We start from the raw sequence: 56,981 nt of genomic DNA, 5'->3' as shown, positions 1-56,981 counted from the left end.
CCCACGCGGTCGCGCGGCTGGAGGAGCGCGGCTGGGTGCGGCGCCGGCCCTGCGACTCCGACCGCCGGGGCAGCTTCGCCGCGCTCACCGATGAGGGCTTCGCCGCCCTGGCCGCCGCCGTGCCCGGCCACGTGGAGGAGGTACGGCGGAGCCTGTTCGACGTCCTCACCCCCGAGCAGCTGGGGCAGCTCGCCGAGATCTGCGCGGCGGTGCGGAACACGCTGGAGCCGTAGCGCGAACGTAGCGCGAAACGGTGTGGAACACGCTGAGGCCGTAGCGCGAAACTGTCCCCGCGACGCCGTACGGTTCTCCCGGAAGTCGAACGAGGAGAGCGGATGCACGACACGGATGAGGCGCTGTTCAGGGCAGTCCACGGGATCGCCGGCCGCTTGGCCGGGCAGCCGGTGCCCGTGGTGATGGACGCCTTGCTACGCCAACTGCCCAAGGCCCCCGGCCTGGACATGGCCGAACTCCGCCGGATCGCCGAGGAGATCAGCGTCGGCAGAGACCCCTCGGGCTTGTAACCCGACGGAGCCCGAGAAGACCCGACGGAGCCCGACAGAGTGCAGGGCCCTCCACTCCCGAGCGGCGAGCGGCGATGGACCGTGCCCGGCCAAGAAGACGCACGTCACGGCGCCCAGCCGGTGAGGCGGAGGACCGTGCCCCTGGAAGGCCGCCGACCCCGGTCGGCGGATGGGCCCTCCCGTGCCTGCCGTAACGAAAAAGACCCCAAAAAACCCCGAGAGAACCTCAGGGTCGGGTCAGGGGCGGGGCCTGATGTGAGGGTGGGCCGTGGGCGGGAAAGTAGGGACATGACCGCAAAGAGGCTCTATCCCATCGTCGCCTGCGGGTCGATCGTGTTCGCGGTGGTCGGGATCGTGGTCGGGCAGCTGGTGCTCGACCCCGGCCTGAACCCACTCAACGCGACCGTCAGCGAATACGCCGTGTCCGACCGCGGGGGCGTCACGGAAGCGGCGATGATGGTGCTGGGCCTCGGTTCGCTGATCCTGGTGAAGGCGCTGAAAGCGGCGAACGCACCGGTGCGGGGGCTACCGGAGCGGCTGCTGTGGGTGTGGTCGGGGGCGCTGATCGTCGCCGCGGTCATCCCGACCACGCCGATCGGCGCCGACCTGACTCTGACGGCGGAGATTCACCGTTACGTGTCCGTGGCGGCGTTCGTCAGCCTGCCCGCGGCGGCGGCTCTGCTGGTGCCCCGGCTCACGGCCGACGAGGTGTGGAAGCCGGTCGCGCGGACCGTCGAGTGGCTGGCCCTGGCGGGCGGGCTCGGGGTGCTGGCGGTCACCTATGTGGCGCTGCCCGGCGAGCGGGTGATGATCGGGTTGGTGGAGCGGTTGCTGCTGGGCGCGGAGGTGGCGGTGCTGGCGGTGCTGGCCGCGTGGTTGGTACGGCTGGCCTGGGGCCGGGCCGTCCAGCGACCTGCGGATTTCCCGACATATCATAGATTTGTGGCGAGTCGATCTTAAGAACCGCCGCATTTGGTGCTATTCTCTCCCGCGATCTTCTATCCGGGAGCGGGCGTCATGGCATCTGGCAGATCCATCAGATTCAAGATCTCGACGCTGCTGGTTCTCCCACTGGTTTCTCTGGTCGGACTCTGGGGCTTCGCCGCCAGCACCACCTCCGGTGAGGCCATGGGCCTGCTGAAGGTCGACACGATCTGGTCCGGAGTCATCAACCACGCCGACTTCCTGGTCTACACAATCGAGCAGGAGCGTCTCGCCGCCGCCGAGGTGATCTCCGGCGGCGTCGCCGACCCCGCCCAGCTGGCCGCCACACGCGGCAAGGTCGACGAGGTCAAGAAGCGGCTCTCCGACGGGGGCCTGTCGGAGACGACGCAGGCCGCCCTCACCCCTGAGATGCGCGGGCGGCTGAAGGACGTCTTCACGGCCGTCGACCGCCTGCCCGAGATCAGGAAGAAGGTCGACAGCCGCCAGCTGACCCCCGGCACGCTGATCACCGAATACTCGGCGGTCAGCGACGCGGTCCATCACCTGTACCCGTCGCTGACTCTCGGCACGGACGTCGAGCTGGCCCAGCAGGCGCAGGGTCTGATCGCCGCCAGTGAGGTCCGCGAGCTGCTGAGCCGCGAGCACTCGCTGATCATCGCGGCCAACGGCAAGCCGTCCATGGGCGACATGCACATGCTCGCGAAGCTCGACGGCACGCGGACGTACATGTTCCCCAAGGCCATGGCCAACCTCGACGCTGAGCTGCGGACCCCGTTCGAGCAGGTCACCGAGTCCCCGCGCTGGGCCGCGATGGAGCGCGCGCTGGACGGCTACGTCGCGGGCCGGATGCTCGACCCGGCGGTCTGGCGTGGCATGGCCGACCCCGAGCTGAAGGCCTACACCCAGGTCATCTGGGACAACGGGGACCGGCTGCTGGCCCGGATGACGCCGGCCGGCATCGCCATCCTCGTACGGGCCGGCGTGGCGGGCGTCCTCGGCCTCATCGCGGTCGCCTTGTCCATCTTCATCTCCATCCGGGTGGGCCGGCGCGTCAGCCGTGAGCTGGCGGCGCTCCGCCGCAACGCGCTCGACCTGGCCGAGATCCGGCTGCCCGGCGTCGTGACGAAGCTGCGGCAGGGCAAGAACGTCGACATCCCGGCCGAGGTGCCGCCCATCAAGATGTGCGACGGCGCGACCAGCGAGATCGACGACCTGGCGAAGGCGTTCGACAGCGTCCAGTACACCGCCGTGGACGCGGCCGTCGAACAGGCAAAACTGCGCCAGGGCGTCTCCGAGGCGCTGCGCAACCTGGCCCGGCGCAGCCAGTCGCTGCTGCAGCGCCAGCTCAAGCTGCTGGACGAGATGCAGCGCGAGACCGAGGACCCGGAGGCGCTGTCCCGGCTGTTCAAGATCGACCACCTGACGACCCGCATGCGCCGCCACGCCGAGGGCCTGGTGCTGCTGTCCGGCGGCTCCGCCGGGCGCAGGTGGCGCGGCGTCATCCCGGTCGAGGACGTGCTGAGCGGCGCCGCCGCGCAGGTCGAGGAGTACACCCGGGTCCGCGTCTACCCGATGCCGGAGTGCGGGGTCTCCGGCGCGGCCGTGGCCGACCTCATGCACCTGTTCGCGGAGCTGATCGAGAACGCCGCCGCCTTCTCCTCGCCGGGCAACGAGGTGTCGGTCCGCGGCGAGCTGGTCGGCAGGGGCTTCGCCGTCGAGGTCGAGGACCGCGGGCTGGGCATGACCCCCGAGGCCCGGCAGGCCGTCAACGAGCGGCTGGAGAGCCCGCCCGAGTTCGAGGCGTCGCAGACCGAGCGGCTCGGCTTCTCGGTGGTCGGCATGCTGGCCGCCAGACACGGCATCACGGTCACGCTCAAGCCCTCCCCGTACGGCGGCACCACCGCGATCGTGCTGGTGCCCACAGCGCTGATCCAGGCCCTCCCGACGCCGGTGCGGATGCCCGAGCTGGAGTCGGTGTCCGTCTCGGTGGTCAGGACGCCTCAGGACACCAGGACGTCTCACGACACCAGGACGCCTCACGACACGACGGCCCCCGGCCAGCTGCCACGCCGCCAGCGCACGGCCAAGCACGGCCCTGAGCGGTCCCAGGAGTCGGCGCTGCCCCGCCGGGTGCGACAGGCCAACCTGCCGGAGCAGCTCAAGCAGTCGCCACCCCCCGAGCAGACTGAGGCACTCTCGTCCGAGAGCCGCTCACCGGAGGAGGCCAGGGCTCTGCTCTCCTCGCTCCAGTCGGGTTGGCAGCGCGGGCGGCAGGACAGCGATCAGGATGGGGGATCCCAATCGTGACCCATGGGCCAGACGAGTGGGTTGACGAGGAGGCCGGCCCGGTTGTGCGGCCGTACGCGGTGGCCAGGGGGCGCACCAAGTCCTCGTCACCCGAGCTCGACCTCCTGGCGACCGTGTCGTCGACCGGCCTGCCGGTGCCCGCCAAGGCGGAGCTGAGCGGTCAGCACCGCCGGATGATGGACTGCGTCATGGCTCAGACCAGGCCGGTAGCCGAGATCGCCGCCGAGCTGAACCTGCCCGTGGGGGTGGCCAGGGTACTGCTCGGCGATCTGCTCGACTACGGCCTGGTGTCGGTCCGGCCGCCGCTCGCCAAGGCGACGACCCCTACGGAGAGCCTGCTCAGAGAGGTCATCAACGGTCTACGGGCCCTCTAGCTCGCCGAGGTCATCAGCCGAGGTCATCAACGGTCCGCGCGCTCTAGTTCGCCGACGTCATCGTCCTCAGCGAGTGCTCGACCAGCGTGACCATGACCTCCTTGGCCGAGGTGCGCCGCCGCACGTCACAGAGCAGCACGGGCACGTCGTCGTCCAGGTCGAGCGCGATCCGCACGTCGTCCACGCTGTGCCGGTCGGCGCCGTCGAAGCAGTTGACGGCCACCACGAACGGCGTGCCGCGCTGCTCGAAGTAGTCGACGGACGGGAAGCAGTCGGTCAGTCGCCGGGTGTCGGCGATCACGACGGCCCCGAGCGCGCCGTAGGACAGCTCGTCCCACATGAACCAGAACCGTTCCTGCCCCGGGGTGCCGAACAGGTAGACGACCAGTCCTTCGCGGATCGTGATACGGCCGAAGTCCATCGCGACGGTGGTGGTGGTCTTGGCCTCCACACCGTCGAGATCGTCGACGCCGACGCCGCGATCGGAGAGCACCTCCTCCGTGCGTAGCGGCCTGATCTCGCTGATCGCGCCGACCAGCGTGGTCTTGCCCACGCCGAACCCCCCGGCGATCAGAATCTTCAGCGCGACGGGGTCCTCAGAGAGCACGGAGTCCATTGATCACTTCCTTGAGAATGCGCTCATTCGGACGCGGCCCCTTTTCCGAGGGGGACGTCACCGAGATGAGGCCGTGGTCACGCAGGTCGCCGAGCAGCACCCGGACGACGCCTACGGGCAGATCGAGCTCGACGGCCACGTCGGCCACCGTGATCGGGTTACGCGCTGCCCGCAGGATGAGCAATTGCTCGGGTTCGAGATCGTACGCCTCCGTGTCGCTGACGACGGAGACGATCGCCATGAGGTCGAACGCCTCTCCGGAGGTTCTGGTGCGCCCGCGAATGAGGGCGTAGGGCCGGACGACCGGCCCCGCGTCCTCGTCAAGCCACCGCGGGGGTTCGTTCATGACGATGTCGCCCTGGGGTTGGTGGATATGTGCTGCCCCACCCGCTTGACGAGCATCGCCATCTCATAGGCGATGTGCCCGACGTCCACGTTGGCGTCGGCCAGCACGGCCAGGCAGGTGCCCTTCCCCGCCGCCGTCACGAAGAGGAACGCCGACTCCATCTCGACGATGGTCTGGCGCACGTCGCCGCCGCCGAAGTGCCGTCCAGTGCCTCGGGCCAGGCTCTGGAACCCGGCGGCCACGGCCGACAGGTGCTCGGCGTCCTCGCGGCTCAGTCCCTTGGAGTAACCGACCGCCAGGCCGTCGGTGGACAGGATGACGGCCTGGCGTACTGCTCCGACCCTGCTCGTCAGGTCGTCGAGGAGCCAGTTCAGCTCACCGGTGTTGGTCGTCGGCACACTCATGCCTCCCCCTCCTCATTCGCTTCTTCTCGGGCGCGTTGGGTTCCCCGCTGGTAGGCGGAGAACAGGTCCCGTACCTCATCGGGAGAGCGCTCTGTCTTCGCTTCCGGTTCCGGCTCAGGCGGCTCGTCCGTCTTGAGCTGGGGTGCCAGATTTGCCTGTTTCACTCGCCTTGGCAGCCCGGCATGCGTGCCGTTCACCACCGCGAGCGTCTTCTTCTTGGTACGGCTGGGCAGCGCGGGCGCCTCCCCGTCGCCGCCCGCCTCGAGTGCGGCCTGGTCGTGGACCAGCCCGCGCGGCACCAGCACGATCGCGGTGGTGCCGCCGAACGGCGAACGGCGCAGCAGCACCTGGATGCCGTGCCGTTCGGCCAGCCTGGCCACCACGAACAGGCCGAGCCGGTCACTGTCGGCCAGGTCGAACTCCGGCGGGTTGGTCAGCAGTGCGTTGAACGCCGCGTACTCGCCCGGAGACAGCCCCAGCCCTCTGTCCTCCACCTCGATCGCGTAGCCGTTGCTCACCAGGTCACCGCGGACGACCACGGTGGTGGTCGGTGGAGAGTAGATGGTGGCGTTCTCGACCAGCTCGGCGACCAGGTGGGTGAGGTCGGCGGCGGCGGCTCCGTCGAGCGCGCTGCCAGGCATGGCCTCGACGGTGACCCTGGTGTAGTCCTCGACCTCGGCGATGGCCGCCCGGACGATGTCCACCGCGGGCACCGGCTTGCGCCAGGCCCGGCCGGGGGCGGAGCCGGACAGGATGATCAGGCTCTCCGCGTGACGCCGCATCCGGGTCGTCAGGTGGTCGAGGCGGAAGAGCTCTTCCAGCCGGTCAGGGTCGTGCGTACGGCGCTGCATGCCGTCGAGCAGCGCGAGCTGGCGGTGCAGCAGGCCCTGCTTGCGCCGGGCCAGGTTGAGGAACACCTGGCCGATGCCGCGGCGCATCGCGGCCTGGCTCACGGCGGCGTTCACGGCGGTGCGCTGCACGGAGCCGAACGCCTTGGCCACGTCGACGATCTCGGCCGCGCCGCTGACCTTGAGCGGCTTGGCCTCCTTCTTGACGTTGACCTCTTCGCCCCGGCTCAGCCGGTCGACCAGGCTGGGCAGCCGGTTGTCGGACAGCTCCACGGCCGCGGACCTGAGCGCGGCCAGCTCACCGGCGAGGCGGCGGCCGAAGCGTACGGAGATGATGATCGAGGCGAGCACGGCGATCAGCCCGAGACCGCCCGCGGTGCCGATCTTCACCATGGTGCTGGTGGCGGCGTCGAGCGCGCGCTCGCTCAGCACCTCTCCGGACGACGCGCCGAGCTTGTCGAGCTGCGCCGCGAGCCGGTCCACGGTCGCGTTCCACGTCGCGCCGTCGGCGGGTGGGGCGCCGCTCGCGATGATGCGCGCCTCCATGGCGGTGAAGTCCCTGAACGGCTCGCCGGCGAAGATCTGCTCGTACGGCCTGCGGAGCGCCGTGTCGAGCCCGGCCTGGCCGCGGGCGCTGAGGAACCTGCGGGTCGCGACGTACTCGGTGAACGCCGTGAGCTCCGGCTCGGTGAGTCGGCGGTCGATGAGCGCGCCGCTGACCAGCGCGTGCTCGCGGGCGATGATCTCCCGGGCGTTGCCCATGGCCTGCAGCGACGACGCCTGCTGGAAGAGCGGCAGGTCGGGCACCGAGACGAGGTGGTCGTAGAGCCGGAAGATGGCGTCGAGGACCCGGTTGTACTCGTTGAGGCTGGTCAGCCGGGAGCTGATGCCGCCGTCGATGTCGGCGCGGATGGAGCCGAGGCGGTTCAGCTCCGCGGTGAGGGTGTCGAGGGAGGCGCGCAGGTTGTCCTTGATCGCGTCACCCGCTGTCACGGCGGACTTCTGGAAGTCGGCCACGGACTTGTCGGTGCGGGCGCGCTGTGTCCCGAGCTCCTGGGTGAGTTGACGGGTGGTGACCGCCACGGCCGATTGGGCCCGCTCGGCTTGGAGCTGTAAGCCCAGGTCGGTGGAGGTGATGCCGATCGTCTGATAAAGCGTGTTGGCTCTTAGCAGGGCCTGGCCGTCACCCACGGTGAGATTGAGGGCAAAGCCCCAGAGCGCACTCAGAGACAGGAGGGGTAGCAACAGCAATAAGAAGATCTTGAACCGAATTGACCGGTTATGCGAGCCCATGTCCCAACCTCGGAGTCGAGGGGTATTTGCACACTCTGTGTAAACACACCTCCGGAAGATCGCACAGGAGACTAGCACCGATTATGCTTCCGGCGCAGTGGGAGGAACGCGTTGATTAGCGTGATTACTGGGGCGAGCGCCGGCATCGGCGCCGCGGCGGCGGCCGAGCTGTCACGACGGGGGCACCGGGTCGTGCTCGTCGGTCGGGACGAGACTCGGCTCAAAGCCGTGGCCGACGGATTGAGCGGGCCGGAAGCCGATGTTTTGACCTGCGACTACACATCGCTTGACGACGTTCGTAGGCTCGCGGCGGTGTTGCGTGAGCGTTATGACCGAATTGCCGTACTGGCCAACAACGCGGGTGTGATGAGTCCGGGGCGCCAGATTACGGTGGACGGTCACGAGCTGATGGTTCAGGTCAACCATCTTGCCCCCTTTCTGTTGACCGATTCTCTAACAGATCGGGTCGACAGGGTAGTCACCACTTCTTCACGGGCGGGCAGAAGCGGCCGGCTCGACCCGGACGACCTGTCGCGTGAGCGGCGACGATGGAACGGCTGGCTCCAGTACGGCGACACGAAACAGGCGAACGCCCTGTTCACGGTCGGGTTGGCGGCCCGGGGGGTGGCGGCCACCTGTTTCCATCCCGGCGTGATCCGCACCGGGTTCGCGGCGCAGACGTGGATCATGCGGATGTTCCTGGCCGTGCCCGGCTATGCCAAGCCGCCCGAGTACGGCGCGCGCACGCTGGTGCACCTGGCCACGCACACCGACGGCGAGCGGCGCGCCGGAGCCTACTTCGCGAAGCGCGCCCCGGAGCCGGTCCCGTCCGCGATGTCCGACCCCGCCCTGGCCGAACGCCTCTGGCAGGCCAGCCTCACCGCCCTGAAGGGCTGAGGCGGGCAGGCCGGCGTCACCTCCCTGAGCGGCTGACGGAGCGCAGCCACAGCAGCGCGGCCAGCGAGATCACCAGGAGCCCCGCCCACTCCAGGATCGTGTAGACGTGCACCTGCGCCTCGGTGACGCCGGGCACCCTGCCGATGCGCAGCAACTGGAATTGCCACACCTGCCCGGTCAGCACCAGCGTGATCGCGATGGCGATGGCGTTCATCGAGTCCCACAACGCGTGGAGCAGCGAGACCCCGAGATAGGCCAGCACCACCCGCCCCTTGAGCCGGCCCCCGGCGGAGAAGAGCACCCCGCCCACGATGGCCGTCCACAGGCCGTGGCCGACGGGCGACAGGACCCCGCGTAGCACCTCGGTCTCGACGAGCTGCGACAGCGACAGCCCGGCCGAGGTGAAGAGCGAGTTGAAGGCGTACCCGGCGCTCTCCAGCGCGGCGAAGCCGAAGCCCACGGTCGCGCCGAGCACCAGGCCGTCCTTGGTCGTCCGGCGGATCAGCCGCCGCGAGACGAACATCAGGGCCGCCAGCTTGACGCCCTCCTCGATCAGGCCGACCACCACGTACATCAGGAGCGAGGGCTGGACCAGCCAGCTCTCCAGCAGGGACGCGCCGAGCACACCCAGCGCGCCGCCGATCACGAACGCGCCGAACATCGTCTCGACCGTCACCTCGGGCGACCGCGCGCGCCCGTAGGCCCAGGTCACGAATGTGACCGGGACCAGGAAGCTGCCGAACAGCACCACCATCGGCACGAGGTTGGAGTTGGCGGTCCACGCGGTGACGATCACACTCGCCACCCAGAGCACGAGGCCGATCAGGAAGACGCGTAGCCATGGCCTCATGTCGGCAGTTCGCTGATGGCCCGATGGGCGGCGGTGATGGCCGCGTCGGCGCGGGAGGCCGGTACCGAGTCGCAGTTGGCGATCGCGATCCTGCCGAACCGCCGGCGCGCGAGATCGGCGGGGAACGGCCCGTCCGGATAGAAGGAGTTCCACGGGCGGCAGTACTCCGGGGCGTACCCGTGGCCCCAGCGGTTGACCGTGATCGCCTCTATGTCCGCGGCCGGGTCGAAGCCGCCGGGGCCGAGCAGCCGGGCGAGCTGGTCGCGGATGGTGTACTCCAGGCGGCTGTAGGGCGTGTTGAGCAGCTCGTTCCGGCCCGTGGCGGCGCCCGCGGCCGGACCCAGCTCCGAGCGGCACGTGGCGGCCAGCATGCGTACGTTGATCGGGTTGCCGGGCTTCGTCGGGCAGTCGTAGCCGGGCATGGTGACCGGGTGGTCGAGCTCCGACAGGCACCAGTAGGCGCCCGTCCAGCGGGTGCGGTCGATGCCTAGACGCTGCCACGCCTCCCAGTCGCGCAGTTGCACCATGGCGTCCACCACCGGCATCTTGACCGCGTCGCGCAGCGCCTGCTTCTGGTCCTCGGGCAGGTCGGGGACGAGGTAGGGGATGACCATGTTCCAGCAGGCCAGGACGACCGCGCCGGCGCGGACCGTACGCACCCGGTGGCCGTCGAAGTAGCCGACGGTCGCGGTGCCCGCCGTGTCGGCCGGGCCGTCGTTGCGCGCGCTTACGGCCGTGCTCGACAGCCGGAAGCGGACCCGGTTCGCGGGCAGGTCGAGCCGGCCGTAGTCGAAGGAGGCGGTGGTGATGCCGTCCATGGAGGTGGAATCGGTGAAGCCGGGGATCATCCGGCCGACCATCATGCGGACCAGCGCCTGGTTGCCCTCGGGGAAGTGGTAGATGTTCGGGTCGGCCGCCTTCCACTCCTTCTTCATACTCGGCGAGCTGAACCGGGAGGGCTTGCCGCCGTCCAGCCCCAGACCGCCGAAACCCGGGTAGTCGCTGCCCCAGGCGTCGATCGCGCCGAACGTCTGCGTGCCGTACCCCCACATGACGCTCGGCATGGTCCGGCAGAACAGCTCGACGTCGGGGTGCACCTGGCAGACCTTCAGCAGGAAGTCCGAGTAGGTCAGCGCCGCCAGCCGCTCCTCCTTCCGCTCCTGCGACAGGCCGGGGAACCAGTCGCGCGGCTTGTCGTACAGCATGACGAGGTCCTTCTTGGCCTGCTCGGCGATCGGCAGCCCCTTGACCCACTCTTCGGTCCGCGTCTTCGGGGTGATGCGGACGAGGGCGTCGGTCCGGAAGGTCTCCCGGTCGCACATCACGCTGCGATGCATCCCGAGGTCGCCGTAGAGGCGTTGGTCGAAGTACCGGTCGAACCTCTTCAGCTCGATGCCGAGCCGGTGGAGCAGCTCCTTGCCCTCGGGCGTCCACACCGAGGGCGTCCGGAGCGACCGTGAGCCGCCGCAGCCGACCAGCACCCCGCTGCGGCCGGCCGGGTGGAACTCGTTGCGCCGCGCGTGCCCGCCGATCTCGTCGTGGTTGTCCAGGATGAGGATGCGGGCTCCGGGGTTCTGGCGGTGCCACTCGAAGGCCGCGCTCACCCCGCTGATGCCCCCGCCGACCACCACCAGGTCGTAGTGCTCCCCGGTGGGCACGGGCGTGCCCGCGTACTGCCAGAAGCGGCCGTCGCGGAGCGCGTGGGCGACGCTGAGCGACTCCGGGGTGCCGCCCCGCAGTCCGGTCAGGCTCGGCGGAGAGACCTCGGCCCGGGGAACGCCCGGCGGGAAGGTCTCGCCCGACTCCGGCGGGCCCGGCCGCGACGTACAGCCCGCCGACACTCCCAGAGCCAGCGTGCCCACCGCCATGGCGACGCCGTCCAAGAAGTCGCGGCGCGAAATGGGCCGGTCCATCCCGAGGTCGCGCGCCGAGCGCGCGTTCATGTCGCTCATGCGCCGATCCTCAGGACTCCGGGTAAAAGCCGCGTCCTGCCGCGCAGTGCTTCGAGAAACATTTTGCGTGACCTATTACCGCGAATGCCCGTTTGGAGTAGCGTCCGAAATATCACGACGGGGGGAGTCCGGGTGGTCGGCAAGCAGGGCAGGGTCACAGGCAAGATCGGCCCTGGCCTCGTCGGCGAGGTCATGGTCCCGGTCAGAGGTGGCGTGGAGGCTTTCTACGCTCATCCGACCGTGCCTGACGAGGAGTTCTCCGTCGGAACGATCGTGATCGTGGTGGACTACTTCCCACCGCGCACGGTTTATGTGGCCAGAGCACTCGTCTAGGGAGGCCCCCGATGTCCCCCGAGCTCCTTCTTCTCGGCGGCGGCATCCTCGTCGCCGTCATCGTGCTGATCCTGCTCTTCAAGGCCGTCTGGCGGGTCGCCGAGCCCAACGAGGCCCTGATCATCTCGGGTCTCGGCGCGCGCCGGCGCAGCGAGGGCCCGGACAGCCTCGGCTTCAAGATAATCACCGGCAAGGGTACGGCGGTGCTGCCCGGCTTCCAGACGTCCAGGAGGCTGCGCCTGGACACCAGGGCCGCCAACCTCCAGGTCTCCTGCGTCACCCAACAGGGCATCCCTGTGCACATCCGCGGCGTGGTGATCTACAAGGTGGGCGACGACCTGTCCTCGATCGCCAACGCCGCCCGGCGCTTCCTCGACCAGCAGGACTTCATGACCGGCGCGATCCACGAGCTGTTCACCGGACACCTGCGCTCGATCATCGGCAACCTCACGGTCGAGGACCTGATCCTCAACCGCGAGCGGCTGACCAGCGAGACCAGGGCGTCGGCCGCCGACGAGATGAGCAAGTTGGGGCTGATCGTCGACTCGCTGCAGATCCAGGAGATCGACGACGAGACCGGCTACATCGTCAACCTCGGCAAGCCGCACGCCGCCAAGGTCGCCTCCGTGGCCCGCATCGCCGAGGCGCAGCGCGACCAGGAGGCCACCGAGGCCGAGCAGGCCGCCGCCGCCCGCAAGGCGGCCGCCGTACGCGAATCCAAGATCAAGCAGGCCGGTTACCAGGCGGAGATGGACCAGGCGGCGGCCAGGGCCCGGCAGGCGGGGCCGCTGTCGGAGGCGACGGCCAGGCAGGAGGTCGTCGTCCAGGAGACCAGGGCCGCCGAGCTGGAGGCGCAGCTGTCGGAGCAGCGGCTGCAGTCGCAGGTCCGCAAGCCCGCAGACGCCAAGGCGTACGAGACCGTCACGCTCTCCCAGGCCGAGCGGGACGCCCGCATCGCCCAGGCCGAGGCGGAGGCGCGCGAGACCGAGTTGCGCGCCGTCGCGCAGGCCTCCCAGGTCAAGCAGGCCGCCGCGGCCGAAGCCGAGTCCGTACGGCTGCGCGGCGAGGCGGCGGGCGCGGCCACCAAGGTCGCGGGAGAGGCCGAGGCCCAGGCCGCCAAGGCACGCGGGCTGGCCCACGCCGAGGCGGCCAAGGCGCTCGGGCTCGCCGAGGCGGCGGCCGCCCAGGCCAAGGGCCTGGCCGAGGCGCAGGCGATCAGCGCGCGGGCGCAGGCGCTGAAGGACAACCAGGAGGCGGTCATCGCCCAGCAGCTGGCCGAGCGCTGGCCCGAGGTGGTCGAGGCGGGTGCCAAGGCGTTCGGCAACGTCGAGCACATGGTGGTGCTCAACGGCGCCCAGGGTGTGGAGGAGATGCTGGCCAAGGCGCTCACCCTCGGCGGCACCGGCCTCGGCCTGGCCAGGGCGCTGCTCAACGGCGCGACCCCGAACGGCTCCGAACCGGAGTCCTCCGGCAAAGCGCAATAGACCGGCCCGCCGTCACGAACAGCTGAGCCGGGAAGTCCCTACATCATCCAGGGGGTAGCCATGGACTTAGTTCTCACCGGCGTCATCGTGGCTCTGGCACTTGTCGCGATCGTCGCCTTCAAGCTGATCTGGCGCGTCGCCGAGCCCAACGAGGCGATCATCATCTCCGGCCTGGGCGCGCGGGGCAGGGAGACGCTCGGCTTCAAGATCGTCACGGGGAAGGGCGCGCTGGTCGTGCCGGGGTTCCAGACTGCGCGCCGCATCTCACTCGACAGCCGGGTCTCGCCACTCGAAGTCAACTGCGTGACCAAGCAGGGCATCCCCGTACACGTACGCGGGGTGGTCATCTACAAGGTGGGCGACGACTTCGCCTCCGTCGCCAACGCGGCGCGGCGCTTCCTCGACCAGCAGAAGACCGTGGACGACAAGACGCATCAGCTCTTCTCCGGGCACCTGCGCTCGATCATCGGCAACCTCACGGTCGAGGACTTGATCATCAACCGTGACGCGCTCACCAACGAGATCCGCACCTCCTCCTCCGACGAGATGAGCAAGCTCGGCCTGATCGTCGACTCGCTGCAGATCCAGGAGATCGAGGACGCCACCGGCTACATCGTCAACCTCGGCCGCCCCCACGCCGCCGCCGTGTCGGCGCTGGCCAGGACCGCCGAGGCGCAGCGCGACCAGGAGGCCAACAGCGCCGAGCAGGAGGCCCAGATCAAGAAGTCCGCCGCGATCCGCGAGGCCCGCATCCAGCAGGCCGGCTACCAGGCGGAGATGGACCGGGCCGCGGCCAAGGCGAAGCAGGCCGGGCCGCTCGCCGAGGCGACCGCGCGCCAGGAGGTCGTGGTCCAGCAGACGACGGCCGCCGAGCTGGAGGCGGTGCTGGCCGAGAAGCGGCTGGAGGGAGAGGTGCGCAGGCCGGCCGACGCGCGGGCCTACGAGCAGGTCACCATCGCCGAGGCGGAGCGGCGGGCCGCCGTGGCGCGGGCTCAGGCCGAGGCGGAGGGCATCCGGCTGCTCGGGGAGGCCGAGGCCGAGGCGACCAGGCTGCGCGGCATGGCCGAGGCGGACGCGGCGCGGGCCAAGGGCCTGGCGCAGGCCGACGCCATCAAGGCCCGCGCCGACGCGCTGGCGTCCAACCAGGAGGCGGTCGTCGCCCAGCAGCTGGCCGAGCGCTGGCCCGAGGTGGTCGAGGCGGGTGCCAAGGCGTTCGGCAACGTCGAGCACATGGTGGTGCTCAACGGCGCCCAGGGTGTGGAGGAGATGCTGGCCAAGGCGCTCACGCTCGGCGGCGCCGGTCTGGGCCTGGCCAGGACGCTGCTCAACCGGCCCGCGTCGGAGGCGCCCGTCGCCCCCGTCCCCACTCCCAATGGAGCAAACTCCGAGGTCGTTCGCGAATCACCTGAATTACGCGAATAGCGCCGTTGCTCGGCTCGTTACTCCGCGCTTCCTCTAGCGTTTTATTGTAAGTCGCTTTAGGGGAGTGGAGAATTCATGCTTAAGGCTCTTTCTCTCATTTGTCTGAGCATGATGGCCATATCGGGATGTGCCGCCGACGAGGTCGTGGGCGCGCCCCTGCCGGACGTGCCCCCGGCCGCCGACCCGTCCGGCACCACGCCCGCCGACCCGTCCGCCACCCCGTCCCCGTCCCGGTCCGCGCCCGGAGCGGCCAGGCTCCGGGCCGGCCTGCTGCCCACCCCCAAGGGCATGAGCCTGGCCTACGGGCCGGAGGCCGGGGCGTTCGGCTCGCTCAAGTCCACCAGGCAGGGTCTTTCCGCCGTGCGCCAGGCCAAGCTCGACCGGCCCGAGTGCGGCGGGGCCGGTCAGCTGGACCTGACCAAGCCCGAGGTCGCGGAGGCGCCCGCCGCCGTGGTCGCCTTCTCCTCCGGCAGCGACTCGATCACCCAGGCGCTGGTGTCCATGCCCGCCTCCGCCTTTCCCGCGCCGCTGCCCGCGCAGTGCGCCTCCTACGGGGCCGACGTGCACGGCACGCGGGTGACCTACCGGACGCGCGACCTGGGCATGCCCACGCGGGGCGAGGAGTCCCGGGCCTACCTGACCACCGCGTCGGGCGGCCACGGCGACGCGCAGATCGGCTCGGTGGTCATCCGGCGCGGCAAGGTCATCATGAGCATGCTCGTCGTCGGCCGGAAGGTGGCGCCCGCCGACCTGTTCGAGCTCGCGGGCCTGGCTGACCAGAATCTGGCCCGCATCACCAGATAAAACTAAACAAGCACGTGATCGTCCGGTCGGCCGACAAAAGAGAATTGGGCGTTCCTGGTCAGCTTGATGTGGTCGGCCTGCCAGGTGTGCATGGAGGCGTCGGCGCTGCGCCAATAGACGAAGTTGAACCGGTCCGCGGAGTAGATCTTGACCTTGTCCTCTTTCAGCCTGCGGACCAGGTGCGTGTCCTCGCCCCGGGTGATGTCCGCGAAGCCGTACGACCGGAACATGTCCGCCTTGCCGAGGAACGTCCCGCCCTGCACGAGGAACGAGTACCGGTGCTCCAGCCCCGGCAGCCGCAGCATGGTGGTGTTGAGGCCCTCGAAGTAGGAGTAGTGGGCGCCCTTGCCGACCAGCTCCGCGTCGGTGTAGTCGAAGGCCCTGACCAGGTCCGACAGGTAGTGCTCGCCGTACAGGTTGTCGTCGTCCATCTTGGCGATCAGGTCGCCTTCGGCGGCGGCGATGCCCAGGTTCATGCAGGCGCCCAGCGACAGCTCGGCCGAGGCGGGCAGGACGACGACGTCGGAGATGCCCGCCATGCGGGCCTTGTCGGCCACCACCACCGGGTCGATGTCCAGGCCGTGCAGGACCATGACGAGCTGCAGCGGTCGGTGGATCTGCTTGGCCACCGAGGAGATCGCGTGCTCGATCTGCGCGGCCCGGTTGGTCGGCAGCACCACGGAGATCGACCGGGCCCCGGTGGTGACGGGCCGCCCCAGGAACCGGAGTATCTGGTCCACCCGGTGCGTGAACAGGTGCTTGTCGAACACCTCGCGCATCGCCAGGTGCCCCATGCGGGCCCGCAGCTCCGGGCTGTTGATCAGGTGCAGCACCTGGTTGTACGACTCGACCGGCTCGCGGGCGATCGGCAGCAGGTCGCCGAACGTCTCCTCGATCGCCCTGGACCACCCGGAGACGACCGGCGTGGAGCAGGCCGACAGCTCGAACACGCGGCGCGCGCACATCGTGGGCGAGTCGAGCACCGAGTTGACGTTGAGGAAGACCTTGTACATCCGGTAGGCCGCGAGCATCTGGTCGTAGGGGAGCTCGCCCACGATGTGCGGGCGATATTTCTCCGGCCAGGCGTACTTCTCGTCGACCTCGCCGTTGCGGGCGAAGATGTGCAGGCCCAGCTCGCGGATCGGGTCGATGACCGTCTCCATCTGCTCGCGGCGCTCGGGATGCTTGTCGCGGAAGTACATGCCGGCGAAGACGACGTCGTGCAGGCGGCCCTGCTTCTGCTGGATCGGGTTGTGCACGCGGGGCTGGGCGGCGAACTGGAGTACGTCCACCCGATCGTGGCCCAAAGTTTCACGATATTTCGGGACCATGTCACCGTCGCAGGTGAACACGTAGTCGAACAGCTTGGCCGTGTCGATGAAGAACTCGAAGTTCGGCGGGTCCTCCTTGTTCCAGAAGACCGTCGGGATCCCCTCGGCGCGGCACCACGCCACGAGGTCGCGCAGCGGGTCCTTGGGGGCGTTCGTCCCGGTCATCTGGTAGCGCCAGCGGCCCTGGTTCCCGTGCCAGGCCGACTCGCAGAACAGCAGGTCAGGCCGCTTCTCGGCGAAGATCTCCGGCCAGTCCTTGAGCCCGAACTCGATCTGGTCCCACTCGTACCTGAACGCCAGCCGCGAGAAGTCGTCCAGGATGACGGCGACCTTGAGGTCCGGCCGGTTCACCGGCCCGGCCGGCCACTTCACGGTCGGCACCTCGACCAGCGGCGGCCGGTGGTTGGCCGCCGCGACGGCCAAGGTGACCGGGATCGGGGCCTTGGGCGCCCGGTCCTTGGACCTGACCGCCTCCAGCACCTTGCCCGGGCTCTTCGACCCCAGCGCCTCACCCAGCTTGAACGTCCGCTTGGCCTGGGTGGCCTCCAGCTTCCACGTGGCATAGGCGGCCTTGGCCTCGGCTATCTCCAGCCGCCGGCGCAGCTCCCTGATGTCCGCCTCATAGCGCTCGACGAGCTTGCGCTCCTCGGGCAGCCAGTTCACGGGGCCGAGTCGCTGGTACGTGGGCTCTTCAGGGGTTTCGGCCATGGGGATGCACGCCTTATCACTTAGCGGAGGTATGTCATGGTACGGCGGGGACCGTACGGAATGAGGGGGTTATTCGGAACGCGCGCCCTGTGCGGCGGGCGAGAGGTTGTCCCCCTTGAGCCAGGCCGAGATGACCCGGGCGATCCGCGGCCCGGCGGCGCCGTCCCACAGCGGCGGCAGCTCACCCGACGGCGTCGTGGCCCCGTCGGCCAGCGCCTTCTCGGCCGCGGCCGGCAGCAGGGCCGGGGTGACCAGCCGGTTGGTCCCATGCGTGATCGTGATCGGCCGCTCGGTGTTGGGCCGGACCGTCAGGCACGGCACGCCCAGCATCGTCGTCTCCTCCTGCACGCCGCCCGAGTCGGTGACCACCAGCGCGGCGCCCCGGACGAGTGAGAGGAAGTCCACATAGCCCAGCGGCTCGATCACCTTGACCGAGGGACCGTCGACCAGGCCCGCCTCGGCCAGCCGGGTACGCCCCCTGGGGTGGATCGGCACCACGATCGGGATCTGGCGGGCGACGTCCAGCACGGCCGAGACCAGCTCCTTGGCCGCCTCGGGGGTGTCGACGTTCGCCGGGCGGTGCAGGGTCGCCACGGCATAACGAGCCGGTATGTCCAGCCGGGCCACCACGGGCGCCGGGTCCAGCGCCGGCAGCGCGGAGAAGAGGCTGTCGATCATGGGGTTGCCCACCAGGTGCACCTTGGCGGCGGGCACGCCCTCGGCCGCCAGGTGCGAGAGCGCGTCGGGCGAGGTGGCGAAGAGCAGGTCCGACAGGGAGTCGGTGACGATCCTGTTGACCTCCTCCGGCATGCCCCGGTCGAACGAGCGCAGGCCCGCCTCGACGTGCGCGGTGCGTACGCCCAGCTTGGCGCAGACCAGGATCGCGGCCAGCGTCGAGTTCACGTCGCCGTAGACCACCACCAGGTCGGGGTCGTGCTCGAGAACGACCTCCTCCAGGCCGACGAGCAGCGCCGCGGTCTGCTTCGCGTGACTGCCCGAACCGACGCCCAGATTGGCCACCGGCTCCGGCAGCCCGAGGTCGGCGAAGAACACGTCGGACATCAGCGCGTCATAGTGCTGACCGGTGTGGATGATGCCCTGCCGCACGCCGAGTTCACCGAGTGCCCGCACCACCGGGGCCGCTTTCACGAAGTTGGGACGGGCGCCCAGAACGTGCAGGACCAGGGGGTTCTCCCTCATTGACCTCGCCTTTCATAGCGGAAGGGAAAAAACGCTGCCTATGGTACGGTCACCGCGTGGCATCCGACGCCAGTCGTGAAGACTCCCCAAGACCAAACGGCAAGGTTTCCGCCAAGTCCGCTAGAGCCGGTGTCGGCGGCCTTATCAGGGGCTTCGTGCAGCACCCGATCATCGTCTCCCGCGTCGTCATGACGAAGGTGAAGGCCGACCCGGTGCGCGTGGCCCAGGCGGCGGCCGAGTCGCTCCCGCCCGCCCTCCGTCCCGTCGTGGGCAAGGTCGCCTGGCCGGCCGCCCGCCGGGCCAGGCGCGCGGTCCGCAAGTTCAGCATGCGGGTGCTCAAGGGGCCGTGGAACGAGGCCAAGGAGCACTGGGACCAGGGCCGGGTCAGCCAGGCCGCGGCGGTGCTCGAAGAACACACCAAATACCCCTTCGTCAAGCGCAGGGCCGCCTACTACCGGGGTGAGCTGGCCGCGATCAGCCCCGACCCGATCCCGCCGCAGCCCAAGGTGGCCGTCGTGGACCGGGTGGCCGGGCGGGTCCTGCACTGCGTGACCAACGCCCTGCCGTACACGCAGGCCGGCTACACGGTCCGTACGCACCGCATCGTCATGGCGCAGCAGGCCAAGGGCCTGGATCCGCACGTGGTCACCAGCTGGGGCTGGCCGATGCTGCAGGGGCACGCCGACGCGCCGCCGTTCGAGGAGCTCGACGGGATCCCCTACTACCGGCTGCTGCCCGACGGGCACGGCGAGATGCCGTTCGAGACCCGCGGGCGGATCATCAAGGGCGCCGAGGGGGTCACCAAGCTCGTCGCGGAGCTGCGGCCCCAGGTGCTGCACGCCGCCACCGACCACCGCAACGGCTCCATCGCGCACGCCGTACGCGAGCGGACCGGCACGCCGTTCGTCTACGAGGTCCGCGGCTTCCTGGAGGAGACCTGGGCCTCCCGCGATCCCGGCCGGATCGGCAGCGAGCGCCACGTGCTCCAGCGCGAGCGCGAGGCGTTCCTGATGCGCGAGGCCGACGCGGTCGTCACGCTGGCCGAGACGATGGCCACGGAGATCGTCGAGCGGGGCGTGCCCAGGGAGCGGATCTTCCTGGCGCCCAACGCGGTCGACGACTCGCTGCTCACGGCCTCCTACGACGGCGAGGCGTTCAGAGCGAGCATGGGCATCGCGAAGGACGAGATCGTCGTCGGGTCGGTGTCCAGCATCGTGGGCTACGAGGGGTTCGCGACGCTGCTGCGGGCCGCGGCGCTGCTGCGCGACGAGGGCACGCCGGTGCGGGTGCTCATCGTGGGCGACGGCACCGAGCGCGAGAACCTGCTGGAGCTGGTCGGCGAGCTGGGGCTGATGAGCGCGCTCCTGCCGGGCCGTGTGGGTCCGGACGAGGCGCTGCAGGCCCAGGCGGCCATCGACATCTTCTCCTGTCCCCGCGAGGACCTGCGGGTGACCCGGCTCGTGACGCCGCTGAAGCCCGTCGAGGCGATGGCGCTCGGCAAGCCGGTCGTGCTCAGCGACCTGCCCGCGCTGTCGGAGCTGGTCGGATCCGACGGCGCCGGGCTGCTGGTGCCGCCGGGCGATCCGGAGGCGCTGGCCAAGGCGCTCGCCGCGCTCAGGGAGGACCCTGCCAGGCGCGCGGCGATGGGTGAGGCGGGCCGGGCAGAGGTGGCCGCCAAGCGCACTTGGGGCCGAGTTGCCGAAACTTACCGGTCTCTCTACCGCTCCATTACCGAACGATGACCTTCAGATTGGCTGTCTGTTGTGACGGGTTCGGTCGCATTAGGCGTGAGCTAGGTGGACTTGAGATAGCCTTTGCGACCATGAAGTGTTGTTTCCGGCTCTCTAAGGCACTGCTGTGACAGAAATCGACTTGGCGGTCATCGGCCTGGGCTACGTCGGCATGCCGCTCGCCAAGGAGGCGGTCGCGGCCGGTCTGCGGGTCGTCGGCGTGGACGTCGACCCCCGCAAGGTCGACGCGCTCAACGCCGGTCAGTCCTACATCGATGACCTGACCGATGCCGATCTCGAGCACATGCTGACCAACGGGTTCAGCGCCACGCTCGATGAGTCCGTGCTGGCCAAGAGCAACACGATCGTCATCTGCGTGCCCACTCCGCTGGACGAGGACCACCGGCCGGACCTGTCCGCCGTCGAGGGCGCCACGGGGACGGTCGCGCGCAATCTGAGCAAGGGCACACTGGTCGTGCTCGAGTCCACGACGTGGCCGGGCACCACCGACGAGGTGGCCCGCCCGATTCTCGAGACCTCGGGCCTGGTCGCGGGGGAAGACTTCTTCCTGGCCTTCTCGCCGGAGCGGATCGACCCGGGCAACCCCAAGTTCGGGCTGCGGAACACGCCCAAGGTGGTCGGGGGCTACACGAGCACCTGCCGTGACCGCGCGACGGCGTTCTACGGCCAGTTCATCGAGCAGGTCGTGCCGGTCAGCGGCACGCGCGAGGCCGAGATGGCCAAACTGCTCGAGAACACCTACCGGCACGTCAACATCGCCCTCGTCAACGAGATGGCGATCTTCTGCGACGAGCTGGGGATCGACCTGTGGGAGTCGATCGAGGCCGCGGCCACCAAGCCGTTCGGCTTCCAGAAGTTCCTGCCCGGTCCCGGCGTCGGGGGGCACTGCATCCCCGTCGACCCGTCGTACCTGTCGTACACGGTGCGCAAGCTCGGCTACCCGTTCAGGTTCGTCGAGCTGGCCCAGGAGATCAACGAGCGGATGCCGTCCTATGTGGTGGCACGGGTACAGCGTCTGCTCAACAGGCATAAAAAGGCCGTAAATGGCGCCAAGGTGGTTATGCTCGGCGTGACCTACAAGCCGGACATCGCCGATGAACGGGAGACCCCGGCCCTGCCGGTGGCGCGTGCGCTGCTGGAACTGGGGGCCGAGCTCACGTTCGCGGACCCGCATGTCAAGGAGTGGTCGGTCGACGGCACCCCGGTGCCCCGTGAAGAGGACTTGGCCGAGGCCGTGGTCGGCGCCGACGTGACGCTGCTGCTGCAGCAGCACGCCGCGTTCGACCTCGACATGGTCGAGGCTAAGGCCAGGCTCGTGCTCGACACCCGCGGTGTTCTCACCGAGGGTGAACGCGTCGAGCGGCTGTAGCGACGGAGGGCTGCGCGCAGTGCACGTGCTCGTCATGACGGTGGTGCATAACCCCGAGGACGCGAGGATCCTGCATAGGCAGATCCGTGCCCTCGTGGATGCAGGTCATGAGGTCACGTATGCCGCCTCGTTCACCGCCCACGGGGTCGTGCCTCGTCCTTGGGTCAACGGCGTCGATCTGCCCAGGGCCGCGCAGCGTAAGCGCATGGCCGGGGTCTGGGCCGCCCGCAGGCTGTTCAAGCGCATGCGGCGCAAGGTCGACATTGTGCTGATCCACGATCCGGAGTTGCTGTTCGCGATCTGGGGCGTGCGCAACCGCCCGCCCGTGGTCTGGGACGTCCACGAGGACACCCCGGCGACGCTCTCCCTCAAGCCGTGGCTGCCGTCGCTGCTGCGGCCCCCGGTACGCTTCCTCGCCCGCATGCTGGAGGGCACCGCCGAGCGCCACCTGCACCTGCTGCTGGCCGAGACGGCCTACGCGGGCCGGTTCAAGCACGCCCACCTGATCGTGCCGAACGAGACCTGGGTCCCCGACTCGGTCACGCCGCCCGGCGACGACCGGGTGGTGTACCTGGGGTGGCTGTCCAGGGCCCGGGGCGTGATGGAGGCCGTCGAGGTGGCCCGGTTGCTCCAGCCGTACCGGGTGGCGGTGGAGCTGATCGGCTACGCCGACCCGTACAGCCGGCCGATGCTCAACCAGGCCGTCACGGAGGGCCTGCTGGAGTGGCGCGACTTCATGCCGAACGACGAGGCGCTGAAGCGGCTCGACGGCGCGCTGGCCGGGCTCTCGCTGCTGCACGACGAGCCGAACTACCGCCACTCGATGCCCACGAAGATCGTCGAGTACATGGCCCATGGCATCCCGGTCATCACGACGCCGTCTCCCCGCGCGGTCGAGCTGGTCGAGCGGTATGACAGCGGCGTGGTCGTCCCGTGGGAGGACCCGAAGGCCGTGGCCCAGGCCGTACTGACGCTGAGGGACGACGTACGGGAGCGGCGGGCGCAGGGCGCGCGCGGCTACGCGGCGGCCCGCGCGAACCACCACTGGCCCAACTCGGCCAAGAGGTTCGTGGCCCAGCTCGAATCGTGGGCAGGCGTCAAGAACTAGCGGCTTATCCTCGGCAGATCACTAGGGCGGTAGGTTCCTCAACGTGCGCTGGCTTCTCGTGCTTCTCGGCGCTGCGATCCTGGCCGCCGTCGCGGCCGTGATCGTCGTGCTGCCCAATGACGAACCTCCGAAGAAGACCAGCCAGCAGGCCAAGGCGACGCCGACCCGCACGGAGCCCACGCCTAAGGTGAGCGAGGTCACCGACCGGTGTGGAACGTTCGAGACCAAGGAGAAGGCTCCCTACGCCGTCACCGGCTACTGGATCACCCCCAAGTCCAACCCCTGCACCTGGCGCCACCAGATGGAGGACATCCACAACCTCGGCGGCGACACGGTCATCAGGATCGGCTATGGCCTGCAGTTTCGTACCCCCGACGACGAGGGCCGCGTGCAGACCAAGGACGGACAGCTCGACCCGCTCTACAAGGACTGCGTGGAAGACGGCCGGAGCTGCCGCGACGCGGCCGAGCTCGACCTTCAGAAGGCGAACCCGAAGAACCGGATCGCCCGCACATACGTCTACCGCACCGACGAGTCGTTCGGGCCCGGCCTGTTCCGCTGCCCCCAGATGGAACGCAAGATCACCGTGGGCAAGCGGGTGTACTTCCGCGTGCTCACCCCGATGGACGGCTCCGACGACGCCACCTGCGACTTCACCAAGCCCAAGCCGTACGACCTGATCCTCGTCGCCGGCTCGGACACCGACAGCCTGACGCAACTCCTCGACCTCGGTGAGCAGTTCGGTGTGCAGGTCTTCCCGGCGCTGCCGCTCGCGCCGCGCGACCCCGTGACCCCGACCAGGGCCAACAAAAAGCACATCGACACACTTCGGACGCTGACCCGCCGCATCCTGCAGGACTATGGTGCGCGCTTCGCCGGGCGCACCTCGCTCGGTGGCGTCTACCAGCCGTTCGAGGTGCAGATGGCCGACACGCTCGCCGGCAACCCCACCCTTGAGGTGTACGCCGAGCAGCACCAGATCGTGGAGCAGGAGCTGGGCAAGCCCATCCTCATCAGCCCCTACCTCGACGCCCGCAAGCGCGTCCCCTTCGGGCAGACGCCCAAACAGGTGGCCGCGGCGTTCGTGGCGCTGGCCAAGACCGGGGTGGGCATCATCGCGCCGCAGGACAGCCGCGGCACCGGCAAGGTGGGCCTGTTCTGGCCCGACCAGCGCGACACCGAGGTCGACGAGCGGCTGCGCTCCGTCGTGGGCGAGACCACGTACGGCACCGCCTACCACGGCTCGACGCGCGACTACTACCGCGAGATGTCCGCCGCCCGCGACCAGATGCTCCAGGCGGGCTTCGACGTGCAGCTCTGGGCGAACGTCGAGGCGTTCGAGCCCTCCGGTGATCGCCCGTGCGCCCCGCAGGGGACCCGCGGTCAGACCGACAAGAAACGCCTCGACCAGGCCGTCACCATGGCCGGCAGGTACGTTCAGAAAATTGTCTCCTACATGTGGAGCGACTTCCTGACCTGCGGCTCCCCTTCGCTGGAAACGCAGATCAGCCAGGACTGGCAGCGCCCGATCGCGGTGGACGCCATCCGGCGCTCCCGCGACATCCAGGACGGGGTGGAGGTGCGCGGGTACAACCTCAAGGACGGCACGGTCACCCTCCAGTACGGGGACGAGCTGAAGGAACTGGTGATCTCCGCCGTGGGCTGGCTCGACGAGGACCCGCTGGAGGATCTGCCGGAGGGCATGCAGACGGCGTGGGTGCCGTTCGACTGGGCCCAGGTGCCGCCGGACGAATGGGTCAAGGTCGGCGTGAAACTCCCCACGGGGAAGGCCACCACGGAGCCGCTCCACGTCCGCATCGCGGCGTGAGCGCGCCCGCCGCTGAGGGCGACCTGGGCCGGTCGGCGTGTAACGTGCCTGCCATGGTCCCGAGCATCCCGGTGAGCGTCGATCTGGTCGTGCTCACCGTGCGCTGCCAGGCCCTGTGCGCCCTCGTGTGGCGCCGGGACAACCCGCCGTTCCTGCGGCGCTGGTCGCTGCCTGGCGGCTTCATCCAGCTCGACGAGGACCTCCCCGCGGCGGCCCAGCGCATCCTGGCCGAACGCGCCGGCCTCCCCGGCGCCCCGGTGCACCTGGAGCAGCTCCAGACCTACGGCTACCCGGACCGCGACCCCCGCCAGCGCGTGGTCAGCGTCGCCTACCTCGGCCTGGCTCCGGACCTGCCGGCCTCGGAGAAGGCCCACATGAGCTGGCAGCCCGTCGACACCCTGTCCGTGATGGCCTTCGACCACCGGCGCATCATGCTGGACGGCATCGAGCGGGCGCGGGCGAAGCTCGAATACACCTCGCTGGGCGCCGCCTTCTGCCCGCCGGAGTTCACGGTGGCGGACCTGCGGCGCGTGTACGAGATCGTCTGGGGCCGCCCCCTGGACCCCCGCAACTTCCACCGCAAGGTCACCAAGGCGGAAGGCTTCCTGGTCGAGACGGGCGCCACCACCACCCGCGACGGCGGCCGCCCGGCCAAACTCCACCGCCGCGGCCCCGCCGAGCTGCTCCACCCCCCGATGCTGCGCTCCTTGAAGGAATAGCTCCATGAAGGAACAGCACCCGAACCTAGGGGCGGCGCCTCACGCGGCGATCAAGGCGGAGCGCGGCCGCCCTTAGGAGAGGGTCGAGCCGCGCCCGGCGAGGCTCAGCGGCGGATGGTCGCGGATCCGCAGGTCCCGGTTGACGGTCTCCACTCCCAGGTTTCCGCGGCAGACGCCGGAGCGGTGCACGATCTCCGTGTTCTTGGTTGTCGGCCCTCTGTATGGCGAGGTTGAATAGATTTTGAATCGTTTATCATTTGGGGGAGTGATGATCGAGGAACGCGCCTGCCTGCGACGCCTGATCCCCACCCAGGAGTCCGTCGCCGAACGGCCGGCGGCGGCATGACCCGGCCCAGGATCGCCGTGTCGCCCTACCCCGACGCGCTGCGCCCGCGCGACCACGTCCCCGCCTGATCAGCGGATGCGCATGCACGGCTCGCCGTCGCTGATCAAGAGGTCATTCAGCACGAAAGGAGCGATCGGGTGTCTGAATCGGGACAAGTGCTGGTGACGGGCGCGACCGGGTACATCGGCGGGCGACTCGTGCCCGAGCTCCTCGACGCCGGGCATCGCGTGCGCTGCATGGTCCGCTCCCCTGCCCGCCTGCGTGACCTGCCCTGGGCGGGCAGCACCGAGATCGTGGCGGCCGACGCCCTGGACGCCGCTGCCACGCGCGCCGCGCTGGAGGGCGTCGACGTGGCCTACTACCTGATCCACACCATGGGTGGCGGGAAGGGTTTCGCCGACGCCGACCGCCGGTCCGCGCGGGCCTTCGCCGCCGCCGCCGAGGCGGCGGGCATACGCAGGATCGTCTACCTCGGCGGCCTCACCGGAGACGAGGACCTGTCACCGCACCTGCGCTCGCGCGCCGAGGTCGCCGACATCTTCCTGGGCTGCCGGGTGCCCGCCGTCGTCCTGCGCGCCGCTGTGATCATCGGCGCGGGTTCCGCCTCGTTCGAGATGCTGCGCTACCTCACCGAGCGGCTCCCGGTGATGACCACGCCGCGCTGGGTGCGCAGCCGTACGCAACCCATCGCGGTACATGACGTGCTGCGTTACCTGCGGGCGTGCGCGTCCATCCCCGAGGAGGTCGACCGCGCCTTCGACATCGGCGGCCCGGACGTGTTGACCTACGCCGACATGATGCGCGGCTACGCGGCCGCCGCCGGGTTGCCGCCGCGATGCATCATCCCGGTGCCCTTGCTGAGCCCGTGGCTGTCCAGCCACTGGGTCGGCCTGGTCACGCCGGTCCCGGCCACCATCGCCCGACCCCTGGTGGAGTCGCTGCGCAACGAGGCGGTCTGCCGCGAGCACGACATCGCCGCCTACGTTCCCGATCCGCCGGAAGGTTTGATCGGATTCCGCCGCGCGGTCGCCCTCGCCCTGCGGAAGATCAAGGAGGCCGACGTCGCGACCCGCTGGTCCTCCGCCTCCACCCCGGGCGCCCCGAGCGACCCCCTGCCCACCGACCCCGACTGGGCCGGCGGCAGCCTCTACATCGACCGCCGCACCCTGACCAGCGACGTCCCGCCGGGTGCGTTGTGGGACGTCATCGAGGGCATCGGCGGCGGCAACGGTTGGTACTCCCTTCCCGTGGCATGGCGGGCCCGCGGCGTGCTCGACCGGATCGCCGGCGGCGTCGGGCTGCGCCGCGGGCGACGGGACCCGCGCAGGCTCAGGGTGGGTGACTCCATCGACTTCTGGCGGGTGGAGGAGATCGAGTCCGGCCGCCTGCTGCGGCTGCGCGCCGAGATGCGGCTGCCTGGCCTGGCCTGGCTAGAGCTCGCCGTACGGCAGGAGGACGGCAGAACCGTCTACGAGCAGCGCGCCATCTTCTACCCGCGCGGGCTCCTCGGCCACCTCTACTGGTGGACCCTGGTCCCCTTCCACCGGCTGATCTTCGGACGGCTGCCGAAGAACCTGGTCACCGCGGCCTCCTGATCAGCTCGCCGCCGCCACCAGCCGGGTCACCGCCTCTTCGAGCGAACCCACCCTGGTCACTCCGCGTGGCAGCCCATCCCACCAGCCAGGACCGCCTACCACCACCCGGTACGGCGGCCGCACCGGCGGCAGCGCCGCCAGCGGAGCCGGATCCCCCGTCAGCGCCTGTTGCGACCAGAGGAAGACCGCGCACGGCCCCAGCGTGCGGATCGCATCGGCCAGCGCCCCGTACGGCGTCCGCGCGCCGAGCAGCCGCACCGCCACCCCCGTGGTCCCGGCCAGCACGGCCCCGACCGCGTACAGGGGCAGGCTGTGCTGCTCCTCCTCCGCGCACGCCAGCAACACGGGCCGGAGGTTGACCGGCGCCGCGGGCGGTTCGAGCAGCGGATGCAGCGCCGCCAGGACGCCGTCGGAGAACAGGTGCTCGACCTCGATGCCCGCCCCCGTCCTGCGCTGCAGGCGGCTGATCGTGGCGAAGACGGGCAGGACGAGCCGCTCCCACGTCCAGGCCGGGCCGTGCCGCGCGATCGCGGCCGTGACCCCCGCGCCGACGGCCCCGCCGTCCAGCCTCGTCGCGGCCCTGGCCAGCATCGCCGTCGTGGGCACCGGCCCGGCCACCCCGGCTCCAGGGGCGGCGGGCTCGGCCGGTTCGCGCTGGTCCGCCCCCGGTCGCAGACGCAGCGATGCCCGCGCCGCCTCCGCCGGTGCGACACCCTCCCGGATCAACCTGTTCATCTCCTCCAGGCGGAGCAGATCCGTGGCGTCGTAGCGGCGGTGCCCGCCCCGGCTGCGGCCGCTCGGGCCGATGCCGTACCGCAGATTCCAGGTGCGCAACGTGGCCGCGGGCACGCCGAGCCGCCGGGACACGGCACCGATGCCATATCCCGTTTCCACCGAATCCTGATGCTCAGCCATGGCTCCGCCCATTCTTTCGAACGATCGCCTCCACGGTCGCAGCGAACCGCCTCACGCCGGAGACAACGGAGCCGATGGCCCTGCGGATGCAGATTTCGCCAACTTTGTTCAGCAGGCTCCCGATGCTGCCCTGCCGGTCGGCTTCTTTTAGGGTGAAGCCATGCCTCGTTTCCGCTCGATTCTGGACACCATGCCGGCGTACAAGCCGGGCAAGGCCGTCATGTCTCCTGATGGCCGCTCGTACAAGCTCTCCTCCAACGAGTCGCCCTACGACCCGCTGCCGTCCGTGGTCGAGGCGATCGCCGAGGGGGCGCGGCAGGTCCACCGCTACCCCGACCCGGGGGCGATCAAGCTGACGGAAGCCATCGCAGAGCGGTTCGAGGTGCCGGTCGAGCACATCGCGCTCGGGGCGGGGTCCGTCACCGTGGCGCAGCAGCTGTTCGAGGCCGTCAGTGAGCCCGGCGCCGAGGTGATCTACGCGTGGCGGTCGTTCGAGGCCTATCCGCTGCTGGCCGACCTGGCCGGGGCCGAGTCGGTCAGGGTGCCGCTGGCGGGCGAGGACCACGATCTGGACGCCATGGCCGAGGCGATCACCGACCGGACGCGCATGATCTTCGTCTGCAACCCCAACAACCCCACCGGCACCGCGATCCGCCGGGCCGAGCTGGTGGCCTTCCTCGACCGGGTGCCGGACGACGTGCTGGTGGTCCTGGACGAGGCCTACCGCGAATACGTGCGCGACGAGGACGTGCCCGACGGTCTCACCCTCTACCGCGACCGGCCGAACGTCTGCGTCCTGCGTACCTTCTCCAAGGCCTACGGTCTGGCGGGGCTGCGTGTCGGTTACCTGGTGGGACACGAGGCGGTGGCGTCGGCCATCCGGAAGACGATCATCCCGTTCGCCGTCAACCACCTCGCGCAGATCGCGGCCATCGCCTCCCTGCGCGCGGAGGACGAGCTGATGGAGCGGGTCGACACCGTGGTCAAGGAGCGGACCCGGGTGCGCGAGTCGCTCATCGCCCAGGGCTGGACCATCCCCCTGACCGAGGCCAACTTCGTCTGGCTGCGGCTCGGCGAGCGCACGCTCGACTTCGCGGCGGCGTGCGCGGCCGTGGGCGTGGCGGTGCGGCCGTTCGCGGGGGAGGGCGCCCGCGTCTCGATCGGCGACCCGGAGGCGAACGACACGTTCCTCGCGGCGGCGGCGGCCTTTAAGGCGAGTTGACAGTTTGTGTGGTCAGGCCGTGTAATGGGCCTCTTGTCGCGTGTCGCCGGCCGGAGGACGTCGGCGGCATGGAGGCACTGGTTGTAGGGGATGATGTCGTGACTTCTCACTTCACAGGCAGCGCCTGATCTGATCGCGCGCCCGCGCGTCGTCCCCATGCCCGGTGGTGCCCGGCACCACCGTCGCACGCGATCCTTTGCGCTGCCCTGCGGTCCGGCCATCGCCTGACCGTTGTGCTGCCCGACGGTCCGGTGATCGCCTGACCGCCCTTTCCCCTCGCGTGCTCATCGAGGCTCTCCGCCCGAGGCCGGTACGGCGTGCCGTGCGCATCCGCCCGTCGTAACCCTTTCTCACATCTGGAGAGCAAGCAGAGCATGCCCCAAGACTTCAATCAGCAGATCATCGACGAGTTCCGTGCCAACCAGGGCCAGGTCGCCATGTTCGACGGCGCCCGGTTGCTCCTTCTGACGACCACCGGCGCCAGGACCGGCGCCCAGCACACCACTCCGGTCGGCTACCTGCCGGACGGCGAGCGCATGCTGATCATCGCCTCCGCCGGAGGGGCGCCCAAGCACCCGGCCTGGTACCACAACCTCCTGGCCACGCCGCGAGTGACCGTGGAGGACGGCATCTTCACCTACCCGGCCGACGCGGTCGTCCTCGAAGACGAGGAACGCGACAGCGCCTTCGCGCGGGCGGTCGAGATGGACCCCGGCTGGGCGGCCTACCAGGCGAAGACGAGCCGGGTCATCCCCGTGGTCGCGCTGACCCCGCTCGGCGGCGCTCCGGACGGCACGCGAGGGGGTGACTTCCTGGTGCGGGTGCACGACGCGTTCCGCCGGGAGCTGCGGCTGATCCGCAAGGAGGTCGCCGCGTCCGGGACCGGCGGCCTGGGCGTGCAGTTGCGGGTCAACTGCCTGACCCTGTGCCAGGGGCTCCATCAGCATCACACGTTCGAGGACGCCGGGATGTTCCCTTGGGTCGAAGGGCGGCATCCCGAGCTCACCCTCGTGGTGGACCGGTTGCGCGAGGAGCACGGGACGGTCTCCCGGCTCCTCGACGAGCTTCAGGGACTGCTCGCGGACGGCGAGCCGGCCGCGCCCGCCCCGAAGGTGCTCGCGGAGGTGGATCGGCTCGTGACCGAGCTCGAAGCGCACCTCGATTACGAGGAACGGGAGCTCGTCCCGATCCTGAACGCCATGAACCCCTAAGCCCTGACCTCTTCAGGGGTGAGCCGTTTCGCCTTGGGTCGTCGCTCCGTGGACACCACGAGGGCGACGCCCACGAGGATCACCAACCCGCCCAGCATGATCTGCCAGGTCACCTGCTCGCTCACCACGAGCGCGCCGAGGAGCACCGCCACCGCCGGGTTGACGTACGCGTAGGTCGACACCAGCGAGATCGGCGCGTTGCTGAGCAGCCAGCTGAAGGCGGTGAAACCGACCAGCGACCCGACCAGGATCAGGTAGACCAGCCCGGCCCACGACCGTCCGGAGACGGCCGTGACGTCCAGCCGCTCGCCCACCGACAGGCCCGTGACGGCCAGCCCGGCCCCGCCCACCAGCATCTCGATCGTGCTGGCCGCGAACGGGTTGGCCGGCATCGGGATCCGCGCCGACAGGAACGACCCGACCGACCACGACAGCGACCCCACCAGGACGATCACGATCCCGCTGGTGCTCGCCGGCCCGCCACCGCCGCTCAGTGACAGTGCCGCCACGCCGCCGAACCCGACCAGCACGCCGACCAGCGTCAGCACCTTCGGCCGATCTCTGGCCACGATCCTGAACACCACCAGCCACAGCGGCACGGAGGCGACGAGCAGCGCGGCCAGCCCGCTGGACACGCTCCGCTCCGCCACGGCCAGCAGGCCGTTGCCGGTGGTCAGCAGGAGCAACCCCACCAGCGCGGCCCCGCCGAACTGGGCCCGGGTCATCCGGAACGGCGCCCAGCCCTTGCGCGCGACCAGGAACCCGCCGAGGATCACCGCCGCCGTCACGAACCGCAGCGCCCCGCTGAGCATCGGCGGGATGGTCTCAACAGCGATCTTGATGCCGAGGTACGTCGAACCCCAGACCACATAAACGATGACCAGCGCGCTCCAGACGAGCAGGGGAGGGCGGTCAGGGGTGTCCGATGCCATAGGCCATGACAATAGCGGGCGTTCCCGACAGAACGCTGGCGGGTCCCGGACTGCTGAGTCGACGGGACAGAGAGGCTTTGGTGCCCCCGTCCGAATCCCGTCGATCGGGGGCGACGCAATACATACCCTCTTCGGACGCGGCCAATCACTAGTTCACATGACCAAAAACACACCCGGCCGAAGAGGCAGGGGGCCCGCCGCCCCAGGAAAGGGAAGGGGGGACGGCGGACCCGTACCTGGGCGCGATCAGCGAGGCCCGAGCTTCTCCACGATGAGGCGGTAGAGCTGGCGCGGCCGGCCAGGCTGAGGCGTACGGTTGGGCGGCAGCGGCCACGCGAGTCCCTCGTCGACCAACGTGCGCAGCAACCGCCGAGCCGTACGCGGCGTTACTCCGAGCATCTTCCCCGCACCCTCCGCGTCAACCACGGTGTCGCCGCCCTCCAGCTTGGCGGCGAGCCGGGCCAGCACCTCCACGCCCTTGGGCTTGAGCGCGGTGGAGCCCTGAGGGGGCATCCGCGGGGCCGGGATGAGCGCTCGGCCCTCACGGTCCACGGCGAAGCCCTGGGCCTGTTTACCGGCCTGGGTACGCGCCAGAGCCGCCCGTGCGTGCGACTCCGCGTCGTGGGTGGTGCGTCCCATGCCCACGCCGACCTCGACCGCCAGTCCCAGCTCGTCGCGGATCCTGGCGGCGAACGGCAACACCCTGAACCCGTCGGTCGCGGCGGCGATCGAGCCCCTGGTCGCGGTGACCAGATAGCTGTGATCGTCGATCGGCCAGACGGTGGCGTTGATGCGGTTCGCCTCCTGGACCAGCAGCCGATGCAGCGACAGCCGGAGCTCGTCGCGCCAGTAACGCGGCGCGGCGCGGCGTACCGGCTCGCGTAACGTCGGCACCTCGACCAGCACCACGGTGAGCTGCGACTCCTCCAGGCGGTGGTGCGCACCGAGCAGCGCTGCGGTGTGCAGCGCGGTGCGCACGGCCGCGGAGGTCGGCCTGATCCTGATGGCCGGGACGCCGGACGCCTGGAGGCGTTCGGCGACCGCCGGCAGGCACGTGAGCGCGCCGGTGGTGGATCCCTGGCGGGCCAGGCGCTCGTGGTAAGCCGCGATCGTGCCGGTGGCGCCCGGCTCGTCGCGGCTGTGGACATCCGTTGCGGCAATCCCGAGGTCTGTGTACGCCTCCTCGACGTCCGCCCTGGCCACCACGTCGATGCTCACCCGCTGCGGGTCGATGCGCGAGTCCAACGCCGCCTTGGCCAGCGCGGCGACCAGCGCCGCGCCGCCGAGCTGCACGTAGGTCGCGGGCATCGTCAGCACACCCGAGCGCCTGGCCAGGTCGTAGGGGACCGGGCTGGCGAACAGGCATGCGTCCACGCCGGGCCCGAGCCGCGTCACTTTGTCGGGCGCCTCCTGCTCATCGCGGTAGGCGGCCGCCACAAGGCGGCACGGAAGTGGCGCAGCAGCGTGCCCCATCAGCATGACCCGCTCGACCAGATCGTGGGGTCCGACCACACCAATGGTGAGGTCCGGTGTCATGGCACCCGGGCGTGACACTCGGGGAGTTTCTTCGGCCCTCTCGACCAATGTTCGTCCCATCCTGCTGTCTGTTGCAGTGCTCTCTTTTGGAACGATCGCTCGCGGGGACCATAATGTCACGCCCGACTTTTCCGGAAAGTCGTTCTGCTTGACTGGCTGTGAAGGTATATCAGCAGCTCAAGCAGGTATTCCTCACGCTTTTTAGCGGTCGGAAATCTCTTGTGTAATGTCCGCCCCCAGCGCCCGCATTCGCTCGGCGAGATGCGCGTGCCCGCGGTCGATGAGGTATCCGGACTCGATGACGGTCTCGCCTTCGGCGGCCAGTCCGGCCAGCACCAGCGCGATTCCGGAACGCAGGTCGTGCGCCGTCACCCGGGTGCCCTTCAGCGGGGTGGCGCCCCTGACGATCGCCCTACTGCCCTCGACCTCCACGTCGGCGCCCATCTTGTTCAGCTCGCCGGCCAGCGCGAAGCGGCCGTCGAAGATGCGCTCGTGGATGTAGCTGGTGCCGTCGGCCAAGGCGGCGACCGTCATCATCGGGGACTGGAGGTCGGTGGCGAAGCCCGGGTAAGTGTCGGTGATGATGTTGATCGGCCGCAGCGGCCGCTCGCACCGTACGTGGAGAACCGCGCCGGGCCGGGCGAAGTCGACGCCCATCTGCTCCAGCTTGTAGCGGACGACGCCCAGGTCGAGGCCGGTGCCCACGAGGCTGAGGTCGCCGCCGGTGATCGCCGCGCCCATCGCGAAGACACCGGCGTCGAGCCGGTCCGGCATCACGGTGTGCTCCACGGCCTGCAGCTCGTCGACGCCCTCGACGGTGATGAAGCCGGTGCCGCCGCCGCTGATCCGCGCGCCCATCTTGGTGAGCATGTCGATGACGTCGAGCACCTCGGGCTCCAGCGCCGCGTTCTCGATCACGGTGGTGCCCTTGGCCAGGGCGGCGGCCATGATGAGGTTCTCGGTGCCGGTGTGCGAGGGGGTGTCGAGGTAGAGGGTCGCGCCCGTCAGGCCGGACGCCTTGACGTGGATGACCGTCTCGCCCTCGTCGACGACCGCGCCCAGCCGCTTGTAGCCCAGGTAGTGGAAGTCCAGGTTGCGACTGCCGAGATTGCAGCCGCCGACCCCCTCCACGATCGCCTCGCCCAGGCGGTGCAGCAGGGCGGGCGTGAACAGGACCGAGCCGCGAAAGCGCCTGGCGATGTCGGCGGGCAGCACCGCGCTGGTCAGCCGGGAGGCGTCGATCACCAGGGTGCGCTCGGCCTCGTGCAGCTCGACGTACGCGCCGATGGCCTCGGCCAGCTCCACCGCCCGCCGCACGTCCTCGATGATCGGTACGTTGCGCAGGACAGTGCGGCCTTTGGGGGCAAGCAGGGCCGCACCGATCATGGGCAGCACGGCGTTCTTCGCGCCCTGGATGAAGGCGGTTCCACGCAGTGGGTTGCCACCGCGCACGCGGTAACGGACCATTCGTGCGGCTCCTCGGAGGTCTCGGTCTGAGCTGGACCGGGCCAAGAGTAGCCGTTAACCACTGCTGCCCCAGCCGAATCATCCCCTAAAGGGAGCTCCAGTGACGCGCTCGTAGGCTTCCAGATAACGCTGTCTGGTCTGTTCCACTACCTTGTCGGGAAGGCGAGGTGGGGGAGTTCCGGAGCTTTTGTCCCATCCCGATTCGGGCGACAACAGCCAATCCCTTACATATTGCTTATCAAATGACGGTTGGGAGCGTCCCGGCTGCCACTGGTCAAGTGGCCAGAATCGTGACGAGTCAGGCGTCAAGACCTCGTCCCCCAGCGTGAGCACACCGTCGGCGTCGCGACCCAGCTCGATCTTGGTGTCGGCCAGGATGATGCCCCGCTCGCGGGCGATCTCGGCGCCGCGCGTGTAGACGGCGAGCGTGATCCGGCGCAGCTCCTCGGCCGTCTCCGCGCCCACGTCGCCGACGACCCGCTCGAAGGAGATCGGCTCGTCGTGCTGGCCGACCGGGGCCTTCGTCGAGGGCGTGAAGATCGGCTCGGGCAGCCGGGACCCGTCTTCGAGGCCCGGCGGCAGCTCGATCCCCGAGACCGCCCCTTCGCGCCGGTAGTCGACCAGGCCCGAGCCGGTCAGGTAGCCGCGCGCCACGCACTCGACGGGCACCATCGACAGCGGCCGGCACAGCACGCTGCGGGAGTCGGGCCCCCGCCCGATGAGGTGATGGGGCACCAGGTCGGCCAGCTGCTCGAACCACCACAGCGACATCTGCGTGAGGATGGCCCCCTTGTCGGGGATCTCGGACTCGAGCACGTAGTCGAAGGCCGAGATCCGGTCGGAGGCGACCATCAGCAGCTGACCGTCGTCGGTCTGGTAGAGATCGCGGATCTTGCCGGAGTGCAGGTGCTTCATCGGGCGATGTCCGTCCTGTGGTGCGAGCCGCGCAGCCGTATGCGCGAGACCAGCTCATAGGCGTTGCGGCGGGCCGTCTCCTGGTCGGGGCCGGTGCCGACCACGTTGAGCACCCGCCCGCCGTCGGAGAGAACCTGGCCGTCGACCCGCTTCGTGCCGGCGTGGAGGACGTAGGCGCCGCCGATGGGGTCGAGCCCTTCGATGACGTCGCCCTTGACCGGGGCGTCGGGGTAGTTCTCGGCCGCGACGACCACGGCGACCGCCGACCCCGCGCGGAACACCGGCGCCGGATGCTCGCTCAGCCGCCCGGTGGCGCAGGCCGCCAGCAGCCCGGCCAGCGGCGTCTCCAGGCGGTCGAGCACCACCTGGGTCTCCGGGTCGCCGAAGCGCGCGTTGAACTCGATCACCTTCGGCCCCTTCGCGGTCAGGGCCAGGCCCACGTACAGGACGCCCTGGAACGGGCTGCCGCGCCGGGCCAGCTCGTCGATCGTCGGCTGGACGACCTCGCGCATGACCTGCTCGGTGAGCCCTTCGGGGGCCCAGGTGAGCGGGGTGTAGGAGCCCATGCCGCCGGTGTTGGGGCCTTCGTCGCCGTCGTAGGCGCGCTTGAAGTCCTGGGCGGGCTGCAGCGGCACGGCCGTCTTGCCGTCGCAGAGCGCGAACAGCGAGACCTCGGGCCCGTCGAGGAACTCCTCGATCACCACCCGCTCGCACGCCGCCGCGTGCGCGAGCGCCTGCTCCCGGTCGCCGGTGACGACCACGCCCTTGCCCGCCGCCAGCCCGTCGTCCTTGACCACGTACGGGGCGCCGAACTCGTCGAGGGCCTGAGCGGCCTCCTCGGGCGTGACGCAGGCCCGCGCCCTGGCCGTGGGGACGTCGGCGGCCGTCATGATCTCCTTGGCGAACGCCTTGGAGCCCTCGATCATCGCCGCCCGGCTCGACGGACCGAAGCAGGCGATGCCCGCGGCGCGCACCGCGTCGGCCACGCCCGCCACCAAGGGCGCCTCGGGGCCCACCACCACCAGGTCGGCGCCGAGTCGTAGGGCCAGCTCGGTCACCTGGGCGGGATCGGTGGCCGTGACCGGATGCGGGGCCGAGATCTCCTCCATGCCCGCGTTGCCGGGGGCGCTGTGGAGCTCGGTGACCTGGGGATCGAGCATGAGTGAGCGGCACAGGGCGTGTTCACGCCCGCCGGAGCCGATGACTAGAACGCGCACCGCCCCATTGTGGCAGGGACGGCCGGACGGCCACCCGGCGCACCCGCGTCAGACCAGCCTGGGCACTCGAAATGTGGGAATAGGCGGGAATCTTTGTGGAGTTCTACCTGCTGTCAGGACCCGTCGGAGAGTATCGTCAGTCGGGTCCATCCGCCTGTGGTAACTTAGGGCGGCTTTATGGCATCTCTTGTGATTGGAGGTGGTCCGGGATGAAACCTGGTGATCCCAGCAGTACGTGCTCACGCACGTACACCGTGTATGCCCCCGACCACTCCAATCCGGCAGCCTGATCGTGCCTCCACGTACTTTCGTTGATTGAGGTGACTTTTCGTCGCGCGTGGAGCGTGCCAGGTCGGGCGGAAAGGGACTGCCATGCGCACGTCTACGCTTTTCCGTCGCACCACCCGTCACCCCGCACAGCCGCATGTCTCGCGCCAGCTCACCAAGCCGCTGCGTGAGGTCTGCGTGCCTCCCGTTGACTCCATCGTCGAGTTCGGCGCCTACATCAAGGGCGAGAAGGTCGTCGCCCCGGGCATCGAGGAGTCGCTCGAGCTGGTCCGCGAGCACAACAGCCGCTCCGACGGCGCCAAGGCGTTCGTCTGGGTCGGCCTGCACGAGCCCGCCGCCCCCGAGGTCGAGTGGCTGGCTGGCGTGTTCGGCCTGCACCCGCTGTCCGTCGAGGACGCGGTCAAAGCCCACCAGCGCCCCAAAGTCGAGCGCTACGGCGACTCCCTGTTCATGGTGCTCAAGTCCATCGCCTACCTCGACCACGACGAGCTGACCGCCACCAGCGAGATCATCGCCACGGGCGAGATCATGGTGTTCCTCGGCGTCGACTTCGTGGTGACCGTACGGCACGGCCGGCACTGTCCCCTCACCGAGGTGCGCGAGCGGCTCGAGGACAAGCCCGAGCTGATGAACCGCGGGCCGGCGGGCGTGCTGCACGCCATCGCCGACCACGTCGTCGACCGCTACCTGCAGGTCGCCGACCTCATGCAGCTCGAACTCGAAGAGGTCGAGGCGACCGTCTTCGCCGACGTCAGCTCCCGCGACATCAACCGCATCTACCAGCTCAAGCGGGAGATGCTGGAGCTGAAGCGGGCCGTCACGCCGCTCCAGGCCCCGCTGGCCGCGCTGCCGCAGCGCCGGGTGATCCCGTCGGAGATGCGCGAATACTTCCGTGACGTCGGCGACCACCTCTCCCGCGTGTGCGAGCAGGTCGAGTCGTCGAACGAACTGTGCAGCTCGATCCTGCAGGCGGCGCTGGCCCGCTCGAACGCCCTGGCCAACGAGGACATGCGCAAGATCTCGTCCTGGGTGGCCATTCTGGCCGTGCCGACGATGATCGCCGGGATCTACGGCATGAACTTCGACTTCATGCCCGAGACCAACCAGGTGTGGGGCTATCCGGCGGTCCTCGGTGTGATGATCACGGCCTGCGTCCTGCTGCACCGAGGCTTCCGCCGCAACGGCTGGCTTTAGACCGTCAGACTCCGACGGGCCGCTTGAGCGGGCCGACGGGGTCGGGCAGTCGCAGTCCGCGCTCCCGCCACAGCTCGCGCATCCGATCGGGGTAGTCGGTGACGATCCCCGCCACCCCCAGGTCCAGCATCCGGGCCGCCAGCGCCTTGTCGTTGACGGTCCAGACCGCCACGTCCAGCCCCGCCGCCGCCACCTGGGCCATCAGGTCCTCATTCACCATCACGTGCTCGGGCGACAGCGTCGTGGCCCCCGCCTCGCGGGCGGCGGCCGGGATGTCGTCGCCCAGCGGGCCGTTCCAGTGCAGGGTGTCGAGCTCGATCAGCGCGAAGCGCCGCGTGCCCGGCGCCAGCCGGGCGGCGTGGCCGATGATCCGCCAGTCGAAGCTGAGTATCGCCGCGTTGTCCAGCCTGCCGTGCCGGTCGAACTCCTCGAGCACCATCTCGGTGAACAGCTCGGGATCGGCCGTCAGCTCCGGCCTGGTCGGGTCGGACTTAAGCTCGACGTGCAGGCGTACGTCCTCGGCCTCATAGGCGTTGACCAGCCCGAGCACCGCGCCCAGCGTGGGTATCCGGGTCTCCGGCATCGGCCGCTGCGTCAGCGCGAAGGGATCGTCGGCGTGCCGGGGCAGCCGTACGCCCACATCGAGCATGCGCAGCTGCGCCAGCCCGAGCGAGTTGATCGGCTTGCCGACATAGGGGAAGTGGGGGTCGTCCTTCGCGATCGGCCGCGTGTCGGCACTGGTCACGGCCGAGACCGTGAGGTCGTGCGTCAACACGAGCCGCCGATCGGCGGTGAGCGCGACGTCGAACTCGAGCGCGTGCACCCCGAGCTCCATCGTGCGGCTCAGCCCCGGAAGAGTGTTCTCGGGCCAGAGGCCCCTCGCTCCCCGATGACCGTGAATCTCAACGCGCACACCGGGGACACTACCTGCCGCGCGCCACGAGCACGACGTGCCACGCCGCGCCCTTTTTGTGGTGGGTATGGCTATTCCTGGCTGAACGCCCACACATAGACCACCTGGTCCTTCTCAGGTACCCCGCCCGCGCCGCTGTACGTGGCCTGGGCCGCCTCGTTGCCCTCGTCCGTCGCCACCCACATGCCGTGGCAGCCGCGCTCGCGAGCGAGCCCTTCCAGGGCCGCGACCAGCGCCCTGGCGATGCCCCGGCCACGGAAGGACTCGTCCACGCCGAGCTCGTAGAGGAACATCTCGGTCCCCTTGTCGGGGTGGGTGGTCTCGACCCCGGTGATCATCCCGGCCGGGGTCTCGTCCACGTAGGCGATGAGCAGGTGGTGGCGCTCGTCCGCCAGGAACTTCGCGGTGGCCTCCGGTAGGGGAGCGGAGTCGAAGAGGTGACCGGCCGCCTCGACGACCTCGGGCTCGGTGGCACGACGGATCTCCATGCCCGGAGAGTAAGCGCAGGTCGCCGCGCCACGCACGGCATTTATTAGGTCGATAAATGCGACTCTGTGGCAATAAGCTGGCGGTCATGACGGAGGCACTCGAAACGGTCCGGCCGGAAATCGTCCAGGCCTGGGTCGACGGCTGGGTGGTCTCGCGCAGCGCCCCGCGGCCCGTACGGGAGCCATGGGGCCTGCGAGTGGACGTCGGCCGGCCCGGCCACGTCGCCCGCCACGTGCTGCCCGCGCCCACCCCCGGCGACCTGCGGTTGCTGGCCGAGACGATCAGCACTCCGGGCACCTGGCTCAAGCTCTGCGCACCCGCGGAGACGGTCGTCCCCTGGCTCACGCCGGCGTGGTCCATCGACGAGCCGGAGTTCATGATGACGGGGCCGCTGTCGCGGGGCCGGGTCGAGGCTCCCGACGGCTACACGCTGGCCGTCACCACCCGGTCGGACGTGACCGTGGCCCGCCTGCTCACGGCGGCGGGCGAGATCGCGGCCCGGGGGCAGATCGCGGTCACCGGGCGTACGGCGGTCGTGGACCAGGTCGAGACCGCCCCGAACCACCGCCGCCGCGGCCTGGGCCGCGTGGTCATGACGGCCCTGGCCGACACCGCCGCCTCGCGTGGCGCCAGGACGGGCATCCTGGTGGCCACTCCCGCCGGTCAGGCCCTCTACCGGAGCATCGGCTGGACGACCCGCACCCCGATGACCGCTGCCGTCCTGGCCGCCTCCTGACGTCCTGGGGGGCTTTTTACGGTCGTTCGGGTACGGCCGGCGACGCGGTGCCGGCCGTACCCGTGAACCGGTTGGGTCAGACGAGCGAGCGGAGCACCAGCGTCTGGTCACGGCCGGGGCCGACGCCGATCGCGGAGATCGGCGCGCCGCTCATCTCCTCCAGCGCCCGCACGTACGACTGCGCGTTGGGCGGCAGGTCGTCGAAGGTCTTGGCGCCGGTGATGTCCTCCTGCCAGCCGGGGAACTCCTCGTACACCGGCTTGGCGTGGTGGAAGTCCGTCTGCGTCATCGGGATCTCGTCGTGCCGCGTGCCGTCGACGTCATAGGCGACGCACACCGGGATCCGCTCCAGCCCGGACAGCACGTCCAGCTTGGTGAGGAAGAAGTCGGTGACCCCGTTGATCCTGGTCGCGTAACGGGCGATGACGGCGTCGAACCAGCCGCAGCGCCGGTTGCGGCCGGTGGTCACGCCGTACTCGCCGCCGGTCTTGCGCAGCCACTCGCCCATCTCGTCCTCAAGCTCCGTGGGGAACGGGCCCGAACCGACGCGGGTGGTGTACGCCTTGAGGATGCCGATCACCTTCGTGAGCCGCATCGGCGGGATGCCGGACCCGGCGCAGGCGCCGCCGGCCGTCGGCGAGGAGGAGGTGACGAACGGGTAGGTGCCGTGGTCGATGTCGAGCAGCGTGCCCTGACCACCCTCCAGCAGCACGAACTTGTCCTCGTCCAGCGCCCGGCTCAGCACCAGTGAGGTGTCGGCGATGTGCGGCTTGAGGCGTTCGGCGTAGCCCAGGTACTCCTCCACGACGGCCTCGGCCTCGATGCCGCGCCGGTTGTAGACCTTGGTGAGCACCTGGTTCTTCTCGGTCAGCGCGACCTCGATCTTCTTGGCCAGGATGCCGGGGTCGAGCAGGTCCTGGACGCGTACGCCCATCCGGTAGATCTTGTCGCCGTAGGCGGGGCCGATGCCCCGGCCCGTCGTGCCGATCTTGGCCTTGCCCAGGTAGCGCTCGGTCACTTTGTCGAGCGCCTTGTGGTGGGGCATGATCAGGTGCGCGTCGGCGGAGATCAGCAGGCGCTCGGCGGAGATGCCGCGCGCGGCCAGCCCGTCGATCTCGCTGAGCAGGACCCCGGGGTCGATGACGACCCCGTTGCCGATCACCGGCACGACGTGCGGCGACAGGATTCCGGTGGGCAGAAGGTGCAGTGCGTATTTCTGGTCACCGATGACCACGGTGTGACCCGCGTTGTTGCCACCCTGGTAGCGGACGACGTAGTCGACGTCGCCACCGAGGAGGTCGGTGGCCTTGCCCTTGCCCTCATCGCCCCATTGGGCACCAACGAGAACGGCAGCCGGCATGGTTCAGTCTCCCGAGCACAAAACGAAACCCCTGGCGCAAGTGCGACAGGGGCTCTTGCGTAGAGAGACTACCCGAGTCGGCCTATTCGTCCCAAGTGCTAGTTCTTGGCCAGCGCGTCATAGGCGCTCTCGCTGCTGTCCTTGAGGAATTGCAAGCATCGTTCGGCCTCGTCCTTCTCGCCGATCGCCTGGGCGGCCCTGGAGAGCGAGTAGAGGCAGCGCAGGAAGCCGCGGTTCGGCTCGTGCTCCCAGGGGATGGGACCGTGCCCCTTCCAGCCGCTCCGGCGGAGCTGGTCGAGCCCGCGGTGGTAGCCGGTGCGCGCGAAAGCGTAGGAGGTGACGGCGTGGCCCTGCGCGAAGTACTCCTCCGCGAGCGTGGCCCAGGCCGCCGGGTAGGCGGGGAAACGGGCCGCCACGTCGGCGGCCTTGGCGCCGGCTTCCAGCGCCTCCCTGGCCTCGGGCAGGTCCGGCAGTTGAGTCGGGGGCGGCCCGGCGAGAAGGTTATCCATAGGACAAGTCATACCCGCCGAGCCGCCGCAGTGGCTAGGAGATCTTCGTCCCAGCGGATTTCAGGTGCTCACAGGCCTCGACGACGCGGGCCGCCATGCCGGCCTCGGCCGCCTTGCCGTAGGCGCGCGGGTCGTAGGCCTTCTTGCTGCCGACGTCGCCGTCGACCTTGAGTACGCCGTCGTAGTTGCGGAACATGTGGTCCGCGATCGGCCTGGTGAAGGCGTATTGGGTGTCGGTGTCGACGTTCATCTTGACGACGCCGTAGGAGATCGCCTCGTGGATCTCCTCCATCGCCGACCCGGAACCGCCGTGGAAGACCAGATCGAACGGTTTGTCCTTGCCGTACTTGGCGCCGACGGCGTCCTGGATCTCCTTCAGCACGCTGGGCCGCAGCTTGACGTGCCCCGGCTTGTAGACGCCGTGCACGTTGCCGAACGTGGCGGCCAGCAGGTAGCGGCCCTTCTCACCGAGCCCCACGGCCTCGGCCGTGGCCAGCGCGTCCTCGGTCGTGGTGTAGAGCTTCTCGTTCATCTCGCCGACGACGCCGTCCTCCTCGCCGCCGACGACGCCGATCTCCATCTCCATGATGATGTTGGCGCGGTGGCACTTGTCGATGAGCTCCTTGGCGATCTCCAGGTTCTCCTCCAGGGGTACGGCCGAGCCGTCCCACATGTGCGACTGGAAGAGCGGGTCGAGACCCTTGGAGACCCGCTCCAGCGAGATGTCGATCAACGGCCGCATGAAGCCGTCGAGCTTGTCCTTGGGGCAGTGGTCGGTGTGCAGCGCGACCGTCACCGGGTATTTGGCGGCGATCACCCTGGCGTACTCGGCCAGCGCCGTCGCGCCCGTCACCATGTCCTTGACCGTGGCGCCGGACAGGAACTCCGCGCCGCCCGTCGACACCTGGACGATGCCGTCGCTCCCGGCCTCGGCGAAGCCGCGGAGCGCGGCGTTGAGCGTCTGGGAAGAGGTCACGTTGATCGCCGGGTAGGCGAATCCGCCCGCCTTCGCGCGGTCGAGCATCTCGGCATAGACCTCTGGGGTTGCTATAGGCATGCTTCATCTCCCTGAGAAGTACGGCTTCGCGCAGCCCAGTATCCCGTTCCGCTACCCCGCGTGGTAGAGACAACGCGCGGCGGCCAAGGCCGTTCGCGACGGGTAGGCTCACCCCGTGGACTGGCTTTCCAATCTCCTGGACCCGACGTGGTGGCTGACGATGCTCGGCGCCTTCGCGACCGTCGGCGTTCTGGCGATCATCTTCGCCGAGACGGGCTTGCTCATCGGGTTCTTCCTGCCCGGTGACTCGTTGCTTGTCGCCGCGGGCATTTTCAGCTCCGCCGCCGCGGCGAAGGGGATTGGCATCGAGCCGCTGTCCTTCCCCGTGCTGCTGATCGCCACGCCGCTGTGCGCGGTGGCGGGCGCCCAACTCGGCCACCTCATAGGGGTCAAGATCGGCAGGAGACTCTTCGACAAGCCGGACTCACGGCTGTTCAAGAGGGAGTATGTGGAGAAGGCCGAGCACTTCTTCGTGAAGTTCGGCCCGGCCAGAGCGGTGATCATCGCGCGCTTCGTACCGATCGTCCGCACGTTCCTCAATCCGGTCGCCGGCGTCCTGGAGATGCCGGCCCGCACGTTCTTTCTGTGGAACGTGGTCGGTGGCGTGCTGTGGGTCGAGAGCATGCTGCTGATCGGCCACTTCCTCGGCAACCAGGTCGATCCGACCAAGATCGACAAGTACATCCTGCCGGGTGTCTTCCTCATCGTGCTCATCTCGCTGATCCCGATCATCGTCGAGGTCGTGAAGACCCGCAGGGCCGGCAAGCAACTACCGGAGCCCAACGGCAAGCACCACCGCGTGCGCTGATCCCACTGACGATCGTTCAGCGATCTTTTAGTGATCGAGATCGACCCCGCCTACGAGTACGCTCCCCCTTGTGGGACGCCACAGGTCAGATCCGATGGGCCTCGCCCGCCTCGCGCTCGCCGTTCTGGCGGCGGTGGCCGTGGTGACGCTCCTGGTCGTCGGCGGTCGCGCGCTGCTCACCTCGCTCGACACGCGGCAGCAGCAGCCCGAACGCGGGAAGGTCGCGGCCCAGCCGCAGGCCAGCGCCCAGGTGCCGACCGTCCGCATCGAGTGCGTAGCGGACACCTGCCCCCTCGTCACGGTCCGCGTGCCGGGCGGTGATGTGCTGCAATATCGCGACATGAGCAGGGGCGAAGAGGTCAGCTACTTCGAACCCGAGCTCGACGTGGTGCTCAGCGACGCCGCCACGGTCGTGGTGACCGAGAACGGCAAGCCCCGCGCGCAGGGCAAGGCCGGCGCGCGGGAGGCGTTCACAGTCCGGAGTCGTGGGGCGTGAACGGGGCGTGGGAGGTGTTCACAGCCCGAGGTCCTGGAGCGTGAACGCGGAGCGGTAGTCGAGCCCCTCCTCGGCCATTCGGGGCGCCGCGCCGCGCTCGACGATCGTGGCGACGGCGACCACCTCCGCGCCCGCCTCACGCAGCGCCTCGACGGCCGTCAGCGGGGAGGCGCCGGTCGTGGAGGTGTCCTCGACGGCCAGCACGCGACGACCCTTGACCTCCGGACCCTCGATCCTGCGCTGCATGCCGTGCGCCTTCTGCGCCTTGCGCACCACGAACGCGTCGAGCGGGCGCCCTTGCGCGGCGGCGGCGTGCATCATCGCGGTCGCGACGGGATCGGCGCCCAACGTCAGCCCGCCCACGGCGTCGTACTCCAGATCCTTGGTCAGGTCGAGCATCACCCTGCCGACCAGGGGCGCGGCCACCCCGTCGAGCGTGATCCGGCGCAGGTCCAGGTAGAAGTCGGCCTCCTGGCCCGAGGAGAGTACGACCTTGCCGTGCACGACGGCCTTCTTCTTGATCTCGGCGAGCAGGTTGTCGCGGTCTGTCATGGGTCCCAGCTTAGGGTCCTCGCGCTACGTCCAGGCGGCCCGCGTACGGCCGGCCAGGAGGTCCACCTACGGCCAGGTCCGAGCGGGCCGCCGGAGGCTCTGGAGTGCCGCCGGGAGGGCCGAGAGGGTCGTCGGAAGGTAAACACGCCCCTGCGGTTTAGCCGGGACGGTGGCTGCGGAATGCTCGGAGGTAAACTCTGGGTAATCGTGAGGTCACTATGAGTGCAGAATCGCCGCAGAGCGATGCGGATCTTCTCCACGCGGTCCGAGCCGGCGACGCCACCGCCTACCGCGAGCTCCACGACCGCCACGTGGCCGCCGCGCGCTCGCTGGCCCGCCAGCTCGTCAGGGGTGAGGCCGAGGCCGACGACGTGGTCGCCGAGTCGTTCACCAAGATCCTCGACCTCGTCGGCCGTGGCGGCGGTCCTTCGGCGGGCTTCAGGACGTACCTGCTGACGGTTGTGCGACGCACCGTCTATGACCGTACGCGGGTGGCCGACGGCCAGATAGCCCTGCGCGGGGTCGAACGCCAGGCGACCACGGGCGGGATCGAACGCCAGGTGATCCTGGGCAGAATCGAGGGCCAGGCGGTCATAGGCCGGACAGAGCGGCGGGCGGCCGTGGGTGGGGGCGAGTGCCAGGCGGCCGTGGGCGGGGCCGAGCGGCAGGCGGCTATGGGCGGGATCGAGCCGGTCGATCCCGGTGTGCCCTTCATCGACCCGGCACTCATCGGCCTCGAACGATCGCTGATCGCCAAGGCGTTCCTGTCGCTGCCCGAGCGGTGGCGGGCGGTGCTCTGGCACACCGAGGTCGAGCACTTGCCGCCCGCCGACGTGGCCCCGCTGCTCGGCCTGTCAGCCAACGGCGTCACCGACCTCGCCCGCCGGGCTCTCGCGGGCCTGCGCCAGGCGTACCTGCAGACGCACCTGGCCGCGCCACCGCCCCACACGTGCCGGCTGGCGCTGGGCAAGATGAGCCGTTACGTCCGGGGCGTGCTGGCCAGGCGCGACTCCAAGGCGGTGGACGAGCACGTGAGCGGCTGCCCCGAATGCCGCGCGGTCCTGCTGGAACTGACGGACGTGAGCCGGGGGCTACGCGTCATCATCGGACCCCTGATCACGGGGCCGGTCTTCGCGGGGTACGCGGCGGCACTGGCCAAGGAGAGAACCCCGAGCGACGCCCCGGATGGCCTTCCGGGCACACTGGGCCGCTTGGGGCGCGCGCCCGGGCGGCTGTTCGGGAGGGCGCGGGAGACGTCCGGGCAGGTGTCCGATTGGGCGCGGCGGGTGGCCGCGTACATGCTCGGTCGGGTGTGGCAGGCGCCTGTGCGCGTGTTCGGCTGGGTGTGGCGAGCGTCCGGGCAGGTGCTCGGCCGGGCGCCCAGATGTGCGCTCGGCCAGCTTTGGCGCCTGCCCAGATACGTGCTCAGCTGTGTCCGGGGCCGGCCCAGGCGCGCGCTCGGCTGGGTTCGGGGCGTGCCCAGGCATGTGTTCGGCTGGGTTCGGGGCGTGCCCACGTACGCACAGGCGGCGGTGGCGGGTGGTACCGCCGCCGCTGTCGCGGCCGCCGCCGCGTTCACGCTGGTCTCGGCCGAGGAGCCGATGCCGAGGCCGGTCGCCAAGCCCGTCGCGTCAGCGGGGCCGCCGCCCGTACGACCGGCCGACAAGCCCACGCGGGTTCCTCCCGGTCGGCCGGACACCCCGTCGGTGGCGAGGGGGCACCGGGCGCGCCTGCACGCCACGATCGGCGTGCTCGGCGCACTGGTCCGCGACCAGCCCGGCATCATCGGGCTACGACTCCGCAACTCGGGCAACGCCCCGACCGCCGAACTCACGGCCACCGTGGACCTGCCCGCAGGCGTCACGCTGATCCCATCGGGCGATAACCGTCATGGCACCGCCGCAGGCGTGACCCTGACCCGCCCGCTCGGTTCCGACCACGGAGCGGCACCGATCCAGCGGGGCGGCGACGGGGACGGCGCCGCACCGATCCAGCCGGGTGCCTACGAGCACAGTGTCGCGGCGGGTGGGGCGCCGATCCAGCCCGGTGGCTACGGTCACGGTGTTGCGATGGTTACGCCCGTTGGGACCCTGGATGGCTGGACTTGTCGCCCGGCCGGGCACGGCGCCGTGTGTGCCAGGGGGCCGCTTGAGGCGCGTCGTCGCACCGCCGTGTTTCTGCGCGTTCGGGTGGCCGCCCAGGCGCCCCAGGGTGACGGGCCCGCTGTGCGGATCACGTCCGGTTCGCTGCGGATCGGGGCGCGGTCAGCGGCCGGGGTACGGCGGGAGGGCATGCCCGCCAGGTTCGCCACCGACGGCAAGGTGACGGTCAGGGCGGTCGGCAACTCGCTCCTGAGTTGCCCGCTGGAGCGCGACGGCTGCGCGGAGGCCCGGCGGCGGGAGGGCGACAGGCGAGACGACGAGCTGTGGCCCATGGCGGTCGTCGACGGGGATGGGGTGCCGGATACGTACGCCTCCAGCGGCGCCATGCTGCGATTGCCCCCGGGCGGTCGGGTCGTGTGGGCGGGCCTCTACTGGTCGGCCAGTGGGGAGAACACGGGGCCGATCAGACTGCGGCCGCCGGGTCGGCGGCGTTACCTGTTCATCAGGCCCGAGCAGGTGACGGTCCGCGAGTTGCCCTCTGGGCCCGCCTACCAGGCGTTCGCCGACGTGACCGGGCTGGTCGGGAGTGTCAGGCAGGAGGGCACGTGGTGGGCGGCCGATCCGCCGATGGGGGAGGGGGTCGCGCAGCACGCCGGATGGAGTCTGGTGGTGATCGCGACCGATCCGACCGAGCCGTACAGCCACGCCGTGGTGCTCGACACACCGACCGTCATCGGCGGTGAGGCGGGTCAGGCCCGGATCCCGCTGGACGGGCTGGTCTCCGCGCCTGAACTCGCGCGAGGCCCGGGACGCCCACAAGGGAGCGTGGCTCCTGTGGCCGTGCGCGCGCGAGTCCCGAGCAGGCGCCCGGTCTCCGGGGGCTCGTCCAGGCGGGTTCCGTCGGGCGGGCTGGTGCCTGCTCGGATCGAGGTGGTGACCTGGGGCGGTGATGCCGATCTCGACGGTGATCGGCTCTCTCTGGGTTCGGGGCCGCTCACCCCAGTGGGAGGCGACCGTGACGCGGACAACGTTTTCGACGGCTCGTCCAACGGCGCCAAAGGGATGACGTTCGGTGTCGACGTCGACACGTTCGGCGGCGAACTCGGCCATGACCCGGCGCTGGCCATCGATACGCGGAAGGATGTGGTGTTGTTCGCGATCGCCGCCGTCAGCGTGCGTGCACGGTCGTGACGTACGTGCACGATAGTGACCAAAGTCCGACATATTGGTACGGTCAGCCCGGACGCACCGGCGTATGGTCAGGGCAGGGGCGAATCGTCGGGATTAACCTCGCGCGATCACCCGCTTTCATTACCCTGAGAGAGGGCCGCCCGCGAATCCGGCTCTGACGGTGCACAGTCTGCTAGGTCGGACCACCAGGAAAGGGGCCGTGTCAGTGGATCGCTGCGCGCTGTTCGTGGACGCTGGCTATCTGCTGGCCGACGGCGCGATGGCCGTGCATGGCACCCGCCATCGTGAAGCCGTGGCCTGGGACTATCCAGGGCTCTTGCAGCTCCTGTCGAACCTCTCGCGCGAGCGCACCGGCCTGCCGATGCTGCGGTGCTACTGGTACGAGGCGACCGTCGAAGGCCGCCGTACGCCGGAGCACGAGGTGCTCGCCGACATCCCCGGCCTCAAGCTCCGTCTCTCGCGCATCCGCCCCGGTCGGCGCGAGGGCGTGGACGCCCAGGTGCACCGCGACCTGATGACCCTCGCCCGCAACAGCGCCATCTGCGACGCCGTTGTGGTCAGCGGTGACGAGGACCTCGCCCAGGTCGTCAGCGACGCCCAGGACCTCGGCGTCCGGGTGACCGTGGTGCACATCGCGGTGGACGGCAGCTGGGCGGTCTCGCGCACGCTCATGCAGGAGAGCGACGACATCATCGAGCTGGGCGGCGTCCACCTGCGCCCCTACGTCAACGTGGTGGCCGGCGCCATCGAGGCGTCCAACGGACATCACCAGTCGGCCGGCAACGGCCACGCGCAGCGGGAGCTGCCGCCCGCCCAGCCGAGCGGGGGCAGCCACGCCGCCGACCGGGCGAGCCAGTCCGGTGCCAACGGCGCGATGCCATCGGCGGGACGTGGCCAGCAGTCGCCGCCCAGCTACGCCAATTACCAGCCGGATCCGACGCCGTCGGCCGCCCCGGTGACCGGACCCATCCCGCAGCAGCCGCAGGCGCCGACGACCGGGCAGTTCGCGTCGCAGTCCAACGGCACCTACCAACCGCCGCCGTCGCAGTCCAACGGCACCTATCAGCCCCCGCCGCCGCAGTCCAACGGCACTTACCAGCCCTCGCAGCTCGGCGCCTACACCGGCCCGCAGCCCGCGCCGGTCTCCCAGCAGCCCTCGGCGGCCACGGCCGGGGCGACCACGCTGTCCGACGCCGTGAAGGCCGCCCATCGGGAGGGGCACGACTTCGGCGAGTCCGTGGCCCGCGACGCGCCGGCCCTGTGGCTGGAGGCCGTGCTCGCGCGCAAGCCGCGGATGCCCTCCGATCTGGAAGCCCGCCTGCTGCAGGGGTCGTCCCTGCCGATCGACTTCCTGCTGCACGACGAGGTACGCCACGCGCTGCGCCGCGGCTTCTGGGACGCCTTGGAGCGCGCCAGACACTAGCCTGACGCGCTCCCTGAGGCCGGACCTCCGCCGCTGCCGTCCAGACGCCAGCGGCGCCTCTGAGAACGATCTCAGCGCCTCAGGGACGCACATGAGCCTCGGGGACGCACATGAGACGGCGTCTCTCGTATGGACAAAGGCACAGCGCATCTCGTACGGGACGGCGTCTCTCGCACCGTGGCAAGGGACGGCGCGGCGGCCTACGACAGGGCGTCGAAGCCGGAGCGCAGGTGGGCGAGTCGGTCGGCGAGGTCGGCGAGCGGGACGGACAGCGTCGGGTCGTGCGACTTGTTGGCCAGCTCCCGCACCCTGCCCAGCTCGTCCTCCACCGCCGTCAGCCGCCGCGACAGCTCGGGCAGGATCGCCGCCTGGTCACCCGCGCCCGGCGGCAGTTCGCCGCTCAGCCGCTCGCGCAGCATCGACGCCTGCTCGGCCAGCCGTTTGTTCATGTTGTACAGCTCGGTGAACACCGACACCTTGGCCCGCAGCACCCACGGGTCGAACGGCTTGGTCAGGTAGTCGACGGCGCCCGCCGCGTAGCCGCGGAAGGCGTAGTCGGGCGCGCTGTCGACCACCGTGAGAAAGATGATCGGGATGTTGCGGGTCCGCTCCCGCCGCTTGATGTGGGCGGCCGTCTCGAACCCGTCCATGCCCGGCATCCGCACGTCGAGCAGGATCAGCGCGAACTCCGTGTTGAGCAGCGCCTTGAGCGCCTCCTCGCCGGACCTGGCGCGTACGGGCACCAGGTCGAGCGAGCTCAGGATCGCTTCGAGGGCGATCAAGTTCTCCTCGCGGTCGTCGACCAGGAGGATCTTGGCACGATCCGGCATGGATCACGCCCCTTCGGCAGTGGACTCGCCGCTCGACCGCCCCCGGCCGAGCCAACCGCGCAGCCGTTCGAGCAGCCGGTCGACGTCGACGGGCTTGGGTACGTAGTCGGACGCGCCCGAGGCGATGCTCTTCTCACGATCGCCCCGCATGACCTTGGCGGTCAACGCGATGATCGGGAGATCGGCGAACTGAGGCATGCGCCTGATGGCCGAGGTCGTGGCCCAGCCGTCCATCTCCGGCATCATGATGTCCATCAGCACGAGAGCGACGTCCTCGTTCCGTTCGAGCTGTTCGATTCCTTCCCGGCCGTTTTCAGCGTAGACGACCGTGGAGCCATGCCGTTCGAGGACGCTGGTCAGAGCGAACACATTGCGGATGTCGTCGTCGACGATGAGGATCTTCGCGCCGTTGAGCGGGTCGTCGCCGTGCCACTGGGTGGTCTCGGCGGGTGGCTCGATCAGCTCGGGCAGCGGCAGGTCGAGCGGCATGGGCGGCTCGTGCAGCGCGGCCGCGGTCTCCTCGACCGGCACGGCGAGCAGCTGCCTGCGCTCGACCACGGCGTCGGTGTCGGTCTCGGCCAGCGGGCCGGTGTAGGACGCCGGCAGGTAAAGGGTGAACGTGCTCCCCTTGCCCAGCTCGCTGTCGACGTGGATCTCACCGCCGAGCAGCCTGGCGATCTTGCGGCAGATCGACAGGCCCAGCCCGGTGCCGCCGTACTTGCGGCTGGTGGTGCCGTCGGCCTGCCTGAACGCCTCGAAGATGACCTCACGCTTGTCGGGCGCGATGCCGATGCCGGTGTCGATCACCTGGAAGGCCAGCAGGTCGTGGGCGCCGTGCAGGGTGTCGTCGTCGAACTGGACCCCCGCCGGCACCGGCGTGACCCGCAGCTTGACCTCCCCCTTCGGGGTGAACTTCACCGCGTTGGACAGCAGGTTGCGCAGCACCTGCTGCAGGCGCTGCTCGTCGGCGCGCAGTTCCTGCGGCACGTCGCAGTCCACCTCGACGGCGAACGCCAGCCCCTTGTCCTGGGCCAGCGGCGCGAACGCCGCCTCCAGGAGGTCGACCATCTTCGGCAGCGACACCTGGATCGGATGGATGTCCATCCGGCCGGCCTCGACCTTGGACAGGTCGAGCATGTCGTTGATCAGCTGGAGCAGCGCGGAGCCCGCGCCGTGGATCGTCCTGGCGAACTCGACCTGCTGCGAGGTCAGGTTGCCCTCGGCGTTCTCGGTCAGCAGCTTGGCCAGCACGAGCAGGCTGTTGAGCGGCGTGCGCAGCTCGTGGGACATGTTCGCGAGGAACTCGGACTTGTAGCGCGAGGACACGGCCAGTTGCTCGGCGCGTTCCTCCAGCGTGCGGCGGGCCTGCTCGATCTGGAAGTTCTGGATCTCGATGGCGCGGTTCTGCTTGGCCAGCAGCGCCGCCTTGTCCTCCAGCTCGGCGTTGGACCTGCGCAGCTCCTCCTGCTGGCGCTGTAGTTCGTCGGAGCGCTCCTGCAGCTCGCGGGTGAGCCGCTGCGACTCCGTCAGCAGGTCTTCGGTGCGCGAGTTGGCGATGATGGTGTTCATCGTGACGCCGATGGTCTCGACGAGCTGGGTCAGGAAGTCGAGGTGCACCTCGCCGAACGGGGTGAAGGAGGCCAGCTCCAGCACGCCCAGGACGCGGTTCTCGAACAGGATCGGGAGTACGACGATCTGCGCGGGCGTCGACTGGCTGAGGCCGCTGTCGATGGTGATGAACCGCGGCGGCACGTCGTCGAGGACGATGTGCCGGCCCTGGGCCGCGGCCTGGCCGACGATGCCCTCGCCGACCGCGAAGCGCTGGCGCGGGCCACGGTCTGGGCGTACGCCGTAGCCGCCGATCAGCAGCAGCTCGTGCTCGCCTTCGGGATCGACGCCGTAGAAGGCGCCATAGCGGGCCGACACCAGCGGCGTCAGCTCGCTCATCGTCAGCTTGGCCACCTCGAACAGGTCGCGGTGGCCCTGCATGAGCCGGGAGATGCGGGCCAGGTTGGACTTGAGCCAGTCTTGTTCCTGGTTGGCCTGGGTGGTCTCGCGGAGGTTGGCCACCATCGAGTTGATGTTGTCCTTGAGCTCCGCCAGCTCGCCCTGCGCCTCGACGGCGATCGAACGGGTCAGGTCGCCTCTGGCCACGGCGCTGGTCACGGTGGCGATCGCGCGTACCTGCGTGGTGAGGTTGCCGGCCAGTTCGTTGACGCTCTCGGTGAGCCGCTTCCAGGTGCCTTCCACGCCCTCGACCCGCGCCTGGCCGCCGAGCTGGCCTTCGGAGCCCACCTCGCGGGCGACTCGGGTCACCTCGGAGGCGAACGACGACAGCTGGTCGACCATCCGGTTGATGGTGGTCTTGAGCGCCAGGATCTCGCCCTGGGCGTCCACGTCGATCTTGCGGGTGAGGTCGCCGTTGGCGACCGCGGTGGTCACCTCGGCGATGTTGCGTACCTGGTAGGTCAGGTTGTTGGCCATGAAGTTGACGTTGTCGGTGAGGTCCTTCCAGACACCCGACACGCCCTGCACCCGGGCCTGGCCGCCGAGCTGGCCCTGTGTGCCGACCTCGCGGGCGACTCGGGTCACCTCGTCGGCGAAGGACGACAGCTGGTCGACCATCGTGTTGAGGGTGTCCTTGAGCTGGAGGATCTCGCCCTGCGCGTCAACGGTGATCTTCTTCGACAGGTCGCCCTGGGCCACCGCGGAGGAGACCGCCGCGATCTGGCGCACCTGGGAGGTCAGGTTGTTGGCCATGGAGTTGACGTTCTCCGTGAGGTCCTTCCAGACCCCGGAGACGCCGCGTACCTGTGCCTGGCCGCCCAGCTGCCCCTCGGTGCCCACCTCGCGGGCGACTCGGGTCACCTCGGAGGCGAACGACGACAGCTGCTCGACCATCGTGTTCATGGTCGACTTGAGCTCCAGGATCTCGCCCTGGGCGTCCACGTCGATCTTGCGGGTGAGGTCGCCGTTGGCCACGGCCGTCGTCACCTGGGCGATGTTGCGTACCTGGTAGGTCAGGTTGTACGCCATGGAGTTGACGTTGTCGGTGAGGTCCTTCCAGACGCCCGACACGCCCTTCACCTCGGCGCGTCCGCCCAGCTTGCCCTCGGTGCCGACCTCGCGCGCCACGCGGGTCACCTCGTCGGCGAAGGACGACAGCTGGTCGACCATCGTGTTGAGGGTGTCCTTGAGCTGGAGGATCTCGCCCTCCGCGTCGACGGTGATCTTCTTCGACAGGTTGCCCTGGGCCACCGCCGTGGCCACGGTCGCGATGCTGCGTACTTGGCTGGTGAGGTTGTTGGCCATGAAGTTGACGTTGTCGGTGAGGTCCTTCCAGACGCCCGACACGCCCGACACCCGGGCCTGGCCGCCGAGCTGGCCCTGTGTGCCGACCTCGCGGGCGACTCGGGTGACCTCCTCGGCGAAGCCGGAAAGCTGGTCCACCATCGTGTTGACGGTGTTCTTGAGCTCGAACATCTCGCCCACGGCGTCGACCGTCACCTTGCGGCTCAGGTCGCCCTTGGCCACGGCGGTGGTCACGACCGCGATGTCACGCACCTGCGCGGCCACCCGGGAGGACATCGTGTTGACGGCCTCGGTGAGGTCGCGCCAGCTGCCGGACATGCCGCGCAGGTTGGCACCGCCACCCAGCCGGCCCTCGGTGCCGGCCTCCCTGGCCACCCGCGTGACCTCGGAGTTGAACAGCGCGAGCTGGTCGACCATGCCATTGATCGCCTTGCCCAGGCGGCGCACCTCGCCGCGGGCCGAGCGGTCGAGGTCGATCCGCCGCGACAGGTCGCCCTTGGCCACCGCGTCGATCACGTCGGCGGCACCGCTCACCGGGCTCACCAGGGCGTCGATCAACATGTTGACCGACTCGACGCTCTCCGCCCAGGCGCCGACTCCCGGCCCCGGTGTCAGCCGCTCGCCGAAGCGGCCCTCCTTGACAACTTCCTTGCGTACGCGCACCAGCTCGTTGGCGAGATGTTCGCGACGATCGGCCACTTCGTTGAGCAGCAACCGCACTTCACTGAGGATGCCGGCCGGGGCATGCGGGACCCGGCGGCGGAAGTCGCCGTCGCGCCAGGAGAAGAGGGTCTCCAGGATCGGGACGAGGTCCGACTCGGTGTAAGTCCTCTCCTCAGAGCTCAATGCGGCCTTGGCCGTTGTCATGGGGCCTCCTTCACTCCCGGGGTGCCACCGCGAGTGAGTCAAGTCTGTCACGATGAGTAGCTCATAGTCGCGTCCTTGGATTTACCCCAAGTCAGCAGGAAGTGTGGTAGGCACGATGCGATGACTGCTACTCCCCATGCGGTGCTGGCCGCTACGTTCGCGCCCGGCGACACCGCCGTGACGGCTGCGATGAGGTTCACCCGTGAGGTGATGACCGCGTGGGCAGTCGGCAGCGTGCTGCATCTGGCCGAGCAGGTCGCGGGTGACCTGGCACAACAGGTGGTGGACGAGCCGTTCGAAGTCATCTGGAAGCATTTTGGTGACGCCGTGCAGGTCGAGTTGAGACAGCGGAGCACCTCGCAGGGCGACCCGAAGGCTCCGTCTGTGGGGGTGGAGGAGTGGGGAATCACCTTCGCAGGTGATTCTCGTGTCCATTGGGCAAGACTCACGCTACCCGGCTCAACGGACAGAGTGGCATCCGAATGGCTGGAGGAGAGCGCCAGAGGGCCGCATTGGCTGGGGTTCCTGGCTGACGCGAGTGACCTCCTCGCGGGCACTCTCGACCCCGACATGGTGCCCGCCATCATCGCCCAGATCGTGGTGCCGCGACTGGCGAGCTGGTGCGCCGTCTACACCTCTGACACCGCTGTCGGACCGCTGCGGCTGGTCTACCTCTGGCACGCCGACGAGGCCAGGATCGACGGGCTGCGCGAGCAACTGGGCGACATGGACGCGATGATCGCCGACGCCCACGTCACCTCCACCGTCCACCTGGCCGACTCGCAGGTGCTCGCGGTCCCGCTGACCGCGCGCGGCCGGGGCCTGGGCATGATGTGCCTGGGCCGGCCCGACCGCTTCCCCGACGAGGTCATCCAGTTCGCCGAGGACATCGCCAGGCGGGCCGCGCTGGCCACCGACAACGCCCGCGTCTACGCCCAGCAGGCCGCGGCCAACCGGGCGCTCCAGCGCAGCCTGCTCCCGCCGAACGAGCCCGAGGTGCCCGGCCTCGACTACGGCGTCGTGTACGAGCCCGCCGGCGAGGCCAACGAGGTCGGGGGCGACTTCTACGACCTGTTCAAGGCCGGCGACGACTCCTGGCGGTTCGCGATCGGCGACGTGTGCGGCACCGGCCCGGAGGCCGCCGCCGTGACCGGTCTGGCCCGCCACACCCTGCGCCTGCTCGCCCGCGAAGGCTACGGGGTGGCGGCGGTGCTCGGCCGCCTCAACCAGGCGATCTTGGAGGAGGGCGAGCGGGCCAGGTTCCTCACGCTGCTGCACGGCGACATCACGCCGGTGCCGACCGGTCTTGAGGTACGCCTGGTGTCCGCCGGTCATCCCGAGGCGCTGCGCCTCAAGCCGAGCGGCGTGGTCGAGACGGTGACGACCCCGCAGTCGCTGCTCGGGGTCTTCCACGAGGTGGTGTTCGAGGCCGACACGCTGCATCTCGACCACGGCGACGTGCTGCTGGCGGTGACCGACGGGGTGACGGAGCGGCGCTCGGGCGGGCGGCTGCTCGACGACGACGGCGGGCTGGCCAAGCTGCTCGCCGAGTGCGCCGGGCTGTCGGCCCGTGCGGTGGCCGAGCGGATCCGCCGAGGGGCGGCCGACTTCGCCACGGAGCCGAGCGCGGACGACCTCGCGATCGTGGTCCTCCGCGCCCGCTGACCCCGAGGTCCTCCGCCCCTGCTGATCCCTCGACGTCCTCCGCGCCCGCGGACCCCTCGATGTCCTTCACGCCCGCTGACCCTCGTGGGCCTTTTCGGCTGACTGCCGACTTGGCGAATGGTCGATTATCAGTGTGGATTTACATGCTTGCGGGCGAATTCAAGCTGTAGCGCGATTTGTGCGATCCGTTCGGACATGACCAGCGAGCCACGGATGGCGTCGTAGGCGTAAACCTCATGCTCCCGCCCGTGCTCAGCAAGTTTCGCCACATACTTCTCGATCTGCCGCAACGGGCAGCGGCTGTCGTTCTCGCCGGCCAGGATCAGCACCGGACTCTCCACCCGGTCCACGTACGTGATCGGAGAGCTGGCCGCATAGCGCTCGGGCTGCTCGTCGGGCGAGCCGCCCAGCAGCGCGCGG

Annotated in this window: 48 protein-coding genes (2 of these 48 running past the window's edge); 25 read left to right on the top strand and 23 right to left on the bottom strand. The window is 69.7% G+C overall.

Annotation, left to right across the window (positions count from 1 at the left end):
- The 5 genes from AB0C30_RS49525 to AB0C30_RS49505 all read left to right on the top strand — a co-directional run.
- Positions 1-233 carry the 3' portion of a MarR family transcriptional regulator gene (locus tag AB0C30_RS49525; RefSeq protein ID WP_357957560.1) on the top strand. The gene continues 217 nt to the left of window position 1, outside the view, so 233 of the gene's 450 nt are visible here — the last part of the coding sequence; the start codon falls outside the window, past its left edge; the stop codon is at positions 231-233.
- A 102-nt stretch (positions 234-335) separates the two neighbouring features.
- Positions 336-524, top strand: a complete 189-nt coding sequence (locus tag AB0C30_RS49520) for a hypothetical protein (protein ID WP_357957558.1) — start codon at positions 336-338, stop codon at positions 522-524.
- Positions 525-812: 288 nt separating this feature from the next.
- Positions 813-1,484: a DUF998 domain-containing protein gene (locus AB0C30_RS49515; protein ID WP_357957556.1), complete on the top strand. Its 672-nt coding sequence runs from the start codon at positions 813-815 to the stop codon at positions 1,482-1,484.
- Between the two features lie 57 nt (positions 1,485-1,541).
- Entirely contained in the window at positions 1,542-3,776 is a 2,235-nt protein-coding gene (locus AB0C30_RS49510) for a nitrate- and nitrite sensing domain-containing protein (protein WP_357957554.1), read from the top strand.
- Complete coding sequence (locus AB0C30_RS49505) at positions 3,773-4,150, top strand: DUF742 domain-containing protein (protein ID WP_357957552.1); 378 nt, start codon at positions 3,773-3,775, stop codon at positions 4,148-4,150. The genes AB0C30_RS49510 and AB0C30_RS49505 overlap by 4 nt, the downstream gene beginning before the upstream one ends.
- Before the next feature lie 43 nt (positions 4,151-4,193).
- On the opposite strand, the gene AB0C30_RS49500 is transcribed toward AB0C30_RS49505, so the two are convergent.
- The 4 genes from AB0C30_RS49500 to AB0C30_RS49485 are packed head-to-tail and all read right to left on the bottom strand — an operon-like array spanning position 4,194 to position 7,555.
- Positions 4,194-4,766, bottom strand: a complete 573-nt coding sequence (locus AB0C30_RS49500; RefSeq protein WP_225300026.1) for an ATP/GTP-binding protein — start codon at positions 4,764-4,766, stop codon at positions 4,194-4,196.
- Entirely contained in the window at positions 4,747-5,112 is a 366-nt protein-coding gene (locus tag AB0C30_RS49495) for a DUF742 domain-containing protein (protein WP_357957550.1), read from the bottom strand. Before AB0C30_RS49495 ends, AB0C30_RS49500 begins: the two co-directional genes overlap by 20 nt.
- Complete coding sequence (locus AB0C30_RS49490) at positions 5,109-5,516, bottom strand: roadblock/LC7 domain-containing protein (protein WP_357957548.1); 408 nt, start codon at positions 5,514-5,516, stop codon at positions 5,109-5,111. Before AB0C30_RS49490 ends, AB0C30_RS49495 begins: the two co-directional genes overlap by 4 nt.
- A complete protein-coding gene (locus tag AB0C30_RS49485; RefSeq protein WP_357957546.1) occupies positions 5,513-7,555 on the bottom strand; it encodes an ATP-binding protein in 2,043 nt (680 codons plus the stop codon). The genes AB0C30_RS49490 and AB0C30_RS49485 overlap by 4 nt, the downstream gene beginning before the upstream one ends.
- Before the next feature lie 222 nt (positions 7,556-7,777).
- Here AB0C30_RS49485 and AB0C30_RS49480 point away from each other — a divergent pair, with 222 nt between their 5' ends.
- Positions 7,778-8,554, top strand: a complete 777-nt coding sequence (locus AB0C30_RS49480) for an SDR family NAD(P)-dependent oxidoreductase (protein WP_357957544.1) — start codon at positions 7,778-7,780, stop codon at positions 8,552-8,554.
- 16 nt (positions 8,555-8,570) lie between these two features.
- Here AB0C30_RS49480 and AB0C30_RS49475 read toward each other — a convergent pair whose 3' ends face one another.
- Both AB0C30_RS49475 and AB0C30_RS49470 read right to left on the bottom strand, forming a co-directional pair.
- A complete protein-coding gene (locus AB0C30_RS49475; protein ID WP_357957542.1) occupies positions 8,571-9,404 on the bottom strand; it encodes a PrsW family glutamic-type intramembrane protease in 834 nt (277 codons plus the stop codon).
- Positions 9,401-11,356: an NAD(P)-binding protein gene (locus AB0C30_RS49470; RefSeq protein WP_357957541.1), complete on the bottom strand. Its 1,956-nt coding sequence runs from the start codon at positions 11,354-11,356 to the stop codon at positions 9,401-9,403. Before AB0C30_RS49470 ends, AB0C30_RS49475 begins: the two co-directional genes overlap by 4 nt.
- A 132-nt stretch (positions 11,357-11,488) precedes the next feature.
- On the opposite strand from AB0C30_RS49470, the gene AB0C30_RS49465 reads away from it, so the two are divergent.
- From AB0C30_RS49465 to AB0C30_RS49450, 4 genes are all read left to right on the top strand, one after another.
- Positions 11,489-11,689 (top strand): hypothetical protein, encoded by a 201-nt coding sequence (locus AB0C30_RS49465; protein ID WP_225300038.1) that lies wholly within the window; start codon positions 11,489-11,491, stop codon positions 11,687-11,689.
- Between the two features lie 11 nt (positions 11,690-11,700).
- Entirely contained in the window at positions 11,701-13,173 is a 1,473-nt protein-coding gene (locus AB0C30_RS49460; protein WP_357957539.1) for an SPFH domain-containing protein, read from the top strand.
- A 60-nt stretch (positions 13,174-13,233) separates the two neighbouring features.
- Positions 13,234-14,595: an SPFH domain-containing protein gene (locus AB0C30_RS49455; protein ID WP_357957537.1), complete on the top strand. Its 1,362-nt coding sequence runs from the start codon at positions 13,234-13,236 to the stop codon at positions 14,593-14,595.
- 108 nt (positions 14,596-14,703) lie between these two features.
- Positions 14,704-15,399, top strand: a complete 696-nt coding sequence (locus AB0C30_RS49450; protein WP_357957535.1) for a hypothetical protein — start codon at positions 14,704-14,706, stop codon at positions 15,397-15,399.
- Between the two features lie 2 nt (positions 15,400-15,401).
- Here AB0C30_RS49450 and AB0C30_RS49445 read toward each other — a convergent pair whose 3' ends face one another.
- Both AB0C30_RS49445 and wecB read right to left on the bottom strand, forming a co-directional pair.
- Positions 15,402-17,438, bottom strand: coding sequence for a glycosyltransferase (locus AB0C30_RS49445; protein ID WP_357957533.1), 2,037 nt, complete (start codon positions 17,436-17,438; stop codon positions 15,402-15,404).
- Between the two features lie 69 nt (positions 17,439-17,507).
- Entirely contained in the window at positions 17,508-18,638 is a 1,131-nt protein-coding gene (gene wecB / locus AB0C30_RS49440; protein WP_357957531.1) for a UDP-N-acetylglucosamine 2-epimerase (non-hydrolyzing), read from the bottom strand.
- 155 nt (positions 18,639-18,793) lie between these two features.
- Here wecB and AB0C30_RS49435 point away from each other — a divergent pair, with 155 nt between their 5' ends.
- The 6 genes from AB0C30_RS49435 (at position 18,794) to AB0C30_RS49410 (ending at position 27,354) form a co-directional block, all read left to right on the top strand.
- Positions 18,794-20,380: a glycosyltransferase gene (locus tag AB0C30_RS49435; RefSeq protein WP_357957529.1), complete on the top strand. Its 1,587-nt coding sequence runs from the start codon at positions 18,794-18,796 to the stop codon at positions 20,378-20,380.
- 115 nt (positions 20,381-20,495) lie between these two features.
- Positions 20,496-21,758: a nucleotide sugar dehydrogenase gene (locus AB0C30_RS49430; protein WP_357957527.1), complete on the top strand. Its 1,263-nt coding sequence runs from the start codon at positions 20,496-20,498 to the stop codon at positions 21,756-21,758.
- 19 nt (positions 21,759-21,777) lie between these two features.
- Complete coding sequence (locus AB0C30_RS49425; RefSeq protein WP_357957525.1) at positions 21,778-22,866, top strand: glycosyltransferase; 1,089 nt, start codon at positions 21,778-21,780, stop codon at positions 22,864-22,866.
- Between the two features lie 43 nt (positions 22,867-22,909).
- On the top strand, positions 22,910-24,694 hold the full coding sequence (locus tag AB0C30_RS49420) for a DUF4434 domain-containing protein (protein WP_357957522.1): 1,785 nt from the start codon (positions 22,910-22,912) through the stop codon (positions 24,692-24,694).
- A 53-nt stretch (positions 24,695-24,747) separates the two neighbouring features.
- The gene (locus tag AB0C30_RS49415) at positions 24,748-25,413 is read left to right on the top strand and encodes an NUDIX domain-containing protein (protein WP_357957520.1); all 666 of its coding nucleotides are present in this window, start codon (positions 24,748-24,750) and stop codon (positions 25,411-25,413) included.
- A 483-nt stretch (positions 25,414-25,896) separates the two neighbouring features.
- Positions 25,897-27,354 (top strand): SDR family oxidoreductase, encoded by a 1,458-nt coding sequence (locus AB0C30_RS49410; RefSeq protein WP_357957518.1) that lies wholly within the window; start codon positions 25,897-25,899, stop codon positions 27,352-27,354.
- On the opposite strand, the gene AB0C30_RS49405 is transcribed toward AB0C30_RS49410, so the two are convergent.
- A complete protein-coding gene (locus tag AB0C30_RS49405) occupies positions 27,355-28,269 on the bottom strand; it encodes a MerR family transcriptional regulator (RefSeq protein WP_357957516.1) in 915 nt (304 codons plus the stop codon).
- Between the two features lie 160 nt (positions 28,270-28,429).
- Between AB0C30_RS49405 and hisC the strand changes: the two genes are divergently transcribed.
- Together hisC and AB0C30_RS49395 are read left to right on the top strand one after the other, a co-directional pair.
- On the top strand, positions 28,430-29,491 hold the full coding sequence (hisC, locus tag AB0C30_RS49400; protein WP_357957514.1) for a histidinol-phosphate transaminase: 1,062 nt from the start codon (positions 28,430-28,432) through the stop codon (positions 29,489-29,491).
- A 374-nt stretch (positions 29,492-29,865) separates the two neighbouring features.
- Positions 29,866-30,702: a nitroreductase/quinone reductase family protein gene (locus AB0C30_RS49395; RefSeq protein WP_357957512.1), complete on the top strand. Its 837-nt coding sequence runs from the start codon at positions 29,866-29,868 to the stop codon at positions 30,700-30,702.
- On the opposite strand, the gene AB0C30_RS49390 is transcribed toward AB0C30_RS49395, so the two are convergent.
- The 5 genes from AB0C30_RS49390 to purD form a co-directional block, all read right to left on the bottom strand.
- Positions 30,699-31,634 (bottom strand): EamA family transporter, encoded by a 936-nt coding sequence (locus AB0C30_RS49390; protein ID WP_357957511.1) that lies wholly within the window; start codon positions 31,632-31,634, stop codon positions 30,699-30,701. The two genes, AB0C30_RS49395 and AB0C30_RS49390, sit on opposite strands and share 4 nt — an antisense overlap.
- A 246-nt stretch (positions 31,635-31,880) precedes the next feature.
- Positions 31,881-33,170 (bottom strand): GTP cyclohydrolase IIa, encoded by a 1,290-nt coding sequence (locus tag AB0C30_RS49385; RefSeq protein WP_357957509.1) that lies wholly within the window; start codon positions 33,168-33,170, stop codon positions 31,881-31,883.
- Between the two features lie 201 nt (positions 33,171-33,371).
- The gene (gene murA / locus AB0C30_RS49380; RefSeq protein ID WP_357957507.1) at positions 33,372-34,637 is read right to left on the bottom strand and encodes a UDP-N-acetylglucosamine 1-carboxyvinyltransferase; all 1,266 of its coding nucleotides are present in this window, start codon (positions 34,635-34,637) and stop codon (positions 33,372-33,374) included.
- Positions 34,638-34,715: 78 nt separating this feature from the next.
- Entirely contained in the window at positions 34,716-35,552 is an 837-nt protein-coding gene (locus AB0C30_RS49375; protein WP_357957505.1) for a phosphoribosylaminoimidazolesuccinocarboxamide synthase, read from the bottom strand.
- On the bottom strand, positions 35,549-36,769 hold the full coding sequence (purD, locus tag AB0C30_RS49370) for a phosphoribosylamine--glycine ligase (RefSeq protein WP_357957503.1): 1,221 nt from the start codon (positions 36,767-36,769) through the stop codon (positions 35,549-35,551). Before purD ends, AB0C30_RS49375 begins: the two co-directional genes overlap by 4 nt.
- Before the next feature lie 372 nt (positions 36,770-37,141).
- Here purD and corA point away from each other — a divergent pair, with 372 nt between their 5' ends.
- On the top strand, positions 37,142-38,251 hold the full coding sequence (corA, locus tag AB0C30_RS49365) for a magnesium/cobalt transporter CorA (RefSeq protein ID WP_357957501.1): 1,110 nt from the start codon (positions 37,142-37,144) through the stop codon (positions 38,249-38,251).
- Positions 38,252-38,255: 4 nt separating this feature from the next.
- On the opposite strand, the gene AB0C30_RS49360 is transcribed toward corA, so the two are convergent.
- Positions 38,256-39,164, bottom strand: a complete 909-nt coding sequence (locus AB0C30_RS49360; RefSeq protein ID WP_357957499.1) for a glycerophosphodiester phosphodiesterase family protein — start codon at positions 39,162-39,164, stop codon at positions 38,256-38,258.
- Positions 39,165-39,235: 71 nt separating this feature from the next.
- Positions 39,236-39,652: a GNAT family N-acetyltransferase gene (locus AB0C30_RS49355; protein WP_357957497.1), complete on the bottom strand. Its 417-nt coding sequence runs from the start codon at positions 39,650-39,652 to the stop codon at positions 39,236-39,238.
- An 86-nt stretch (positions 39,653-39,738) separates the two neighbouring features.
- Here AB0C30_RS49355 and AB0C30_RS49350 point away from each other — a divergent pair, with 86 nt between their 5' ends.
- Positions 39,739-40,389, top strand: a complete 651-nt coding sequence (locus AB0C30_RS49350) for a GNAT family N-acetyltransferase (RefSeq protein WP_357957496.1) — start codon at positions 39,739-39,741, stop codon at positions 40,387-40,389.
- A gap of 76 nt (positions 40,390-40,465) precedes the next feature.
- Here AB0C30_RS49350 and AB0C30_RS49345 read toward each other — a convergent pair whose 3' ends face one another.
- The 3 genes from AB0C30_RS49345 to fbaA all read right to left on the bottom strand — a co-directional run bounded on the left by AB0C30_RS49345 (position 40,466) and on the right by fbaA (position 43,315).
- On the bottom strand, positions 40,466-41,749 hold the full coding sequence (locus AB0C30_RS49345; RefSeq protein ID WP_357957494.1) for an adenylosuccinate synthase: 1,284 nt from the start codon (positions 41,747-41,749) through the stop codon (positions 40,466-40,468).
- A gap of 98 nt (positions 41,750-41,847) precedes the next feature.
- On the bottom strand, positions 41,848-42,258 hold the full coding sequence (locus AB0C30_RS49340; RefSeq protein ID WP_357957492.1) for a DUF3151 domain-containing protein: 411 nt from the start codon (positions 42,256-42,258) through the stop codon (positions 41,848-41,850).
- A 34-nt stretch (positions 42,259-42,292) separates the two neighbouring features.
- On the bottom strand, positions 42,293-43,315 hold the full coding sequence (gene fbaA / locus AB0C30_RS49335; protein ID WP_357957490.1) for a class II fructose-bisphosphate aldolase: 1,023 nt from the start codon (positions 43,313-43,315) through the stop codon (positions 42,293-42,295).
- Positions 43,316-43,430: 115 nt separating this feature from the next.
- Between fbaA and AB0C30_RS49330 the strand changes: the two genes are divergently transcribed.
- Positions 43,431-44,123, top strand: coding sequence for a DedA family protein (locus AB0C30_RS49330; RefSeq protein WP_357957488.1), 693 nt, complete (start codon positions 43,431-43,433; stop codon positions 44,121-44,123).
- A 94-nt stretch (positions 44,124-44,217) separates the two neighbouring features.
- Entirely contained in the window at positions 44,218-44,619 is a 402-nt protein-coding gene (locus AB0C30_RS49325) for a hypothetical protein (protein WP_357957486.1), read from the top strand.
- An 18-nt stretch (positions 44,620-44,637) separates the two neighbouring features.
- Here AB0C30_RS49325 and pyrE read toward each other — a convergent pair whose 3' ends face one another.
- A complete protein-coding gene (gene pyrE / locus AB0C30_RS49320) occupies positions 44,638-45,171 on the bottom strand; it encodes an orotate phosphoribosyltransferase (protein ID WP_357653568.1) in 534 nt (177 codons plus the stop codon).
- 218 nt (positions 45,172-45,389) lie between these two features.
- Between pyrE and AB0C30_RS49315 the strand changes: the two genes are divergently transcribed.
- Both AB0C30_RS49315 and AB0C30_RS49310 read left to right on the top strand, forming a co-directional pair.
- Entirely contained in the window at positions 45,390-48,464 is a 3,075-nt protein-coding gene (locus tag AB0C30_RS49315; RefSeq protein WP_357957485.1) for a sigma-70 family RNA polymerase sigma factor, read from the top strand.
- 205 nt (positions 48,465-48,669) lie between these two features.
- Complete coding sequence (locus AB0C30_RS49310) at positions 48,670-49,887, top strand: NYN domain-containing protein (RefSeq protein WP_357957678.1); 1,218 nt, start codon at positions 48,670-48,672, stop codon at positions 49,885-49,887.
- A gap of 200 nt (positions 49,888-50,087) precedes the next feature.
- Here the strand turns inward: AB0C30_RS49310 and AB0C30_RS49305 are convergent, their stop codons facing one another.
- Together AB0C30_RS49305 and AB0C30_RS49300 are read right to left on the bottom strand one after the other, a co-directional pair.
- Positions 50,088-50,717, bottom strand: a complete 630-nt coding sequence (locus tag AB0C30_RS49305) for a response regulator (protein WP_357957483.1) — start codon at positions 50,715-50,717, stop codon at positions 50,088-50,090.
- 3 nt (positions 50,718-50,720) lie between these two features.
- Positions 50,721-54,896, bottom strand: coding sequence for a HAMP domain-containing protein (locus tag AB0C30_RS49300; protein ID WP_357957481.1), 4,176 nt, complete (start codon positions 54,894-54,896; stop codon positions 50,721-50,723).
- A 120-nt stretch (positions 54,897-55,016) separates the two neighbouring features.
- Here AB0C30_RS49300 and AB0C30_RS49295 point away from each other — a divergent pair, with 120 nt between their 5' ends.
- On the top strand, positions 55,017-56,561 hold the full coding sequence (locus tag AB0C30_RS49295) for a GAF domain-containing SpoIIE family protein phosphatase (RefSeq protein ID WP_357957480.1): 1,545 nt from the start codon (positions 55,017-55,019) through the stop codon (positions 56,559-56,561).
- 128 nt (positions 56,562-56,689) lie between these two features.
- Here AB0C30_RS49295 and AB0C30_RS49290 read toward each other — a convergent pair whose 3' ends face one another.
- Positions 56,690-56,981 carry the 3' portion of a prolyl oligopeptidase family serine peptidase gene (locus AB0C30_RS49290; protein ID WP_357957478.1) on the bottom strand. It continues 1,475 nt past the right edge of the window, so 292 of the gene's 1,767 nt are visible here — the last part of the coding sequence; its start codon lies beyond the right edge, outside the window — the gene reads right to left on this strand; it ends in the stop codon at positions 56,690-56,692.

Source organism: Nonomuraea sp. NPDC048901 (assembly GCF_040649695.1).
Classification (GTDB): Bacteria; Actinomycetota; Actinomycetes; order Streptosporangiales; family Streptosporangiaceae; genus Nonomuraea.
The sequence above is the reverse complement of the archived record's forward strand: the minus strand, read 5'-3'. Positions and strand labels throughout refer to the sequence as shown.

Excerpts from the sequence above, each read along its gene's own strand:
- AB0C30_RS49520 (WP_357957558.1), top strand. The coding sequence starts at position 336 with ATGCACGACACGGATGAGGCGCTGTTCAGGGCAGTCCACGGGATCGCC.
- AB0C30_RS49495 (WP_357957550.1), bottom strand. The coding sequence starts at position 5,112 with ATGAACGAACCCCCGCGGTGGCTTGACGAGGACGCGGGGCCGGTCGTC.
- AB0C30_RS49470 (WP_357957541.1), bottom strand. The coding sequence starts at position 11,356 with ATGAGCGACATGAACGCGCGCTCGGCGCGCGACCTCGGGATGGACCGG.
- AB0C30_RS49345 (WP_357957494.1), bottom strand. The coding sequence starts at position 41,749 with ATGCCGGCTGCCGTTCTCGTTGGTGCCCAATGGGGCGATGAGGGCAAG.
- AB0C30_RS49460 (WP_357957539.1), top strand. The coding sequence starts at position 11,701 with ATGTCCCCCGAGCTCCTTCTTCTCGGCGGCGGCATCCTCGTCGCCGTC.
- AB0C30_RS49515 (WP_357957556.1), top strand. The coding sequence starts at position 813 with ATGACCGCAAAGAGGCTCTATCCCATCGTCGCCTGCGGGTCGATCGTG.
- hisC (WP_357957514.1), top strand. The coding sequence starts at position 28,430 with ATGCCTCGTTTCCGCTCGATTCTGGACACCATGCCGGCGTACAAGCCG.
- murA (WP_357957507.1), bottom strand. The coding sequence starts at position 34,637 with ATGGTCCGTTACCGCGTGCGCGGTGGCAACCCACTGCGTGGAACCGCC.
- AB0C30_RS49455 (WP_357957537.1), top strand. The coding sequence starts at position 13,234 with ATGGACTTAGTTCTCACCGGCGTCATCGTGGCTCTGGCACTTGTCGCG.
- AB0C30_RS49355 (WP_357957497.1), bottom strand. The coding sequence starts at position 39,652 with ATGGAGATCCGTCGTGCCACCGAGCCCGAGGTCGTCGAGGCGGCCGGT.
- fbaA (WP_357957490.1), bottom strand. The coding sequence starts at position 43,315 with ATGCCTATAGCAACCCCAGAGGTCTATGCCGAGATGCTCGACCGCGCG.
- AB0C30_RS49315 (WP_357957485.1), top strand. The coding sequence starts at position 45,390 with ATGAGTGCAGAATCGCCGCAGAGCGATGCGGATCTTCTCCACGCGGTC.
- AB0C30_RS49390 (WP_357957511.1), bottom strand. The coding sequence starts at position 31,634 with ATGGCATCGGACACCCCTGACCGCCCTCCCCTGCTCGTCTGGAGCGCG.
- AB0C30_RS49490 (WP_357957548.1), bottom strand. The coding sequence starts at position 5,516 with ATGAGTGTGCCGACGACCAACACCGGTGAGCTGAACTGGCTCCTCGAC.
- AB0C30_RS49385 (WP_357957509.1), bottom strand. The coding sequence starts at position 33,170 with ATGACACCGGACCTCACCATTGGTGTGGTCGGACCCCACGATCTGGTC.
- AB0C30_RS49350 (WP_357957496.1), top strand. The coding sequence starts at position 39,739 with ATGACGGAGGCACTCGAAACGGTCCGGCCGGAAATCGTCCAGGCCTGG.
- AB0C30_RS49445 (WP_357957533.1), bottom strand. The coding sequence starts at position 17,438 with ATGGCCGAAACCCCTGAAGAGCCCACGTACCAGCGACTCGGCCCCGTG.
- AB0C30_RS49325 (WP_357957486.1), top strand. The coding sequence starts at position 44,218 with ATGGGCCTCGCCCGCCTCGCGCTCGCCGTTCTGGCGGCGGTGGCCGTG.
- AB0C30_RS49375 (WP_357957505.1), bottom strand. The coding sequence starts at position 35,552 with ATGAAGCACCTGCACTCCGGCAAGATCCGCGATCTCTACCAGACCGAC.
- AB0C30_RS49405 (WP_357957516.1), bottom strand. The coding sequence starts at position 28,269 with ATGGCTGAGCATCAGGATTCGGTGGAAACGGGATATGGCATCGGTGCC.
- AB0C30_RS49415 (WP_357957520.1), top strand. The coding sequence starts at position 24,748 with ATGGTCCCGAGCATCCCGGTGAGCGTCGATCTGGTCGTGCTCACCGTG.
- pyrE (WP_357653568.1), bottom strand. The coding sequence starts at position 45,171 with ATGACAGACCGCGACAACCTGCTCGCCGAGATCAAGAAGAAGGCCGTC.
- AB0C30_RS49510 (WP_357957554.1), top strand. The coding sequence starts at position 1,542 with ATGGCATCTGGCAGATCCATCAGATTCAAGATCTCGACGCTGCTGGTT.
- AB0C30_RS49340 (WP_357957492.1), bottom strand. The coding sequence starts at position 42,258 with ATGGATAACCTTCTCGCCGGGCCGCCCCCGACTCAACTGCCGGACCTG.
- AB0C30_RS49500 (WP_225300026.1), bottom strand. The coding sequence starts at position 4,766 with ATGGACTCCGTGCTCTCTGAGGACCCCGTCGCGCTGAAGATTCTGATC.
- AB0C30_RS49475 (WP_357957542.1), bottom strand. The coding sequence starts at position 9,404 with ATGAGGCCATGGCTACGCGTCTTCCTGATCGGCCTCGTGCTCTGGGTG.
- AB0C30_RS49305 (WP_357957483.1), bottom strand. The coding sequence starts at position 50,717 with ATGCCGGATCGTGCCAAGATCCTCCTGGTCGACGACCGCGAGGAGAAC.
- AB0C30_RS49395 (WP_357957512.1), top strand. The coding sequence starts at position 29,866 with ATGCCCCAAGACTTCAATCAGCAGATCATCGACGAGTTCCGTGCCAAC.
- corA (WP_357957501.1), top strand. The coding sequence starts at position 37,142 with ATGCGCACGTCTACGCTTTTCCGTCGCACCACCCGTCACCCCGCACAG.
- AB0C30_RS49295 (WP_357957480.1), top strand. The coding sequence starts at position 55,017 with ATGACTGCTACTCCCCATGCGGTGCTGGCCGCTACGTTCGCGCCCGGC.
- AB0C30_RS49300 (WP_357957481.1), bottom strand. The coding sequence starts at position 54,896 with ATGACAACGGCCAAGGCCGCATTGAGCTCTGAGGAGAGGACTTACACC.
- wecB (WP_357957531.1), bottom strand. The coding sequence starts at position 18,638 with ATGAGGGAGAACCCCCTGGTCCTGCACGTTCTGGGCGCCCGTCCCAAC.
- AB0C30_RS49450 (WP_357957535.1), top strand. The coding sequence starts at position 14,704 with ATGATGGCCATATCGGGATGTGCCGCCGACGAGGTCGTGGGCGCGCCC.